The 57380-nt window shown below is 41.3% G+C and carries 58 protein-coding genes, 1 riboswitch and 1 other annotated feature (1 of these 60 running past the window's edge); of the genes, 7 read left to right on the forward strand and 51 right to left on the reverse strand.

The genetic code is table 11. The annotated features are described in order from the left end of the window. Positions 1 to 177: 177 nt before the first annotated feature. A complete protein-coding gene (locus ABT997_RS00005) occupies positions 178 to 822 on the forward strand; it encodes a hypothetical protein (protein WP_350018442.1) in 645 nt (214 codons plus the stop codon). A gap of 66 nt (positions 823 to 888) precedes the next feature. Here the strand turns inward: ABT997_RS00005 and xerS are convergent, their stop codons facing one another. The 11 genes from xerS to ABT997_RS00060 all read right to left on the reverse strand — a co-directional run bounded on the left by xerS (position 889) and on the right by ABT997_RS00060 (position 12051). Then, positions 889 to 1959: a tyrosine recombinase XerS gene (gene xerS, locus ABT997_RS00010; RefSeq protein WP_350018443.1), complete on the reverse strand. Its 1071-nt coding sequence runs from the start codon at positions 1957 to 1959 to the stop codon at positions 889 to 891. A 174-nt stretch (positions 1960 to 2133) separates the two neighbouring features. Beyond that, the gene (locus ABT997_RS00015) at positions 2134 to 3117 is read right to left on the reverse strand and encodes an acetylxylan esterase (protein ID WP_350018444.1); all 984 of its coding nucleotides are present in this window, start codon (positions 3115 to 3117) and stop codon (positions 2134 to 2136) included. Positions 3118 to 3222: 105 nt separating this feature from the next. Next, the gene (locus ABT997_RS00020; RefSeq protein WP_298619332.1) at positions 3223 to 3990 is read right to left on the reverse strand and encodes an alpha/beta hydrolase; all 768 of its coding nucleotides are present in this window, start codon (positions 3988 to 3990) and stop codon (positions 3223 to 3225) included. Positions 3991 to 4056: 66 nt separating this feature from the next. After that, on the reverse strand, positions 4057 to 5628 hold the full coding sequence (gene ffh, locus ABT997_RS00025) for a signal recognition particle protein (RefSeq protein WP_350018445.1): 1572 nt from the start codon (positions 5626 to 5628) through the stop codon (positions 4057 to 4059). 34 nt (positions 5629 to 5662) lie between these two features. Next, positions 5663 to 5995 carry a putative DNA-binding protein gene (locus ABT997_RS00030; RefSeq protein ID WP_037613861.1) on the reverse strand — a complete coding sequence of 111 codons (333 nt, stop codon included), beginning with the start codon at positions 5993 to 5995 and terminating at the stop codon, positions 5663 to 5665. 79 nt (positions 5996 to 6074) lie between these two features. Beyond that, positions 6075 to 7019, reverse strand: coding sequence for a 3-oxoacyl-[acyl-carrier-protein] synthase III C-terminal domain-containing protein (locus tag ABT997_RS00035; RefSeq protein ID WP_314369781.1), 945 nt, complete (start codon positions 7017 to 7019; stop codon positions 6075 to 6077). A gap of 11 nt (positions 7020 to 7030) precedes the next feature. Further along, positions 7031 to 8299 (reverse strand): F390 synthetase-related protein, encoded by a 1269-nt coding sequence (locus tag ABT997_RS00040; RefSeq protein ID WP_350018446.1) that lies wholly within the window; start codon positions 8297 to 8299, stop codon positions 7031 to 7033. After that, complete coding sequence (locus tag ABT997_RS00045) at positions 8277 to 9092, reverse strand: MBL fold metallo-hydrolase (protein ID WP_350018447.1); 816 nt, start codon at positions 9090 to 9092, stop codon at positions 8277 to 8279. The genes ABT997_RS00040 and ABT997_RS00045 overlap by 23 nt, the downstream gene beginning before the upstream one ends. Then, positions 9067 to 10044 (reverse strand): NAD-dependent epimerase/dehydratase family protein, encoded by a 978-nt coding sequence (locus ABT997_RS00050; protein WP_350018448.1) that lies wholly within the window; start codon positions 10042 to 10044, stop codon positions 9067 to 9069. Before ABT997_RS00050 ends, ABT997_RS00045 begins: the two co-directional genes overlap by 26 nt. Continuing rightward, positions 10041 to 11309 carry a glycosyltransferase gene (locus tag ABT997_RS00055; protein ID WP_350018449.1) on the reverse strand — a complete coding sequence of 423 codons (1269 nt, stop codon included), beginning with the start codon at positions 11307 to 11309 and terminating at the stop codon, positions 10041 to 10043. The genes ABT997_RS00050 and ABT997_RS00055 overlap by 4 nt, the downstream gene beginning before the upstream one ends. Before the next feature lie 43 nt (positions 11310 to 11352). After that, the gene (locus tag ABT997_RS00060; protein ID WP_350018450.1) at positions 11353 to 12051 is read right to left on the reverse strand and encodes a GntR family transcriptional regulator; all 699 of its coding nucleotides are present in this window, start codon (positions 12049 to 12051) and stop codon (positions 11353 to 11355) included. A 138-nt stretch (positions 12052 to 12189) separates the two neighbouring features. Between ABT997_RS00060 and guaA the strand changes: the two genes are divergently transcribed. After that, positions 12190 to 13755: a glutamine-hydrolyzing GMP synthase gene (gene guaA, locus ABT997_RS00065; protein ID WP_350018451.1), complete on the forward strand. Its 1566-nt coding sequence runs from the start codon at positions 12190 to 12192 to the stop codon at positions 13753 to 13755. Positions 13756 to 13950: 195 nt separating this feature from the next. Here the strand turns inward: guaA and ABT997_RS00070 are convergent, their stop codons facing one another. Continuing rightward, on the reverse strand, positions 13951 to 14376 hold the full coding sequence (locus ABT997_RS00070) for a hypothetical protein (protein WP_350018452.1): 426 nt from the start codon (positions 14374 to 14376) through the stop codon (positions 13951 to 13953). Positions 14377 to 14682: 306 nt separating this feature from the next. Here ABT997_RS00070 and ABT997_RS00075 point away from each other — a divergent pair, with 306 nt between their 5' ends. Continuing rightward, complete coding sequence (locus ABT997_RS00075) at positions 14683 to 14988, forward strand: hypothetical protein (RefSeq protein WP_350018453.1); 306 nt, start codon at positions 14683 to 14685, stop codon at positions 14986 to 14988. Between the two features lie 177 nt (positions 14989 to 15165). Here ABT997_RS00075 and ABT997_RS00080 read toward each other — a convergent pair whose 3' ends face one another. From ABT997_RS00080 to ABT997_RS00125, 10 genes are all read right to left on the reverse strand, one after another. Then, positions 15166 to 16173 carry a DUF1002 domain-containing protein gene (locus ABT997_RS00080; RefSeq protein WP_350018454.1) on the reverse strand — a complete coding sequence of 336 codons (1008 nt, stop codon included), beginning with the start codon at positions 16171 to 16173 and terminating at the stop codon, positions 15166 to 15168. A gap of 206 nt (positions 16174 to 16379) precedes the next feature. Then, on the reverse strand, positions 16380 to 16982 hold the full coding sequence (locus tag ABT997_RS00085; RefSeq protein WP_350018455.1) for a lysozyme family protein: 603 nt from the start codon (positions 16980 to 16982) through the stop codon (positions 16380 to 16382). Then, entirely contained in the window at positions 16982 to 17956 is a 975-nt protein-coding gene (locus ABT997_RS00090) for a nucleoid-associated protein (RefSeq protein WP_350018456.1), read from the reverse strand. Before ABT997_RS00090 ends, ABT997_RS00085 begins: the two co-directional genes overlap by 1 nt. Before the next feature lie 8 nt (positions 17957 to 17964). After that, positions 17965 to 19221: a serine hydroxymethyltransferase gene (glyA, locus tag ABT997_RS00095; protein WP_350018457.1), complete on the reverse strand. Its 1257-nt coding sequence runs from the start codon at positions 19219 to 19221 to the stop codon at positions 17965 to 17967. An 11-nt stretch (positions 19222 to 19232) separates the two neighbouring features. Then, complete coding sequence (locus ABT997_RS00100; protein WP_350018458.1) at positions 19233 to 19664, reverse strand: GNAT family N-acetyltransferase; 432 nt, start codon at positions 19662 to 19664, stop codon at positions 19233 to 19235. Continuing rightward, the gene (locus ABT997_RS00105) at positions 19654 to 20265 is read right to left on the reverse strand and encodes an L-threonylcarbamoyladenylate synthase (RefSeq protein ID WP_350018459.1); all 612 of its coding nucleotides are present in this window, start codon (positions 20263 to 20265) and stop codon (positions 19654 to 19656) included. The genes ABT997_RS00100 and ABT997_RS00105 overlap by 11 nt, the downstream gene beginning before the upstream one ends. Continuing rightward, a complete protein-coding gene (gene prmC, locus ABT997_RS00110; RefSeq protein ID WP_350018460.1) occupies positions 20252 to 21088 on the reverse strand; it encodes a peptide chain release factor N(5)-glutamine methyltransferase in 837 nt (278 codons plus the stop codon). Before prmC ends, ABT997_RS00105 begins: the two co-directional genes overlap by 14 nt. After that, positions 21088 to 22167 carry a peptide chain release factor 1 gene (prfA, locus tag ABT997_RS00115; protein ID WP_350018461.1) on the reverse strand — a complete coding sequence of 360 codons (1080 nt, stop codon included), beginning with the start codon at positions 22165 to 22167 and terminating at the stop codon, positions 21088 to 21090. The genes prmC and prfA overlap by 1 nt, the downstream gene beginning before the upstream one ends. A 9-nt stretch (positions 22168 to 22176) precedes the next feature. Continuing rightward, positions 22177 to 22656, reverse strand: a complete 480-nt coding sequence (locus ABT997_RS00120) for a GNAT family N-acetyltransferase (protein ID WP_350018462.1) — start codon at positions 22654 to 22656, stop codon at positions 22177 to 22179. A 21-nt stretch (positions 22657 to 22677) separates the two neighbouring features. Continuing rightward, on the reverse strand, positions 22678 to 23262 hold the full coding sequence (locus ABT997_RS00125; protein WP_125329409.1) for a thymidine kinase: 585 nt from the start codon (positions 23260 to 23262) through the stop codon (positions 22678 to 22680). A gap of 419 nt (positions 23263 to 23681) precedes the next feature. Between ABT997_RS00125 and ABT997_RS00130 the strand changes: the two genes are divergently transcribed. Then, complete coding sequence (locus tag ABT997_RS00130) at positions 23682 to 23864, forward strand: 4-oxalocrotonate tautomerase (RefSeq protein WP_001117401.1); 183 nt, start codon at positions 23682 to 23684, stop codon at positions 23862 to 23864. Between the two features lie 177 nt (positions 23865 to 24041). Here ABT997_RS00130 and ABT997_RS00135 read toward each other — a convergent pair whose 3' ends face one another. From ABT997_RS00135 to nox, 14 genes are all read right to left on the reverse strand, one after another. After that, positions 24042 to 25388, reverse strand: a complete 1347-nt coding sequence (locus ABT997_RS00135; RefSeq protein WP_350018463.1) for an MATE family efflux transporter — start codon at positions 25386 to 25388, stop codon at positions 24042 to 24044. Between the two features lie 115 nt (positions 25389 to 25503). Further along, positions 25504 to 26766, reverse strand: coding sequence for a nucleobase:cation symporter-2 family protein (locus ABT997_RS00140; protein ID WP_350018464.1), 1263 nt, complete (start codon positions 26764 to 26766; stop codon positions 25504 to 25506). Beyond that, positions 26766 to 27347 carry a xanthine phosphoribosyltransferase gene (locus tag ABT997_RS00145; protein WP_350018465.1) on the reverse strand — a complete coding sequence of 194 codons (582 nt, stop codon included), beginning with the start codon at positions 27345 to 27347 and terminating at the stop codon, positions 26766 to 26768. Before ABT997_RS00145 ends, ABT997_RS00140 begins: the two co-directional genes overlap by 1 nt. 75 nt (positions 27348 to 27422) lie before the next feature. Then, positions 27423 to 27518: riboswitch (purine riboswitch) on the reverse strand. Then, a complete protein-coding gene (guaC, locus tag ABT997_RS00150; RefSeq protein WP_061563986.1) occupies positions 27511 to 28494 on the reverse strand; it encodes a GMP reductase in 984 nt (327 codons plus the stop codon). Its footprint overlaps the riboswitch before it by 8 nt. Before the next feature lie 191 nt (positions 28495 to 28685). Further along, on the reverse strand, positions 28686 to 29396 hold the full coding sequence (locus ABT997_RS00155; RefSeq protein WP_195549863.1) for an alpha/beta hydrolase: 711 nt from the start codon (positions 29394 to 29396) through the stop codon (positions 28686 to 28688). Then, the gene (locus ABT997_RS00160) at positions 29393 to 29953 is read right to left on the reverse strand and encodes a sugar O-acetyltransferase (RefSeq protein WP_350018466.1); all 561 of its coding nucleotides are present in this window, start codon (positions 29951 to 29953) and stop codon (positions 29393 to 29395) included. Before ABT997_RS00160 ends, ABT997_RS00155 begins: the two co-directional genes overlap by 4 nt. A 56-nt stretch (positions 29954 to 30009) precedes the next feature. Then, the gene (locus ABT997_RS00165; RefSeq protein ID WP_023023285.1) at positions 30010 to 30135 is read right to left on the reverse strand and encodes a hypothetical protein; all 126 of its coding nucleotides are present in this window, start codon (positions 30133 to 30135) and stop codon (positions 30010 to 30012) included. Between the two features lie 254 nt (positions 30136 to 30389). Continuing rightward, complete coding sequence (locus ABT997_RS00170) at positions 30390 to 30587, reverse strand: twin-arginine translocase TatA/TatE family subunit (RefSeq protein WP_236128165.1); 198 nt, start codon at positions 30585 to 30587, stop codon at positions 30390 to 30392. Between the two features lie 3 nt (positions 30588 to 30590). Beyond that, entirely contained in the window at positions 30591 to 31310 is a 720-nt protein-coding gene (gene tatC / locus ABT997_RS00175; RefSeq protein ID WP_306474873.1) for a twin-arginine translocase subunit TatC, read from the reverse strand. Next, positions 31300 to 32982: an FTR1 family iron permease gene (locus tag ABT997_RS00180; protein WP_350018467.1), complete on the reverse strand. Its 1683-nt coding sequence runs from the start codon at positions 32980 to 32982 to the stop codon at positions 31300 to 31302. The genes tatC and ABT997_RS00180 overlap by 11 nt, the downstream gene beginning before the upstream one ends. Then, a complete protein-coding gene (efeB, locus tag ABT997_RS00185; protein ID WP_350018468.1) occupies positions 32960 to 34168 on the reverse strand; it encodes an iron uptake transporter deferrochelatase/peroxidase subunit in 1209 nt (402 codons plus the stop codon). The genes ABT997_RS00180 and efeB overlap by 23 nt, the downstream gene beginning before the upstream one ends. A 2-nt stretch (positions 34169 to 34170) precedes the next feature. Continuing rightward, a complete protein-coding gene (gene efeO, locus ABT997_RS00190) occupies positions 34171 to 35040 on the reverse strand; it encodes an iron uptake system protein EfeO (protein ID WP_023026835.1) in 870 nt (289 codons plus the stop codon). Positions 35041 to 35133: 93 nt separating this feature from the next. Continuing rightward, the gene (locus ABT997_RS00195) at positions 35134 to 36675 is read right to left on the reverse strand and encodes a ClC family H(+)/Cl(-) exchange transporter (protein WP_350018469.1); all 1542 of its coding nucleotides are present in this window, start codon (positions 36673 to 36675) and stop codon (positions 35134 to 35136) included. A gap of 107 nt (positions 36676 to 36782) precedes the next feature. Beyond that, a complete protein-coding gene (gene nox, locus ABT997_RS00200) occupies positions 36783 to 38159 on the reverse strand; it encodes a H2O-forming NADH oxidase (RefSeq protein ID WP_350018470.1) in 1377 nt (458 codons plus the stop codon). Between the two features lie 245 nt (positions 38160 to 38404). On the opposite strand from nox, the gene ABT997_RS00205 reads away from it, so the two are divergent. The 3 genes from ABT997_RS00205 to ABT997_RS00215 are packed head-to-tail and all read left to right on the forward strand — an operon-like array spanning position 38405 to position 41182. After that, complete coding sequence (locus tag ABT997_RS00205; protein WP_433916223.1) at positions 38405 to 39298, forward strand: FAD:protein FMN transferase; 894 nt, start codon at positions 38405 to 38407, stop codon at positions 39296 to 39298. A gap of 24 nt (positions 39299 to 39322) precedes the next feature. Further along, entirely contained in the window at positions 39323 to 39928 is a 606-nt protein-coding gene (locus tag ABT997_RS00210; protein WP_006596326.1) for an NADPH-dependent FMN reductase, read from the forward strand. An 18-nt stretch (positions 39929 to 39946) separates the two neighbouring features. After that, on the forward strand, positions 39947 to 41182 hold the full coding sequence (locus ABT997_RS00215) for an NAD(P)H-dependent oxidoreductase (protein WP_006596325.1): 1236 nt from the start codon (positions 39947 to 39949) through the stop codon (positions 41180 to 41182). A 30-nt stretch (positions 41183 to 41212) separates the two neighbouring features. Here the strand turns inward: ABT997_RS00215 and ABT997_RS00220 are convergent, their stop codons facing one another. From ABT997_RS00220 to ABT997_RS00290, 15 genes are all read right to left on the reverse strand, one after another. After that, entirely contained in the window at positions 41213 to 41785 is a 573-nt protein-coding gene (locus ABT997_RS00220) for a TlpA family protein disulfide reductase (protein WP_350018472.1), read from the reverse strand. A 22-nt stretch (positions 41786 to 41807) separates the two neighbouring features. After that, the gene (ccdA2, locus tag ABT997_RS00225) at positions 41808 to 42515 is read right to left on the reverse strand and encodes a thiol-disulfide oxidoreductase-associated membrane protein CcdA2 (RefSeq protein WP_350018473.1); all 708 of its coding nucleotides are present in this window, start codon (positions 42513 to 42515) and stop codon (positions 41808 to 41810) included. A gap of 159 nt (positions 42516 to 42674) precedes the next feature. Next, the gene (gene brnQ / locus ABT997_RS00230) at positions 42675 to 43994 is read right to left on the reverse strand and encodes a branched-chain amino acid transport system II carrier protein (protein WP_350018474.1); all 1320 of its coding nucleotides are present in this window, start codon (positions 43992 to 43994) and stop codon (positions 42675 to 42677) included. A gap of 191 nt (positions 43995 to 44185) precedes the next feature. Beyond that, entirely contained in the window at positions 44186 to 44740 is a 555-nt protein-coding gene (locus ABT997_RS00235; RefSeq protein WP_350018475.1) for a GNAT family N-acetyltransferase, read from the reverse strand. Positions 44741 to 45120: 380 nt separating this feature from the next. After that, positions 45121 to 46905: an ABC transporter ATP-binding protein gene (locus ABT997_RS00240; protein WP_350018476.1), complete on the reverse strand. Its 1785-nt coding sequence runs from the start codon at positions 46903 to 46905 to the stop codon at positions 45121 to 45123. Positions 46906 to 46918: 13 nt separating this feature from the next. Beyond that, positions 46919 to 48655, reverse strand: coding sequence for an ABC transporter ATP-binding protein (locus ABT997_RS00245; protein ID WP_350018477.1), 1737 nt, complete (start codon positions 48653 to 48655; stop codon positions 46919 to 46921). A 184-nt stretch (positions 48656 to 48839) separates the two neighbouring features. After that, positions 48840 to 49298: a hypothetical protein gene (locus ABT997_RS00250; protein WP_314369964.1), complete on the reverse strand. Its 459-nt coding sequence runs from the start codon at positions 49296 to 49298 to the stop codon at positions 48840 to 48842. Between the two features lie 518 nt (positions 49299 to 49816). Continuing rightward, the gene (rplL, locus tag ABT997_RS00255) at positions 49817 to 50185 is read right to left on the reverse strand and encodes a 50S ribosomal protein L7/L12 (RefSeq protein WP_061564003.1); all 369 of its coding nucleotides are present in this window, start codon (positions 50183 to 50185) and stop codon (positions 49817 to 49819) included. Between the two features lie 76 nt (positions 50186 to 50261). Continuing rightward, a complete protein-coding gene (rplJ, locus tag ABT997_RS00260; protein WP_233331472.1) occupies positions 50262 to 50762 on the reverse strand; it encodes a 50S ribosomal protein L10 in 501 nt (166 codons plus the stop codon). A 38-nt stretch (positions 50763 to 50800) separates the two neighbouring features. Next, positions 50801 to 50936 (reverse strand) — a sequence feature (ribosomal protein L10 leader region). Positions 50937 to 50997: 61 nt separating this feature from the next. After that, positions 50998 to 51795, reverse strand: coding sequence for a formate/nitrite transporter family protein (locus ABT997_RS00265; RefSeq protein ID WP_350018478.1), 798 nt, complete (start codon positions 51793 to 51795; stop codon positions 50998 to 51000). A gap of 191 nt (positions 51796 to 51986) precedes the next feature. Further along, complete coding sequence (locus ABT997_RS00270; protein ID WP_414297266.1) at positions 51987 to 52685, reverse strand: glucosaminidase domain-containing protein; 699 nt, start codon at positions 52683 to 52685, stop codon at positions 51987 to 51989. 146 nt (positions 52686 to 52831) lie between these two features. Beyond that, positions 52832 to 53428, reverse strand: a complete 597-nt coding sequence (yihA, locus tag ABT997_RS00275) for a ribosome biogenesis GTP-binding protein YihA/YsxC (RefSeq protein ID WP_350018479.1) — start codon at positions 53426 to 53428, stop codon at positions 52832 to 52834. 11 nt (positions 53429 to 53439) lie between these two features. Next, on the reverse strand, positions 53440 to 54672 hold the full coding sequence (gene clpX, locus ABT997_RS00280) for an ATP-dependent Clp protease ATP-binding subunit ClpX (RefSeq protein ID WP_125336251.1): 1233 nt from the start codon (positions 54670 to 54672) through the stop codon (positions 53440 to 53442). A 210-nt stretch (positions 54673 to 54882) separates the two neighbouring features. Beyond that, entirely contained in the window at positions 54883 to 55395 is a 513-nt protein-coding gene (locus ABT997_RS00285; RefSeq protein ID WP_350018480.1) for a dihydrofolate reductase, read from the reverse strand. Between the two features lie 149 nt (positions 55396 to 55544). After that, on the reverse strand, positions 55545 to 57380 hold part of the coding region annotated (locus tag ABT997_RS00290; RefSeq protein WP_350018481.1) for an LPXTG cell wall anchor domain-containing protein (this coding region is incomplete at its 5' end). The annotated region continues 1396 nt past the right edge of the window; 1836 of 3232 annotated nt are visible.

A 57380-nucleotide genomic window follows, 5' to 3' on the forward strand; every position in this document is an offset into this window, starting at 1 on the left:
TACCTCTATTATACGACTTTACACAAATAAAAGCCCTTAGAAACTTATGGTCTAAGGACTTTGTCTTCAATCTGAGATATCCATTTAACATGGATATCTTTTATCTTAAACTTGATATTCAAAAATAATGAGAGTAGAATATAGAGGAAATCTGAACAAAAAAGGGGATCATATTCGATGATGAAAATTCCAGTTGAAAATCTTGGTCTATTTGAACAGCTAGATCGTATAGTAGTGGCTTTTTTTAGCAAACAACAACCTTCAAGTCCATATGATTTGAATATCAGTATTACACAAGAACACCTTGACCAGAAAAAGCAAGAGCTAGAACCATTAGGCTATCAAGCTGTCCAATTACCATTAGGAATGGCTTTAGATAATATCATTCAGCAACCTCATTATCAAAATTTAATCATTGGCGGACTTGCTCCAGACGAAATTATAGTCAGCAAAGAAGAATTAATGCCTTTGAAAGATATTGTGGACAGTTTTTGTATTATGTACGCTGCAGCGAATAACAGACTGGAAAATAGTAAGGCTTATGAATTAATGAAAGATAAGACGGTTTATTTTATTGGTAAACTATTTACAGATTTTCCAAAAGCCGGTGATGAAATTGCGTATTTAGGAATTGATCGAATAGCGAGCGATGGTACACCATATGAAGCTGTTAAATGCTTTCTAACGAAAGAGAGTGCAGAGAAGTTCAATGGTGAAAAAAGACCGGTCACCCCTGCAAACTTGGCCTATCTAAAATCATTCTGGGGAAAACCAGTCATTATTGAGCCACACCGTAATTATTGGATCGAATTTTTAGCGTAAGATTCTATAAAAATCCTACGCTCTTTTTCTAACACTAAATACATTACATAATTTATATTATGTAACTCACAAACTATCCAAGGCATTTTTCTGTTCGTCATTAACGATATGCGTATACAAGTCCGTTACCTGTGTGCTAGCATGTCCCAGCTGGTGGCTGACCAAAACTTGGGATTTGGTAGCATCATAGAGACGGGTTGCAAGCGTATGGCGCAGTTTGTGGGGGGTTACGCGGACTTTAAAGTCTTCTGAATACTTGGCCACCATCTTTTCAACACTAGAAGCATCAATCCGGTTTGGAACACCTCGATACAAGGTCAGAAAGAGGGCTGTATCAGTCTTTTCTGTCTTATAACGTTTGTCTCGAATAGCAAGATATTGCTCTAAATAAGGCTTAGCAAAGGCAGCGACATTAACCGAGTCTCGTTTTCCACCTTTTCGAGTGACGTCAATCACCATCATCTTAAGATTGAGATCTCGAAGATCCAGGTTAACTGCCTCAGAGAGACGGACACCAGAGGCAAGAAGGAGTGCGATAATCGCTAAATCTCGCTCTTTATTCTTATTGAATGAAGATAAGGCGCGATTTGAGAGTGTTTGAGGGTATTCCTGATCGATATAGTTCAGAAAACCTTCTGTTTCATCCCCTAAAAAGAGCTTTTGCTTGATATTTTCAGCTCGGGCCGCCAAGGTTTCTTTCTTTTTCTTGGTCGCAACCTTCTTCATGACATTGCGGTAGAAATAAGGTTCCCCTTGCTCGTTTTCAACTTCCTCAGTCAAATACTTATACAGACTAGAAAGTGCAGAAAGGGTACGGTTAATGGTTGTTTGAGAAACCCCATTTTTCGTCGTATTGGCATTAAGCAGAGGACGTTCACGCAAGTAAAGAATGAAGGATTCCATGTCTTTCTTGGTCATGTGCTCCAGAACCTCTAAAGGGATATTAGCCATGGTGTCAGCATCTGATATACCAGATTCCAAGACCCAGGTGAAAAATCGATCGTATTCCTTTAAGTATTCGTATAAGGTCGTAAAACTATATGGAACAGCCAATTTCGATTGGTAGTATTCTAAGACGTACCAAGGCATGACTTGTTTGAGTTTATCAATCCGTTCTAATAAGATCACGCGTTTCATGTTTTTCTCCAAATCTTTCTATACTAGTAGTATAGCACAGCTAGATATATTTTTCAAGAAAATTATAGTTTTTCGGAAAGATGTTATAGGGGATATATAGGACTGTTTTAGTTTTTTTTTTAACAAAACAATCAGCAAATCTCACGGATCTACTGATTGTTTTTCTTCTGTATCTTATTTTTCTACATATCGAAAGGAAATCTTGCTACCACAGAGCCAATTGTACACACGATCATTGACTTGAACATTCATAGCTTCATGGGCATATTCTGGCATGATTAAATGCTCTTTTGGACCTTCTAATCGATTATAAATGGCAAACTGCGTCTCAGGATAACAAACATCATCATCTAGCCCTGTAATCATGTGAACCTGTCCTTTAATGCGATGGGCAAAATTTTTCACATCAATATAGGCTAATGTCTCCATGATTTGGTTTTCCGTTTCATGGAATGGATCATGGAATTTGAAATAACGGAAAAGCTCGTCATAGGCTTCACTGGTGTTTCCAATCTCTATTACACGTCTGAAATCCGATAAGTATGGATAAATAGCTACCGTTCGCTGAATTCTTTGATTCAATCCGGCAGCTACCAGGGCCAAGGCACCACCTTGAGAGGCTCCATAGCTGGCGAGTTTGCTGTTGTCAACTTGAGGAAAGCTAGCTACAATTTCAATTAACTGGTAAAGATCTAAGTAGACATCCTTATAAAATAGCTCATCTGGACCTTCCACAGCTCCGCGGATAATCTGTCCTTTAACAGTATTTCCAAGTGGTGATCGATCTCCGTCTGTTGAATAGCCTGATTGACCTCTTACGTCCATAGACACAACTCCATAGCCAGCTACTGTATAAGCCAGCATGTCTGTCCAATCCCAACAACGGCCCATATAACCATGAAAATGGAAAATAACTGGAACCTTTTGATCTGTTTTTGGGAAAACAACTCGCGCATAAACAAGACCATCTCGTGTCCCTTTAAAGGTTAATTCATAACAAACTACATTTGGAATGCTGAAATTTTGCTCTTCGAGCTTGTATTTAGGAAGTTCAGAAATGTTTGCTAAGGCTTGATTCCAAAAGGTATCAAAGTCTGCGGGCACTTCATCACGCCCCCTGTAATCCTTCATTAATTCTAGTAATTTAGGATCTTTCATAAAATCCTCCTTAGGTATATGTAATCGCTACCAAAAATGTACCATATTTACATAAGGATTGCAAGAGACAAATAAAAATTACATAACCGAAATTATGTAATTTACTTATAGATTCAAAAATAGACTTAATTGTTTCACTAGATCTGGATTAGTGGGTAAAGCTGAATGATGAGCCTTGCGTCCTTTTAAATTTACTTCTGTATAGGCTTGTTTCTCAAAAATTGATTGTGCTGCTTGTGCACTAGAAAGAGGGACGATGCCGTCTGATTTCCCAGCAAAGCTACCAACAAAGTTAAGGACCTCTACTTCTTTTCCTAGGCGATGCTTCCATGTTTGAAAATCATCATACATCTCTTGGTTGAATTGGTAAGGACTACCAATAATAACCAGCTTGCTTACGGTCAGCTTTTTCTTTTCTAAAAAGCCACTTTCCAATAAACCAGTCAAAACCAGTCCCCCATTGGAGTGCCCGACTGCCTTGAAGTCTGTAAAATAATAGTGATCAAGAAGATAGGTTAAAGCTATCTTAAGGGATTCGATTTGCTGCTTGATATTGCTGTAACCATCTCGATTGTTCTCAAAGCCTATCACAATCATCGGATTCGGCTCTTTCGTATTCAGTCTTCCTTCCATCTCTATAGACTCATCTTTATTGACTTTTATTTTTAATAGACTCTGTTTTTTTCTAGAAAAGCGATGGAGCATACGAATTGTTCCATTGAAACGCTGAATACTAGCTGAACTTCCAGGTACAAAGATGATCGGTCTGATCGGTGGTTTCTTCGACCCTTTAGGAAATTCAAAGGGCTTTCTGTGGGAAGAAAAGAGTCTTACAAAGAAACGAATGAGTTGTTGAAATAGTTTTTTTAACATGTTTCCTCTAGTACTATTTTCTAAAAGAACCCAGAACAGTGTGTTCCAGGCCCTTACTAGAAATGATTATTTCCGTTTTTTCTTATTCTTGCGCATTTGTTTGGCCATCTTGTTCATCGCCCGTTTCATCATGAATTCGCCGGCTTTTCCTTTGAGACCACCACCGAACATTTGGCTCATGTCAGGCATCCCAGAGCCTCCACCAAGAGCTGACAAGTCAGGCATCCCGCCTTGTCCCATCATCCCTTCGAGGGCTGACATATCAGGCATGCCACCAGGCATATTCTTCGGCATATTATTTGGATTAAGCCCCATTTGTTTCATCATCTTGTTCATATCGCCTGATAGGACACCTTGCATCATCTGTTTGGCTTGGTTAAAGTCTTTGATGAATTTGTTGACTTCGACAAAGCTGTTTCCTGAACCAGCAGCTATCCGACGGCGACGACTAGGGTTCAACAAATCTGGATTTTCGCGTTCAGCTGGAGTCATAGAAGATACAATGGCGCGTTTCCGAGCAATTTCTCTTTCGTCGACCTTGAGGTTCTTCATAGCTGGATTGTTGGCCATCCCTGGAAGCATCTTGAGTAGGTCTTCCATTGGTCCCATGTTTTGAACCTGATCTAACTGATCGATAAAGTCGTTGAAATCAAAGGTATTTTCCCGCATCTTCTCAGCGAGTTCAATGGAGCGTTTCTCATCGTATTCTTGAGAAGCCTTCTCGATCAGCGTCAGCATATCCCCCATACCGAGGATCCGGCCAGACATGCGGTCTGGGTGGAAGGTTTCGATATCAGTGATTTTTTCACCAGTACCAGTGAATTTGATTGGCTTCCCAGTAATCTGACGGACAGAAAGGGCTGCACCACCACGGGTATCCCCATCAATCTTGGTCAAGATGACCCCGGTCACTTCGAGTTGTTCGTTAAACTCACGCGCCACATTGGCTGCTTCTTGACCGATCATGGCATCCACAACCAAGAGGATTTCGTTCGGCTCAGCAAGAGCTTTGACATCGCGCAACTCGCCCATGAGTTTTTCATCGATTTGCAGACGACCAGCAGTATCGATCAAGACGTAGTCATTGTGGTTGGCTCTTGCTTGCTCCAAACCTTGACGTACGATCTCGACTGCAGGGACTTCTGTACCGAGTGAGAAGACAGGGACATTGATCTGTTGACCAAGCGTCTTCAACTGGTCGATGGCAGCTGGACGATAGATATCGGCCGCAATCATCAAAGGCCGTGCATTTTCTTCCTTGACTAATTTGTTAGCCAATTTCCCAGCAAAGGTTGTTTTACCAGCCCCTTGAAGACCGACCATCATGATAATGGTTGGGATCTTAGGCGACTTGATAATGTCTGCTGTCTCAGAACCCAAAATGGCTGTCAATTCTTCATCGACAATCTTCACGATTTGTTGGGCGGGGTTCAGGGTTTCAATGACTTCATGCCCCACGGCCCGCTCGCGGACACGTTTGATAAAGTCTTTTACCACAGGAAGGGCAACGTCAGCCTCTAAGAGGGCTAGACGAATTTCTTTGGTTGCCTCTTGGACATCCGCTTCAGAGATTTTCCCTTTCTTACGAAGATTTTTAAAGACGTTCTGTAAACGTTCGGTTAAACTTTCAAATGCCATACTACTTCTCCTATTACAGGTATTTTAATCTTGTTTATTCTCGGTTATCAATGCTAGATAAAACAGCAATTTGCTCTTGTAGATAAGCGTCATCAGGATACTTGTCAGAGATCTGGTCGAAAATCTGGCTACGTACAATGTAATCAGAGTACATGTGCAATTTCATCTCATAATCCTCTAGGATTTTCTCCGTCCGCTTGATATTATCATAAACTGCTTGACGACTCACCCCGAACTCTTCAGCAATCTCAGCCAAGCTGTAATCATCTGCATAATAGAGCTCGATATAGTTCATCTGCTTGTCTGTCAAAAGTGCTGCGTAAAACTCAAAGAGAGCATTCATTCGGTTGGTTTTCTCAATTTCCATACCTTTCATTATATCAAAAAAGCCCACTAAAGACTAGCGGGACTTGATGCTTTTTGAGTTGAAATAAGAGGATTAATCATCAGAGTTTCAGAGCTAACATATTGACCGTCATCCCTGCTGCAGTTCCCATTAAGAAGATGGTATCTCCTTCTTTGACAAGGCCATGATCCAGGGCGTAAGCTAGGCCAAAAGGAACCGCAACAGAAACCATGTTTCCGTAATCGCTAACGATGTTAAGATATTTATGGTCTGGGACGCCTAATTTCTCCATGACCAAAGGAAGAGCACGACTGGCTTGGTGAGGAATGATATAGTCTACATCGGCAAGCGATAGGCCAACCTTTTCTTGGAATTCTTGAAACATTTCTGGAATAACACGCGCAGAAAGTAATAGAATTTTCTTACCCTTCATGTCAAACATGAAGTCGGTTTTGGTAGTTTCACTATAATGTTTTGGATGGTAGGCTGTTAAACCGCCGCGAATCTCTGTATCATGGGCCCCCTTAGACCAGGTCCGTTGAAGGCTTGCAATCACTCCTAAATCTTCCGTCGTGCTTTCAAAGATAAAAGCAGCTGCCCCATCACTAAACAATTCATAGCTTTCTTTCTGCTTTGGATTAAGACCTAGGCTTCCCACCTCACTTGAAACAATGAGGACACGCTTGTACTCGCCACCTTCGATCAGATAAGAAATGGTACTAAGGGCTGAAATAAAGCTGGTACAAGTGGTATTGATATCCATAGCGGGAATGGTCAAGTCTTTGGCCACTCGTTCATGGATTAGAGCTGCCGTACATGGAATCGGCTGAACCCCTACGGCGCTCGCTGAAACTAGGCAGTCAATATCTGCCATGGTCAATTCTGCCTGCTTTAGAGCCTGTTCAATAGCACGAGCGGCTAGGTCGATCTGAGATTCTTCATCTTCTTTTACGCGGTAACGTGTCTGGTCCTTAAAGGTGACTTGATGCTTGGGTAAGGCCGTTCCATAGCCTTTAATACGAACGTGTCTTTGTACACTTGTCATAATGCTTCCTCCTATTTTTGAAGACGTTGTACGCGCTTGAGTTTGCGACTTGTGTCCCATTGGTAGTCAATAAAGGTAAGGGTGGGGATGATAAAGCCCTTTTGATCTGCTAAGACTTGAAATTGGTTGAGGATAGCCTCTTCTATCTCAGGTGAACGTTTGCTGAGAGCAACCTGAACTTGTCCATCTTCTGTTTGAGTCACTTGATAGTCTTGAATCCCTTCGACAAAGAGGATACAACGCCGAATGAAGTCTGGATAAACCATCTGTAGCTCGCCATCTGCTTTTTTGAAATAAAAGATGTCGTCCGAGCGGCCCTCTATTTTAGCAATCCGTGTAAAGACAGAACCACATCTGCAGAGCTCAGGATCCTCTACCAGAATATCATTGAGCCGGTAGCGGAAAATAGGTTGGCTCCTACGTTTAAAATCTGTAATGATAGGATAAAAACGGTGGTCATCCAAATAGTCTTTTTCCACTGATAAAATGTCCTCGTTGAGGTGCAAGTTCCCCTCAGAACAGGTACAGGCTAAGAAACCTTCTGTCGCTTGGTAGACCTGATCAACCTTAGAAAGATGAAATGCCTGACGAATGAGGTCCCGGTCCCGATCCTCTAAGATTTCAGCGACGGAAACGACCTTTTGGGGTTGAATCTGTATGGCCTGACTTTCTAAATATTTGGTTAAATCCAATAAGGTTGAGGCTGGAGCCACAAGGATAGTCGGCTGGTAGTCATTCAAACGCCCGATATGCTCTTGGCTATCTTTGAAAATATCAAAATATTCTAAGCGAATCAAGGGAGAATTGATGGTTTGATAGAGCTCGTTATCAGCTCGGAGGAAAAAGGCGATGCGGTGCCCAAAGAGCATCCCTTTGGGGAGCATTTTAGCAAGAATAGCGGCTGCCCACATACTACGTTCTGTTTCTGTGGTGATAAAAATGCCTCGGTGGCCGGAGGTACCAGAGGAAAGACCCACTGCTACTTCCCCTTGCATCTCTGTAAAATCACGAGACTGCTCTCCGCGAATGGCCATTTCAAGAGCCTTGTCCCGATCGATTCCTTGGGTATTTAACTCATTGAAATGCACCATCATAAAGGTCTTGTCCATATAGCGGAAGTCCTTTGGAACGCCTTGAGCGAAATAGGGCGAATGTTGGAGTAAGAAGTCCTGGTATTTTTGCAGCTCTTTCTCTTGGTAGCGCTCGAGTTCCTCTCGGTTCTTAAAGCGGTGCCCCCAGCGGGTCTGGCAAAAGGTTTTAAGAAAGGTCCATTTTTTCATCTAGTATCCTTTCTACCCGATCCATTGGATCATGGCTGACAAGAACAGCGATCTCTTGATGTAGCAAGGACCGCAAGAAATTGACGTTTTCTAAATAGGCCTCAACATTATCCTGAACTTGACTAGGAATCCAGCGCATCTGCTCTGTCAAGGGGAGAAGGTCAATTCCCCAACAGAGATCAGCTCCGATAAACAATTGGTACTCTGGAAGGAATAGGCAACCCTGTCCCTTAGCGTGCCCATCATGGGAACTAAGGAGAATACTGCCGTCTCCAAAGATATCCTCTGTTGCCGTATAAGGAAAAAGAGGATTGGTTTCTTGAGGTTGCATGATTTGGACGGATTCTTCAAAATGATCCGGCAAAAACTCTTTAAAAATTAAATCCTTAAAGCTGGGCTTCTGGTATACATGATAAGCTTTCTCGGTGACCAAGAAGCGCGCCTGTTTGAAACAACCCGCTCCTCCTAAATGGTCTGGATGAAAATGCGAGAGGATGACATAAGAAATGTCATCTGGTGAAATCCCAGTCGCTTGAAGCAAGCAATCAATCTGGTCTTCCTTTTTCATCTGCATAGGAGTTCCAAGACGGTAATAAAGATAACGGAGTTTACTTTTGATCTCATAATGATAGCCAGTATCGTAGAGAATATAACCATGTTCTCGGTGTTTGAGGAGATAGACGCCGGCTGGAAAAACCATCTTCTTTCTTTTCTGCCCCTTAAAGAGCAAGGCAAGATTGCTGGTACAATAGCCAGCAGGGAAGTACTTAATGCTTTCGATAATCTTGGACATACTGGGCAATTCCCTCCTTGATACTGATGCGTGGCTCATAGCCCAACTCTTGTCTTGCTTTTGAAATATCAAGAGTCTGGCTATAACGCAATAGGTAGTAGGTATAGCGAGTTAATGGTGGCTCTCCCTTTAGAGGTAAGACCCGATAAAGGACCTCTAAGCTAGAAGCTAAGCCACCTAGAAGAAAGGCAGGTAGATTTTTATAGCGAATAGGAAGTCCCAAGGCCAGCAAGGCTTCTTCGATTAGTTCCTTAAAGGGTGTCGGCTCGCCGTTGGTAATGTTATAGACTTGCCCTTCTGCCCGATCAGCTTTCAGAGCCAAAGCGATGGCCAAGGCAACATTCTCGACACAGGTCATGTCCATCAATTGCTTGCCTTCCTTGATTAAAGGGATTCCAATTTTTTGGCTTAGCTTGAGAACTCGCGGAAGGATGCTTGTATCCCCAATACCAAAGAGCCCACGTGGACGAAGGATGATACTTGGAACATCCGGGTAAGAAGGAAAGAGCTTCTCTGATAGCAGCTTACTTTTGATGTAGTTATTTAAATGATTTTCAGCTGGAGCATCATCTTCTTTGATGTCGATTTGGTCTTTTGGTGCAGCGTAAATACTTGGTGAAGAAACATAAACCAAGCGATGTATTTTATTAGTACGACAAGCTTCTAAAACATGCTGGGTACCAAGGACATTGGCTTGGTAAAAACTTTCCCAAGGCCCCCAAACCGTTGATAAAGCTCCAGCATGGACAACCATTTCAACGCCCTTGCATGCCTCTTCTACTGCTTGCTTGGAACTCAGATCTCCTTTGAAGAATTCCACCTTGTCTGAAACCAAACTTTGCCCTACTGCCTCGTTCCGACCAAAGGCGCGAACAAAGTAGCCTTCTGCTACTAACTCTTTTACCACATATTTTCCGAGAAAACCTGTTGCTCCTGTTACGAGTACTTTCATGGCGCCTCCTTTTTAATTAAGCGATGAATTTCTTTCTTTAAAATGCTGGTGGGATCATAGGCTAGAGCTCTCTTTTGGAGCTCTTTGAGTTGGGCCCAGTCTTTTCTTGCAAGTAATTGCTCAAAGGCTTGGGCAATCTTTTGACTCTTGTCCTTGGGAGCTTGCAAGGCTACTCCTGCTTCTACTCCACGAATAGCATAATCATATTGGTCATAGTCATGCGGAAGGATTAAAGCTGGAATCCCATTTTTGATGCATTGAAAGAAAATCCCTGCTCCACCATGGTGGATAACATAATCCATTTGTGGGATATAACTTTCATAAGGGAGATAAGTAAGAATGGATACATTGTCTAAGAGCTTCTCTGTTTGGAAAGATTCAGCCCCTTTGCCTAAGGTAACAAAGAACTGGCATTCTGGATGTTGTTGAGCCAAGATTAGGGTTTGCCGAACGATGTTATCCTGCGCCCAGGCAAGTTGAGTGCCTAAGGAGACTAGAACCTTTTTTTTATTCGAAAAAGGAGTGAGATCAAAGTGATAATCAGAAGATTTCTCAACAGATGAGCCAACTGGTCCTACCCAATGATAGTAGGGAGGAAAGCCTTTTTTTAATTCCACTTCTTCCATTCCGATGCCAAGGATGGAGTAGGGAGAATAGATGGTTTCCCATCCGTCCTTATTGTAGAGACGGAAATGATATTGTTTTAAACGACTTCTCAAAGAGAAAGTCGCTAGACGCTTGATAAGTCTGGTCAATTTTCTAGCTAAGCTATGCTTCAGTTGATCAAACCTATTTTTCTCACTTCCCATCCCTGCAAAAAAGCAAGGTGGGCCAAAAGGTGTTTCCATTGCAAACTGGGTCGCCATGCTAGTCATCCAAGGGATTTCCAATTCCTCTGCAATCAAACCACCTGATACTGTCACATAGTCCGCAATGACTAGATCTGGACCATGAACTGTCCATTCTTCTCGTAACTGGTCAGAAACGATATTCATTAAATCTAATCCATTAGAAAGCTGCTTATAGGCAGTCAGCAAATTTAATTGACGATGGTTAGTAGATATTTTATCGAAAAAATCCACCTGGCCTTTCATAATTGGGACAACAGTAAAGCCCATATCTTCAACTACTTTTTGCTTTTGTGGTCCTGTAAAAATTCGAATCTCATAGTTAGGATCATGCAATAATGGGGCTAAAAGTAAAAGGACAGGATAAAGATGGCCACTGAGAGGCACCACAACAGCATCGATTTTAATCCTAGACATAAAACCTCCGTATGTTGATTTGACATGATAGGGATTGTGTCATCTAATTATTTTCTAAGTAAAATTCAAACCGCTCTCCAACATACTGACTCTTTACATATTCAAAGGCTGTGCCATTATCTAAGTAAGAAACTTGCGTCAGCCCAAGGATAGCATGTCCTTTGGGAATCTCTAAGTAGTGGGCTATCTTTTCTTTGGCCAATCGTGCATAGATGGTTTGTTGGGATTTACCAATGCGATAGCCATGCTTTTCTAAGGTTTGGAAGAAATGGCTAGTCACCTCTTCTTTTTTGAAGTTTATGATAAATTTTTCTGGAATAGAGGCAACTTCATAGACAACAGGGACTCCATCTGCGTAACGAACCCGCTCCATACGTACAATCGTTTCAGTTTTGTCAATCCCTAGTTTATCCACTTCTTGAAGACTTGGAATAGTCCGTTTGTAGGAAATAACCTGTGTCGAAGGGATCTTTCCTTGGGCCTTCATGATTTCAGTAAAACTGGTTGTCCCCCGCATCTTTTCCTGGACGCGCGTGCTAGCGACAAAGGTCCCACTGCCTACACGACGCTCCAGTACTCCTTCTTCTACCAAGAGAGTGATGGCTTGACGGAGGGTCATCCGACTCACCTGGAACTTTTCTGCCAGGTCTCGTTCGCTTGGTAAGCGTTGTCCGATTTTCCAGATTTTCTGGTCAATCTCTGCCTTGATTTGGTCGTGAATTTGAATGTATGCTGGGATCATATTGCTACTCTTTCTATCTGTTACAACCTATTGTAGCGCAAATTTATCAAATCTTCAATCGTAGTCAGTCTTGATTGGTAATGAAGGGCCTTTTGTGTTAGAATAGAGGAAAAGAATTTTCTAGAAGAAGGGGAAAAGATGACAAACCTATCAACTGATTTGCATGATGTTGAAAAAATTATCGTGCTTGACTACGGTAGCCAGTACAATCAGCTTATTTCACGTCGTATTCGTGAGATTGGTGTCTTTTCAGAATTGAAGAGCCACAAAATTACTGCAGATGAAGTTCGTGAAATCAATCCAGTTGGGATCGTTCTTTCAGGCGGACCAAACTCAGTGTATGAAGAAGGGTCTTTCGATATTGATCCTGAAATTTTTGAACTTGGCATTCCAATTCTTGGGATCTGTTATGGAATGCAACTATTAACTCACAAGCTTGGAGGAAAGGTTGTACCCGCAGGGGATGCTGGTAACCGTGAGTATGGTCAATCTGAGCTAAACTTAGCTGAATCTTCTGCCCTCTTTGAGGGAACACCTGATAAACAGTTGGTCTTGATGAGCCACGGTGATGCTGTAACAGAAATCCCTGCTGACTTTGTCCGTACAGGTACTTCTGCTGACTGTCCGTATGCTTCGATTGAGAATCCTGACAAGAAAATCTATGGTATCCAATTCCACCCTGAGGTTCGTCACTCTGTTCACGGCTATGATATCCTTCGTAACTTTGCCTTGAATATCTGTGGTGCCAAAGGTGACTGGACTATGGATAACTTCATCGAGATGCAAATCAAACAAATCCGTGAAAAAGTTGGAGACAAACGTGTTCTCCTCGGACTTTCTGGTGGTGTTGACTCTTCTGTTGTTGGGGTTCTTCTCCAAAAAGCAATCGGTGATCAATTAATCTGTATCTTTGTAGACCACGGTCTTCTCCGTAAAGGGGAAGCTGATCAAGTTATGGATATGCTTGGTGGTAAGTTTGGTCTCAATATCGTTAAAGCAGACGCTGCCAAACGTTTCCTTGATAAATTGGCTGGTGTATCTGATCCTGAACAAAAACGGAAGATTATCGGTAACGAGTTTGTTTATGTCTTTGATGACGAAGCAAGCAAACTAACAGACGTGAAATTCCTTGCTCAAGGGACACTCTATACAGACGTGATTGAGTCAGGTACGGATACTGCTCAAACTATCAAGTCTCACCACAACGTGGGTGGTCTTCCAGAAGATATGCAGTTTGAACTGATCGAGCCGCTCAACACTCTTTACAAGGATGAAGTTCGTGCTCTTGGAACTGAACTTGGTATGCCAGATCACATTGTATGGCGCCAACCATTCCCAGGACCAGGACTTGCTATCCGTGTCATGGGTGAAATCACTGAAGAAAAACTTGAAACTGTTCGTGAATCAGACGCTATCCTTCGTGAAGAAATTGCTAAAGCTGGTCTTGACCGTGACATCTGGCAATACTTCACTGTTAATACTGGCGTTCGTTCCGTAGGGGTTATGGGAGATGGTCGTACTTATGACTATACGATTGCTATCCGTGCCATCACTTCTATCGATGGAATGACAGCTGACTTCGCTAAGATTCCTTGGGAGGTTCTCCAAAAAATCTCAGTCCGTATCGTAAACGAAGTTGACCATGTTAACCGTATCGTCTACGATATCACAAGTAAACCACCTGCAACCGTTGAGTGGGAATAATATATAGAACTAATTTTAGCTGATTTAATTAATGAAACAGCATTATAATTACTAATTAAATTAAAAAAATCACTTGATTTTTCAAGTGATTTTTTGAGTTACTACTATAGTCAAAAATGATCAAAAATATGTAGATATTTCATTTGAATAGTATTTATAAAATATGTATCTTATAGGAAATAATTGATCTATTCATTACAAACGTTTGCTATAAATCCGTGCAAATGTTAAAAATAATCCACATAGTAAACTTAAGATGATTATAATCATTTTTCCAGAACTTACTTCTGCTTCGATAATAAATATATGAAAGAGAGGAGCGAGGCTCATGCACATGTAAATAAGATAAGTAAGGAAATTAACTTCACCAATTCCAATAATAAAATTTTTCATGAAGAATTGCATAGTTTCTTTACCTTTTAGCTTCTTAAAAATGGTATATAAGATGTTTGCTCCAGTAAGTCCGATTAATAATTCTATTGGTAAGAAGTAATAAGAAAAAATCAAATGAGAAGTTATTACAAATGAAAATATAAGAATATCTAAAATAATACTCTTAAATTGAGCTTTAATCAGATAATATAAAAACGCAACCAATATAGAAAGTATAAACATCTTCATAATACATTTCCTGACTTATTATTTACTTTAAAATATAATTATTTGTGTATATACAACTGTTTCTTTCATAATTTATAACAGAATGAGATAATTATTTTCAACATGATAATAGCATAAAATTGTAAGTTCTTCAAGCGTAATTATCTATGATTTAAACTTACTTTGAAGAATCTATTCTAATAGATTCATACACTATCTTTCGTATAAGATTTAACTTGATTCTTAAAGAAAACAATGCTATGATAAAGTTATTGTTATATTTTTAAATTTTTAAGTAAAATACTTTTGAAGTTTAGGAGAAACAAAATGTCGGAAATTACAGTATCGCGTCAAACTGGCCTCGTAGGTGTATTATTGAAGGTAAACGTTTATATCAATGGAAAATGTGTCGCCAACTTAAGTAAAGATGAAACCGTGGCACTTCCACTTCCTGAAGGGCTTGATATGGTCAAGGTCTACGTAGATCAAAGAGGAGCCTTCACTCGTTCTAAGGAAGTAATCGTAAAAGCTGGTCAAACTGCTATTATTAAAGGATCTGCTTGGAAGACGTTTCTAGGATTCTTCGGAAGAATCTTGGGTATTCCTTATCTCTCAATCGAAGTAACAGATTAAGAGAGTGGGACAGAAATCGGTAATTCGTTAGAATTCGATTTTGTCGTCCCACCTACGCACAGTTGAGTAGGGCTGTAAAAGCTGATGAAATCAGTGTAGTAGAGCCCACTCAACCACTGCGTCTTGCTCGACAATCCAAAGATAATTTGAGAGGCTGGGACTTTTGTCCCAGCCTCTTTATTGTGTATTCCTCTTGGTTCGATGACGATGAACATGATACGCCATTAATCCGACTCCAAGGAGGATCAGGAGTCCTAGTCCAATCATGGGATATAAAGGAAGATTGTTGCTTTCTTTCAATAGTGTCTCCGTATTGAGCTTAGTATCAATCGAATTAAAGCTATCTCCTGCCTTCTCAATGATATCCTGTTTTAGAGCTTTGAGGGACTTGACAAGGTTTTTATCGGAGCTTAGCTGACTATTAGAGAGCTTGCTAGCAAAATCAACTAATTGTTTGGTTTGTTTATCCGTTATAGCGCCTTCTAATTGATAAGTTTTCAGAATCTTTGTTACTAGCTTTTGAAAATCTTTTTTCTCGTGCTTTTTGTCTTGATTGCTTTCTGTTAGCGCTGCGATTTTAAGATCAATGACAGCTACATTGAGTTTATCTTCATGAAAGTTTTTTTTACGGGCACTCTCTTTATAGATCGATGCAAGCAGGGATAATTCTTCTTGAGCGAGTGTTTTATTTTCATCAGAAATCGTGCTACCATTTTGCTCAAGGGAGTATGCGACCGCTGCAAGTGCGCTTAAACCTGATGCTTCTGTTGGGGAGGCAATCGTGACATCTGCACGTTCTATACCAAGAGTGGTTAGAGCATTTCGGTTCATATCTGCGGTTACTTCTGTTATATTTTGAGGAGTGACAATGTGCACACTAACGGGCGCTTTCTTGGCTTGTTTCTGTAGTTTAACAGAGGAATAATGATCTCCATTCTCATCAATCGTAAAGCTTGTATAAGCAGAAGGATTCATTGTTTTCCATTCCTTATCTATTTCCTCGTTATACATCAAGAGACTAAGGGTTTGCTCGACTTGAAATTCATCCAATGATGAGCCAATGACATAGTCAGGTTGGCTATATTTTTGATTAATAACTTTTTGAATGGTTGAATTGGCAAAAACTGTTGAAGAGCTTGCAAGGAGTGCAAACCAGCTAGCGATAATGATTCCAATAAATTTCATGACTGGTTTCATACTTTCTCAATAACCCCTTCTAGAATACTAATACGTTTTCGGACAATAAAAAGGAAGCAGGTTTTATCCCTTTGCCTCCTTTTTAGTTTATCCTTTTTATCTTAAGACTGGCTTACAGCTTCTTTAAAAACAGATGACAGTTTTCTCCATAAAAAAACAAGGGTTTCTTCCCTTGTTTAGAGTGATTGTTTGTATTAGAACCAGGAAAAGAGTTTCATAATGAACTGATTCATTTCAACGAGACGTGAATAATAATAATTTCCCCCATTAACGTACAGCTCTGAGCCATGTAAAAATGAAATAGGATGGAGATAAAGATAGGTCTTACCAGTAACATTTCCAAGACTCGGTGCAACCACTTCTTTTGAGTATTTACGGGCTAATCCAAGACTATTTTTCCCGCCATTTTTAGCTACATATTCAATGTAATCTTGTCCGAAATTATAAGCCTGGACAGCTGTCCAAGGATCAACACCCTTCTCCTTTGCTTTTCGCAGATTCTCAGAGAGGGTTTGAATCCCTTGGCGGATACTTTCTTTGTTATTGGTGATAGAATTTGTCTGACCTGTTGCACTTTCACTGGCCTGCATGACATCATCTTCCTTACCCTTGGTCTCTGTATAAATCATAGCAAGGATCAGGTCTTCATTGGTACCAGTGTCTTCCTCGGCCAATACTTCACGCACTAAGGTACGATAAGTCATGACCTGCTTGACATCCCGGTGTATCTGATAGCCCTTGTATATGAAAAAGACGAGCAAGAGGCAAAAGAAAATTTTTATTATTCGTTTCATCATTATTTATTCTGAATGTCCTCTATATTCTTGATGAGGATCGAGTAGGTCCCATTCTCATTCTGGATGAACTCTACCGATTCAGCATCTTCGTAAACATGATTGGGAACCAAAAGCTCAATTCCGTTTGAAAGGGAGAGCTTTTGGTTTTCAAATTTTTTCAATTGGCGACTGGCATCAATCTCATCGAAGCGAACAGGTTCTGGAATAGACTCTTTCACCTGATCGACAAAACTGAGTCGAGCCGTAAGGTTGTTATCAAACAAATCATTGGCTAACTTTTCAGGTGACAGTTCATTCTCTTCTTCCAGTTGGTTGAAAATAGCTGATTTGACTTTGGATTGGAACTGAAAATCGTCTTGTTGGAAATTCTCCGCAATCCGCTGGGCCGCTTTTTCGATTTCTTTGATCGATTTTTTAGGTGAAATTTTGGGTTGCTCCTGAAGAAGATTCTCAGAGAAATAGTTCAAAAACGCTCCATTGTACTTGATTCGTTTTTCAATCAAATGGTACTTGCGGCTTTGAAGATTAATGACCAAAGCTTCATCTGCACCAGTCCCAAAGCCAGGTAGATTGTTTTGTGTTAATTTGATTGGGTTGTCTACTTCTCCCCCAAGATGGGTCAAGGTTTCCCGCAAGGCAATCCGAAGAAAGGCAAAGTGGTCTACTCCCTCTTTTGAGAATTGGATGAACACCAAATCGTTAGTCTTTTGATTCTCAGAGACGACAAATTCTTCTTTCCAGCGGTTAGCTACGGCTACTGATGTTTCTAGCAGGTCATCCGAAATCATCTCAAGAAAAGGGTTGTCCTCTTCAAAGATACCGGTCTTGGCCTCATCAGAATAGACCCGTTCTATCTTTTTGCGCAAGTATTCCTCAATTTTTGGTGTAATATTGAGGAACTTATCTGCTAAATAGAGTTCTGTATCATCTGGGCTGAATTGATGAATGATGGCTTTCTTTACGTAAATATCCATAAGATGGTTTAGTCCTCATAAAGTGGAAAGGCATCCGTCAAGGATTTGACTTGGTCCCGTACTTCTTCTAATACAGTTGGGTTATCTGCGTTTTTCAAGGTTTTGATCATCAGTTCAGCCACAGTACGGCTTTCATCTACACCAAAACCACGAGCGGTGATGGCTGCTGCCCCAATTCGAATCCCACTAGTCTTAAATGGTGATAAGGTTTCGTAAGGGATGGAGTTCTTGTTGAGGGTAATGTTGACTTCATCTAACAAGTTTTGCGCCACTTTTCCATTTTCAACGACTTTAGTGACATCGACAAGGAAAAGGTGGTTCTCAGTTCCGCCTGAAATGACACGGAAATCAGGATCTTGTAAAAAGACATCAGCCATGGCCTGACTGTTTTTAATGACGTTCGCGGCATATTCTTTAAAGGCTGGATCGAGGGCTTCTTTGAAAGCAACGGCTTTGGCTGCAACGACATGCTCTAGTGGTCCTCCTTGGATACCAGGGAAGATGGCAGAATTGATCTTCTTAGCCAAATCTTCATCATTTGTCAAAATCAAGCCGCCACGTGGGCCACGAAGAGTTTTGTGAGTCGTCGTAGTCGTGATATGAGCATAAGGAACTGGGCTTGGATGAAGACCTGCAGCGACCAACCCAGCTATATGGGCCATATCGACCATGAGTTTAGCCCCTACTGCATCTGCAATCTCACGGAATTTTGAGAAATCAATGATGTGAGAGTAGGCTGAAGCACCAGCTACAATCAACTTTGGCTTGACTTCTTGGGCTTGTTTTAAGATAGCGTCAAAATCTAAGAGTTCTGTTTCCGGATCTACGCTATAAGATACAAAGTTATAAGTTTGCCCTGAGAAGCTTACAGAAGCTCCGTGAGTCAAATGCCCACCTGCAGCCAGATCCATTCCCATAACAGTGTCTCCAGGCTCAATCAAAGCCATATAGGCAGCACAGTTGGCCTGACTGCCTGAGTGGGGTTGAACATTGGCAAACTTAGCACCAAAGATTTCCTTAGCGCGTTCAATCGCCAGGCTTTCAACAACGTCTACAACATCAGTCCCACCGTAGTAACGACGACCCGGATAGCCTTCTGCGTATTTATTGGTCAGGATAGACCCTTGTGCAGCCATAACTGCCTTGGAGACCACGTTTTCAGAAGCGATCAACTCGATATTATTTTGCTGGCGCTCTTCCTCTTTTGCAATCGCATCCCATAAAGCCGCATCATAGGCTTTGTAATCTTCTTTGTCAAAAATCATAGGTCTTCTCCTTAAATAAATTTTATAAAACGTTTTTGTAGCTTATCACAGCTATAACCGACATGTTCGTAGAAGGCGTGAGCTTCGGTGCGGTAATCTGCAGAATTCAAGCGAATAAAAGCGTACCCACGTTGATTGGCTTCTACTTCTAAACCTTGAAGCAAGGTTTTACCAATCCCTTTGCCTTGTTGACAGGGCAAAACGGCTAAGGCCAAAATATTAAAACCTGGATCCGAGTAAAGTGACTGGTAAACTTCTGCATGAACATAACCAAGCAGTTGTTGGGTCACGCTATCTTCAAACCCGATGAAAAAATGGTGAGCATCTTTAGTTAGTTTAGCTAGTTGCTGGGCTGTTTTCTCAGTAGAAAAAGAGTAGCCTAATGCTTGCTCGTTAATCTGACACAAAGCTTCCACATCCGATAATAACAGGTTACGTAACATCTTCTTCCTCCTCGAAAGTAATCTCTGGTACACGCTCAAGTATCTCCAAACGTGTAATGGCACCCTGACGCAAGATGCGAGCTTTAGGACCCGTGAGGTCTAGAATAGTTGAATCCTGCCCAGTTAGAAAGCTATCGTCTTCAAGTCCTAAAACTCCATGGCCAAGTTCCTTAAGAATTTGCTGGCACTGGGTTCCACTAGCTTCCCCTGAGAGATTGGCAGAAGGTCCAATCAAGGGACCTGTTTTACGAATTAATTCCAACGTCTTTGGATGGGCTGGCATGCGAAAGCCAACCGTAGCCATTCCAGAATTGATCCAACTTGGGACTCCTTCATTAGCCTCAAGGATGATGGTTAAAGGGCCTGGTAAAAAACTCGCGATTAGTTTTGATAGATAGGGTGGTTGATTCTTCGAATAAAATCGAATTTCCTCTTCGCTGGAAATGTTGAGGTTCATTGCCTTCTCGCGAGGGCGCTGCTTTAGAGCATAGACCTGATCAACCGCTGCTTCATCCAAGGCCTTGGCAAATAGCCCATAGACAGTTTCTGTCGGTAAGACAACTGCACGACCAGCTTCTAATTCTTTCTCAAATAGATCCATTGTCCACCACCACCATTCTATCCTGTCCAAATTGGTCTTTCTGAACTCGAACTTGTTTGTTTGGAAAAGCCTCTTGAAAGAGCTCTTTTACTTTGTTACCTTGCTTATAGCCGATTTCTAGATAGATCTTTCCATCTGGTGTTAATACACTCGGTGCTTGCTGAGCAATCTTTTCATAGATGGCATAGCCGTCTCTATCCGCAAAGAGAGCTAAGTGAGGTTCAGAGGCTAATACATTGACTCCGACTTCTTCTACATCATCATGAGAGATATAGGGAGGGTTGGACACAATCAGGTCATAGGGACCTGCTAGCTGATCTAGAACATCTGAAGACTTGAAGTCAACGACTGCTTCTAGTTGTTGGGCATTTTCTTGAGCAAGCTCCAAAGCTTCTTCTGATACATCACTAGCTTGAACCTGCCAGGAAGGTCTAGCGAGCGCTAAGCTAATAGCAATGGCACCACTTCCTGTTCCAATATCCAGAACTTGTAAGGTTTCCCCGTCGTTTTCTTCAAGAATGAGTGCAACCAATTCTTCCGTTTCAGGTCTAGGAATTAGCACGCGCTCATCAACTGTAAAAACATTGCCACAAAAGTCGGCGCTCCCAATAATATACTGGGCAGGGACGTGATGTTTCAACTGCGCAAAGATGGAATCAAGCAAGGCCTGATCCTCTGCTTCCACCTCTTTTTGCAAGGCAAGGACAAAGTCTGTAAAGGTCCAGTTTTTTAAAGCACGATATGCGAAGGAGAGGCTTTCTGCTTCCTCTCCAACGGCTATTAATGCTTCTTCATACTGGGCTAATAATGGTCCCAACAACATTATTTGTTCAACTCTTCTAGTTTTTGTGTTTGATCATACAAGACCAAAGCATCGACCACTTCATCTAATTTACCAGATAAGATGGTATCCAATTTTTGAAGGGTCAAGCCAATCCGGTGATCGGTCACACGGTTTTGAGGGAAGTTGTAAGTCCGGATCCGCTCTGAACGGTCACCAGTACCGATAGTAGACTTCCGCTCAGCGTCTTGCTCGTCTTGGGCAATCTGAGCAAAGTGGTCAGCCACACGCGCACGAATGATCTTCATGGCTTTTTCACGGTTCTTCTGTTGCGTCCGTTCTTCCTGCATCTCAACCTTGATGTTAGTAGGTAAGTGGACGATACGAACGGCTGTTGCGACCTTGTTGACATTCTGTCCACCTGCACCAGATGCATGGTAGATGTCAATCCGAAGGTCTTTTGGATCAATGTCGTATTCAACTTCTTCGATTTCTGGCATGACCAGAACGGTTGCTGTAGAGGTATGGACACGACCTTGGCTTTCCGTCACAGGAACGCGTTGTACCCGGTGGGCACCTGATTCGTACTTGAGTTTGGAATAGACAGATTGACCAGATACCATGGCCACTACTTCTTTGATCCCACCAACGCCGTTGTAGGAAGCTTCCATGACTTCAAAGCGCCAACCTTGGCTTTCCGCATATTTTTGGTACATCTGCAAAAGGTCGCCAGCAAACAACTGTGCTTCGTCTCCTCCTGCTGCTCCACGGATTTCCAAGATAATGTTCTTGTCATCGTTTGGATCTTTTGGAAGAAGTAAGATCTTCAGTTTTTCTTCATACTCTTCTTTTTCAGCCTTGGCATCTTTGAGCTCTTGCTTGGCCATTTCTTCCAAATCTGCATCGCCGCCTGATTCCTTGATCATTTCTTCAGCATCGACGATATTTTGAAGGACTTGTTTGTATCCTCGGTATGCTGTCACCGTATCACGAGTGGAAGCCTCTTCTTTTGAAAGCTCCATAAAGCGTTTGGTATCAGAGACTACATCTGGGTCACTCAATAATTCCCCTAACTCTTCATAACGGTCTTCCACAGCTTGTAGTTGATCATAGATATTCATGTTTGCTCCTTAATTCTTGGTTGTTAGATCATAGATTGCTACAATTTCGTCTTCTATGACTTGGCCAGTTTCTTTAAATCCATAATGGAGATAACAAGATCTCGCATGTTTATTTTCTGGTTCATATGATAACCAAAGACTTGTTGCTTTTCCAGCTGGCTCTGTTCGAACAAAGTCAATGACTGCATCCATAGTCAGTTTAAAATAGCCTAAACCTTGAAATCGTTTATCTATCATAAAACGAAATAACAAGTAGTTCCCCTTACTGATCCCAATTTTCCGGTCATAGGCAATCATAACAAAACCAACTAATACTTCCTTATCATAAACTGCTAAGGGAGCTATAAAATCACCATTTTTATCATATACATAGGCTTCAGCTAAACTAATGGAATTGGATGCAATAAAATTCCTTTGGTTTGGATGAACTTCTAGATTTAAAACGTCAAAATAATTCTCTATTGTAATATATTTTAAACAAATAGACATTTTTATCCTCTCTAAAACGTTCTAGACGCTTTCAGTTGGTATGTCTGGATTAAAATAATGTTTGCGGCAAACCGAGATATAGGTCTCGTGACCACCGATTTGGATCTGCTCTCCATCGTAGACGGGTTTTCCCGCTTGGGTACGCAAGACCATAGTCGCCTTGCGGGAACAGTATTGGCAGATAGTTTTGATCTCCTCAATCTTGTCCGCTAACAAGAGGAGGTGTTTGGAACCTTCAAAGAGTTCATTTCGGAAATCATTTTTGAGGCCAAAAGCCATCACCGGCACATCCAGTTCATCAACAACCCTAGCCAAGTCATAGACATGGTGGCGTTTCAAAAACTGAGCTTCATCGATCAAGACACAATAGGGTTTCTCTTCCAAACTTTGGATATAACCGAAGATATCTGTCTCATCTTCAATGGCCATAGCTTCTCGTTTCATACCGATCCGGCTAGAAACTACTCCAACTCCATCTCGTGTATCGATTGCCGAGGTCATGATGACGACGCTCTTGCCTTGCTCTTCATAATTATGGGCCACCTTCAAGATTTCAATGGTTTTCCCTGAGTTCATGGTCCCATATTTATAATATAATTGTGCCATTTTCCTTCTGTTCTCTCTAAAATGTGTTTCATTATATTATAACACGGGCAGTAAATTAGGGCAACTTATAGAGAGGTTCACCATTGGATGATGGACTATGGACGTAGAGTTCTACGAAGCCTTGTTTTTCCTGTTTGCACTAGCAAAAATTTCACTCTGTTGCCACTTCATTTTTGTTATTTGAGAATAAAAAAAGCGTCTATCATTTCCCTGACAAAATGACAAACGCATAGTGAGAGACCACTTCTCACAAATTAATTATACCATAATAAGTGAAGTTATGTAAGTAGGTAGTACTAAATATTGGTAAAAAATTTTTATATGGTTATTAAACTTATACTCGCAACATCTACATAGACTCCTCCTTTTCATATAAAATGTGATAAAATAAGGTTAAGATTTATAAAGGAGGTGGCGCAATGCCATTTGTACGTATTGATTTATTCGAAGGGCGCACCTTGGAGCAAAAGAAAGCTTTGGCCAAGGAAGTAACCGAGGCTGTCGTTCGGAATACAGGTGCTCCGCAATCTGCTGTTCATGTCATTATCAATGATATGCCTGAAGGAACCTACTTCCCTCAAGGTGAAATGCGCACTAAATAAGAGAGTGGGACAGAAATCGGTAATTCGTTAGAATTCGATTTCGTTGTCCCACCTCCGCACAGTTGAGTAGGGCTGTAAAAGCTGATGAAATCAGCGTAGGAGAGCCCACTCAACCACTGCGTTTTGCTCGATAATCCAAAGATAATTGAGAGGCTAGGACTTTTGTCCCAGCCTCTTTTAGGAATTTTGGTATTTCTTTTGTATCTGCCATAGTCGAAGTTGGTAGCAGATTCCACTCACGACAAGGCTAGAAATGAGGCCAATCCAATAAGCATAGGGACCGAGGTCAGTCACATGATCAAGGAAAATCCCTAGAGGAATAGAGATACTCCAATAACTAAAGACTCCTAATAAGAAAGGAACGGTTGTATCCTTATAGCCTCGCAAAATTCCTTGTAGGGGGGCTGCAAAGGTATCGGCTACTTGGAAAAAGAGACTAAAGGTCATGAATATAGCTGTTTGCTGAACAAAGATTGGATCCTTGCCATACAATCCAGCCAGTTGGTAGCGGAATGTATATAGAAAGACAAGGGTAATAATCGCAAAGCCAAAGGCTGTCAATCGTCCCAAACGGCAATATTGTTTCACTACCTCCGGTCTTCCGGCTCCTAGTTCGTAAGATACAATAATGGCCATGGTGCTTGAGATACTAACTGGGAAAGCATACATCATGTTTGAAAAGTTCATAGCAGATTGGTGACTAGCAATGGTGAGTGATGGGAATTTTGCCATGAGCAGTCCAACAAGTGAGAAGATGATGACTTCAGCAAAAACAATTCCCCCGATTGGAAGGCCAAGGTGCAATACTTCTTTGACTCCTTTAAAATCATAAGGTTGTGGCTTCCACAATTGATAAGGAGCTACCTTGGGATGCTTGCATAAGATCAAAACTGCAATAGCCAGCAAGACCCAGTAGGCCAGAGAGGTTCCAAGACCTGCTCCTGCGCCTCCCATCTCAGGAAAACCAAAGGCTCCATAGATCAGGATATAGTTAAAACATGCATTCAAAGGTAAGAGCAAGAGCATCAAGTACATGGATAGACGCGTCATTCCTAACGTATCCAGGAAGGTCCGTACAATACTAAAGAGCAACAAGGGTAAGATTCCTAGAGAAAGGAAATATAAGTAACGAATCGCTATTTGAGCAACAGTATTTTCTAAGCCGATTTGCTTGAGTATGATTGGCGCAATCCCCCAGACAAAGCCTATTAAGAGAACAGCCATACCAAATGACATATAAAGAAATTGGTAAAAATCGCTAGCAATCCGCTCTTTGTTTCCCTTGCCTAGGTGATGCCCGACAATCGGCGTTAGGGCAGAGACAATTCCTGTCAGGAAAGTAAAAAAGGGATTCCAAAGACTAGTGGCAGTCGAAACACCAGCTAAGTCCAAGGTATTGTATTGTCCTGTCATGGCTGTATCAACAAAACTAGCAGAGTAGTTAGCAAGTTGATAGACCAGGAGAGGGATAAATAGACTGACAAACAAGCGCAAGCGCTCTTTAAAATGATGGGTTAAATACATGGTAGGACTCTCTTCTTATCAAGTTATATTTTTCTCTTCCACTCTACTATATGTCTCCTTAAATGTCAAAAGAATTAAAAAACTGAAGATCTAACAGATCCTCAGTTTATTTAGATTATTTTTTGTTGCGGTTCAAGATGGCGTTGAGAATAATTGCCAAGACGCTGGCAACAACAATTCCGTTTGCGAAGAACATTTTAAAGGCGCTTGGTAGACCATTAAAGAGGGTGCTGTTATTTAACCCTACCCCTGCTGCAATTGATACAGCCGCGATGAGGAAATTGTGCTCATTGTGTTCAAAATCAACACGCGCAAGGATTTGCATCCCTTGAATAGACACAAAACCAAACATGACCAACATAGCTCCACCAAGTACTGGACTTGGGATGATTTGCGCCAAAGCTCCAAACTTAGGCAGGAGACCGAGAAGAACGAGGAAACCAGCCGCGTAGTAGATTGGAAGACGGGTCTTGATACCAGATAATTTCACCAAGCCGACGTTTTGTGAGAACCCTGTGTAGGGGAAGGTATTGAAGATACCGCCGAGAAGGACGGCCAACCCTTCAGCACGGTAGCCATTGCGGAGGCGCGTGCTATCAATTGGATCTTTTGTAATATCTGAAAGGGCAAGATAGACACCAGTCGATTCGACCATGGAAACAGTTGCGATGATACACATCATGACGATTGAAGTGATTTCAAACTTAGGAGCTCCAAAGAAGAATGGTGTTGGGACATGAAGGACTGGAGCTTGTTCTACAGGAGTGAAGTCTACCAAGCCCATAGAAGCTGCGATAGCTGTTCCTACAATCAACCCAATCAAAATAGAAATAGATTTGATAAAGCCTGTTGTATAGATGTTGACCACAAGAATGATGAGAATGGTAATCACGGCCAAGATCAGACTTTGCACCGTAGGTTCTTCAGCATTGTTCCCCATATTCCCAATCGCAACTGGAATCAAGGTCAAACCAATGGTCGTAATGACAGATCCCGTCACAATGGATGGGAAGAGGTTGGCGATTTTCGAGAAGAATCCTGAGACCAGAACCACGTAAATCCCTGAAACAATCAAGGCACCAAACATGGCCCCACTACCATGGCTAGCCCCAATCATGCTAAGAGGTGCTACAGACTGGAAGGCCACCCCAAGGACGACCGGAAGACCAATCCCGAAATGTTTGTTTAACTGCAATTGCAGGAAGGTGGCTACCCCACACATAAAGATATCTGTAGAGATGAGATAGGTTAGTTGCTGGGCATTATATCCCAAAGCGCCTGCAATCATAATCGGTACTAGAATAGAGCCCGAATACATGGCTAATAGGTGTTGCAAGCCTAGAATGGCTGCCTGTGAATGGTTTTCTTGTTTTTGCATTAGATGTCTGCCTCCTTAAATACAACCTGACCATTTTCAAAACGGTCCAAACGAGCAAGTGAAACAACTGGGTAGCCGAGTTCTTCTAACAGTCCACGGCCATCTTGGAAGGATTTCTCAATGACGATACCGACAGCTTCTACACTCGCACCAGCTTGTTCGATGATCTGGATTAAGCCCTTAGCTGCTTGGCCATTTGCCAGAAAGTCATCAACGATTAAGACGCGATCATCTGGTGTTAAAAACTTGCTAGCAATGGAAACCGTACTGGTCACTTGCTTGGTAAAGGAATAGACTTCTGATGTCAAAATCCCTTCATTCATGGTAATATTCTTGGCTTTTTTAGCAAAGATCATGGGAAGTTCCAAAGCTTCTGCCACATAGAGGGCAGGAGCAATCCCTGAAGCTTCAATGGTCACAATCTTGGTCAGACCAGCATCTTTAAAGCGTTCCGCAAAAGCCTTCCCAACTTCTTTCATCAACTGGTAATCCACTTGGTGGGTCAAGAAGGAATCGACCTTGAGGATATTCTCTCCCAGGACATTTCCGTCTTTCAAAATGCGTTCTTCTAGTAATTTCATGTTTTCTCCTAAACAGTTTGGAACAAAAAATAGAGACTTACCAAGTAAGCCTCTACAGAATCCAAGTATCCCTGGATCAATCTAAGACTTACTTATTGTTAGGTGTTCCGGCACCTTGTAGAGACCTTGCGCCAATCCGCAAGATAAATAAGTAATTGTAGTTTTAATGAGAGTCACCATTCCAGATAGAATTCTTTACGATGACATAATCGACATGCTTGAGATCAGCAACCTTGCGACCTCCAGCATAGGAAATAGAACTTTGCAAGTCTTGCTCCATCTCTGTCAAGGTATCTTGCAGATGACCTTTGGCTGGTAGAAGGATTTTCTTACCTTCAACATTTTTATAGGCCCCTTTTTGGTACTCTGAAGCAGATCCATAATACTCTTTAAAGGCTTCCCCGTCGACTTCAACAGTCTTCCCTGGGCTTTCAATGTGACCTGCAAAGAGAGAACCGATCATGACCATGCTAGCACCAAAACGAATGGATTTCGCAATATCTCCATGGGTCCGAATTCCACCATCTGCAATAATCGGCTTGCGAGCTGCTTTTGAACACCAACGAAGGGCAGCTAACTGCCAACCGCCAGTACCAAAGCCAGTCTTCACTTTTGTAATGCAGACCTTACCAGGTCCGATCCCGACCTTGGTAGCATCTGCTCCAGCGTTTTCCAACTCACGAACAGCTTCTGGAGTTCCGACATTTCCTGCTATGACAAAGGTATCTGGTAATTCCTTCTTGATATGCTGGATCATTTGGATGACACTATCTGAGTGTCCGTGAGCGATATCGATGGTGATGTATTCTGGTGCGTCGTCCTTGAGTTGAGTCACAAAGTCGTACTCATAGTCTTTTACTCCAACTGAAATGGAAGCAATTAAGCCCTGATCGTGCATACGTTTGATAAAGGGAATGCGACCAGCTTCGTCAAAGCGGTGCATAATGTAAAAATATCCCCCTTTAGCCAGTTGCTCGGCCACATCCTCATCCAGGATAGTCTGCATGTTGGCAGGTACCACTGGTAGCTTGAAGGTGTGCTTACCAAACTGAACGGTCGTGTCAGCTTCTGCACGACTTTTGATAATACACTTGTTAGGGATTAATTGAATATCTTCGTAATCGAAGATTGGAAATTCGTTTAACATACGGATTGGAATCTCGTTTCTAAATTTTAAATCGTGATGCGTCATCACTACGCCTTCCGACGTTTCCATTCAAGATTATAGCAAAGATACGGAGTCGATTCAATTAGAATGCTGATTATTGAATTAATGTTCGGAAATTACTAGACGAATGGATAGAACAACTTCTATATATGAGTTATTTATGAACAAATTTAAATCCAATTGATGATTTCTTTACTGACAAGCTCGGGAACTGCTGTATAAAAATCATGGCCTAGATCCTTTAAGAGCACCTTCTTAATAGAAGGATCTAAATTTTCAAGTGCACTAGCTCTCCATTCAGGCTCATCCTGGTATTTAGGACCGATAAACAAGACCTTGGTATCCGTTAGTGGAGCTTGAAAAGATCGTAGCTCTCGTCTGAGTCTCAGCAGGGAAAGAACCGCTTGTGGATCCAAATCCAGTTCATAATGATGGAGATCAGGATTCCAACGATAACTGGATTGGATGGCCTTTATAGTCGTCGGCGAAGGATTGTCAGTATCTCCAAGTTCACTTGCAACAGCTTCCTCTAGAGATGGAAATACCTGTTGCTTCAGATAGGCGAGTGTCTCTTCGATTTCCTGCTCTAGTGGTAAGATCTGGTCCATGTCAAGATAGCCACCATCTAGCAGAACCAGATTGGTAATTTGAGGCATATTGGATGCTAGGTATCGCGCCAAATCTCCACCCAGTGAATGGGCAATGATACAAGTATTTTCGATAGAATCCGCATGGGCTTCAAACCAATCTACTAAATCTTGGGAAGATTCCAGCTTTACCTTATAGGGATCTAGATAGGTAATGGGGTATGGAAAGCAGTGAGCAAATTCGCTCATATGATTTTCGTTACTTCCGAGTCCTCCCATAAAGTAAAACTTCACTCTTTCACCTCTATTTCCTTAATGATTCTGGCAGGATTACCAGCTAGGACTACGTTATCCCCGAAGGATTTGGTCACCACTGCTCCTGCTCCAACGACGACATTATCGCCTAAGGTCACGCCTGGAAGGATGATAGCTCCACCACCCGCCCAGAAGTTATCTCCAATCGTTATTGGAGTTCCATATTCCTTTCCTGCATTCCGTTCATGCGGATCTAGCGGATGGAGAGGGGTAAGAAATTGGCAATTGGGACCGATCATGGCGTTATTACCAATCCTGATCGGGCAGACATCCAGCATAGTTAGGTTCCAGTTGGCATAAAAGTTCTCACCCAAGTGGATATTGACCCCATAGTCACAAGCCAAGAAGGGGTGCAAGGATAGATTTTCTCCAGTAGATCCGAACCAACTTTTTATGAGTTGACTCCGCTTCTCACCGTCTGCTTCTTGGTTAAAGGCAAATTGCTTGGTCCGAGCTTCTTGTGCTAACTTCCTCAATTCTGGATCAATGGGACTGTAAAACTCGCCAGCAATCATCTTTTCATATTCCGTTTTCATAATTATCTCCGTCCAATAGTAAAAAACCACTCATAGTGAGTGGGCTTGTTTATTTCTTAATGGTACATCAGGTAGCCATCAAAGAGCTCAAATATTTTTCCTATCGCTCGGAAAACAAGAGCCGCAACAAGGGCAACCAGCAAAAAGTAAGCTACAGCAAAAATCACACTAATGATCATCATGACACACTCCTTTTTAATGTACTTTTTCCACCCTCTATTATACTCCTGGTCAATTTTAGATTCAAGGAAAACGCTATCAAGAATTGATTTGTTTTCAATTTGTAATTTACAAAAATTTTCAGACGGATCAAAAATAACAAAAAGCAGGATTTATACTTAGATATCATTTTAACGATTTACTCCTGCTTTTACTATTATTGAAAATGAAAGAACAAAAGATAGTTCTGTCAGAAAATATCATGAAAGGTAAGCTATTATTCTTCAGTCTTACCAGTCTTTTCTTTGTCCTCTTCTTTTTCAGCGACACCATTGTTGACGGCTGACTTGAATTCAGAAAACATTTTTCCAAGTGAGTGTCCTAACTCAGGCAAACGCTTTGGTCCAAAGATTAAGAGGGCTCCCAGGATGATAATAATCAATCCCGGTGCACCGATATCACGTAAAATTCCCATAATTTATCTCCTTTTTTGTATACGGTTATAGATGATGCGACTGATGCCCAGACTCACTTCATAGAGCAAGATCAGGGGCACGGTCATTGCTAAATCACTGATGAAATCAGCTGGCGTCAGGACGACTGCCAGTACCAGCAATAGAAAGTAGGCTATCCGACGATAGCGCCTTAACCAGTCTGGCGTTAAGATATGAATCGAGGTCAAAAAGGCTACAAGGACCGGCAATTCAAACAAGACACCCAAAGGTACTGTTGTATGAAAGATGAAGGCCAAGTAGTTCTGTGCCGTTAACTGGATGGTAAACTGGCCTTGTCCCAACTTCAAGAGCACCTCGAGAATAGCTGGACTAACCAGATAATAGCCGAAGAGTAAGCCTAGCAAGAAACAAAGCAAACTGGCCGGCACATAGAGCAGAATGGCTCCAGCTTCTCCTTTTCTCAAAGCTGGTTTTACAAATTGCCAGACTTGAAAGAGGGTGAAGGGCAGGGTGATGGTAAAGGCTATTAAGCTCGCCAACTGAAGGTAGATGCTTAAAATGTCATTAGGGCCAAGGACCAAGAGTTTCTCTCGAAATCCAGCCGTCAAAAAGGCATAAAGCTGGTCAGAAAACAAGAGGGCTCCACAAAAGACAACGAAAAAACAAAGGATACAAGCGATGAAGCGTCGTCTAAACTCGCTTAAATGCTCTACAATAGTGAGCCTTCTATCTTCATTTTTCATGCTGCTTCACCGTCACAATCCCGACAATAAGAACGAATAGAACTTGGCAAGCAAGAACTTCCCAGCTCGGATAGATCCCCGCCCAATCAATGGTTGGGAAATTACTCAAGATATGATTGGGAAGCATATTGGTTAATTGAAGCGCGTGCAGGCTCACCCCCAGCATCTTAAAGGCCAGGGCATAGATCATCCAAGTCAGGATGAAGAAAATCTTATGTGGCTTGACCAGATGGCTCGCCTTGGTCATGAGAATAGCAAGAATGGCTAAAACTGCAAGAGCTAAGCCAATCCCTAGGAAGAAATCAAAGGAGCGAATACGAGGGAGGATCCCCACATAGAAAAGGATGGTCTCAGCCCCCTCACGGAAAACAGCTAAGAAACTGAGGGCAAACATGGAAATGAAGCTTCCAGTTGCTGTCACAGCCTTCATCTGACTTTCCATGAATTGGTTCCATTTTTTAACGGAGGACTTACGATGTAGCCAAATCCCAATGACGATCATCATGCCTACTGCGATAATTCCTACTGCTCCTTCAATGACCTCACGGTTGGAAGCTGAAGTAACAGCTGGGAATAAGAATTGAAGAGCTACTGCAATGGCTGCACTCGCTAGAATACCTAGAAGAGCCCCTGCATAAACCCATTTCAAGCCTTTGAATAGTTTTGCTGACTTGAGAACGGTCACTAAAGCCATGACAATCAAAAGCGCTTCAACTCCCTCACGTAAGAGGATCAACATAGCGTCAACCGCCGAATAGGAAGCGGTGGTATCAATAGCAGATAGATCACTAATCAGAGCTTCCAGTTGTTTTTGATACTTGCTTTCGTTCCCCTTGACCATGATGACAGGACTCTGACTTTCCACCCGAGTATAGAGACCAGGATTGGTCGTGCTGACATCGCCCTCGATTGTTGGCCAAATGGTAATGAATTCCTTCATGGCTTGACTAGCTTGGCTAGTGTCATTGGCTTGGAAGAGGCTCAGAGCTTTCTTAAGGAGCTTGATCCCGTCTGAAAGGGTCAGATTGGAGCTTGTTTCCTCAATCTTTTCCCCACTAATAAATTGATCCAACACATTTTTTAGGTCATTGTAAGAAGATTGGATGGAGTCAAAGTTTGTAGGCTCTGTTTCGATCGCACTTCTCAAGAAGGAAATGGCTGTTTCTACCTTTCCGTAATAAGCGGTACTGTGATCTCTGACAACCGCTTCATTCCGGGTCCAGGTGTTGTTTAAATCAGCGTAAGCCTTTCGTGTCGCTTGGAGATCCTTTGCCGTGATCGCCTCTTGTAGCTTCTCAAAGTAAGGCTGCAAGCGAGTTTCTAGCTTCTCCTTTTCAGCATCCAGATCGACTGGATTTTGCTCTTTTTCAAAGGCTAGCAAGGAAGTGGAGACAGTCACCAATTGCTTTTCTGTGATCTCGCCTTCCAAGTCCAGACTTTTCTGGACTTCTTTTCCTGCCTTGGAATCATGATTGGCTTTCTTCAGAAATTCTTCTTTTATCTCTGCAACAAGAGTGTGAGCCTTTTCTTGATCCTTATCCCGAACTGCTGTCGTTGCATCTGTGATTTTGATAAAGAGATCACTATAAGACTCAGCTTGGACAGGGGTGACGATGAAAAAGAGACAGGCTACTAGGACGACTATCAATTTATTCAAATAAGTCTTGACCAATGTATCCTCCTTCCTTCACACCTCCGAAGCAGGCAAAGAGGCCACTGCCAATATGGGTCACATATTCATTCATCTTATCGTCTGCCCCAAGATTGGTTTGGATTTTCACAAAGCTGTCTGGATCCTTTTGAAAGGCAATAAAAAGCAATCCTGCATCAAACTGCCCCGTTTTCGGATCAATCCCATCAGAGTAAGAATAAGAGCGTCGCAAAATTGGCAGATCCACTTCTTTGGCCAAACGGACATGTGAGTCAACTGGTAAGAGGGAGAGGTCCACTTCGTCAAACTCGTTTTGCTTTCCAAATGGTGCGCCACTTTCTTTATAGCGTCCAAAGGTATTTTCTTGCTCCTGCAGGTTGGTCCGGTCCCAGGTCTCTAGGTGCATGATAATCCTGCGGACAGCCATGTAAGAGCCGTTTTTCATCCAGTCTTGACTATCAGCCCAGACGACCTTATCAAAATCTTTCTCCGTTGTAACGTTGGCAGTCCCATCCTTAAAGCCAAAAAGGTTCCGGGGCGTTTCCATGCGATCCCCAATAGCAGCAAATCCTGATTGGCTCCACTTCATGGTCACCTTATTGCGTCCTTTACGAATCAGATTGCGGACAGCATGAAAGGCCACCTGCTCATCATCTGCACATGCTTGGATAACGACATCACCACCCGTATACTGCTCTCTCAACTGTTCCTTAGGAAAAGCTGGCAGATCCCGGAAGAGTTTGGGACGTTTCTTTTCAAGGCCTAGTTTGGTCAAAAAGCTAGCCGAAACACCAAAGGTTAGGGTGAGGCGGTAAGGATTTAGTCCGACTGTTTCCCCAGTATCACTTGGAGGCAAGAGAGCGTTGGATCCATCTTTTTTGACCAGTTCTCCATTGACTAATTTCTGGCTATAATCTGTCCAGTCTTTAAACAACTGAATCAATTCGTTTTTATCTGTCGTCCGGAGATCGAGCACCACAAAATAGATATTCTTCTGCATGGGGGTGGTAATTCCAGCCTGATGCTTGCCGTAAAAGCTAATTTCTTCTTGACCGTCTGCGATATTTTTGGAGCCTTGCTCCTTATTAGCGAAAAAAGCAGAAGCACCGGATAGACCAAGTGCTAAGCCTGCTCCCCCAATACCTGCTTTTTTCAGAAATTCGCGACGATCCATCTTCTTTTCAAAAAATTTTTCGTCTTTTGTCATTGTTATTTACCGTTTAAAATGATTCCCATTTGAGAGAGTGGTTCTCCCAATTTTGTAACTGCTTCTGCTAGTTCTTTGGTATCTTCTTCTGTTAGGTCTGTATATGATTTATAGTTGGAATCATCAGTCATATGTTTGTCTAACAAGTCATTCACCGCCTTGAATTCTGTTTCAAGGGTTTTCACTAGTTTGGCATCCTTCTTCTCAATGAGAGGTTTGAAGAGAGCAAAGATCTTCTCAGCCCCTTCGATATTGGCACGGAAGTCATAGAGATCTGTATGAGAGAAAATTTCTTCTTCCCCAGTGATCTTTTGTGTCGCCACTTCATTCAAGAGGTCAACCGCACCTGTCAACATCAAATCTGGCGTTACTTCTACTGTCGCAATCTTAGCTTTCAACTCTTTGATATCATTTACCAATTGCTCTGCATATTTTTCAGTGCCTTCGGTTGTATTTTGTTCCCAGAGGATGCGTTCGATACGGTGGAAGCCTGACCATCCTTCTTCTGATTTATTTTCATCGACATAGTCAACCAAACGGAAGTCAATCTTGACATCAGACTCCCCAAAGCTTTCAGCAATTGGTTCAGAGCGTTCATAAGACATCCGAATCAAAGGATAGACCTTCTTAGCTTCTTCTAAATCACCACTTTTGAGGACTCTTTGAAATTCCTCTGTATCTTTTAACAACTGATCGATTTGTCCTTGCACAAACTCCTTGTATTCACTTGTCGCCTGGTCCAAGGCTTTTTGGTCCTCTTTAGACAATTTCACTGTCGAAGAGGAACTATTTGTTGTTGTGTTTTTTGAAGATGTATTGGCACAGCCCGCTAATAAAGCGACTGATAAGAGTGTTACTGCAAGTTTTTTCATGAGAATTTCTCCTGGATTCGTTCTTTACGTGGTCTATTATAGCAAAGATTTTCTCATTTTTCAACAATTGTCAGAAAACTTTAATAAAATGAATTAAAGAAGTAATTCTTTCACTCGACCGATATCTGTCTCTTTTACCACGAGGTAGATGCTATCTCCTAGATAGAGTCGGGTACTACCATGCACCGTACTATTTTTTCCATTATGCTGATGAGTTGTGATCAGGAGGTCTCTCGGTAGATCCAAATCTCGAACCTGACGGCCTGCTATTTTCTCCGATACAGGAATTTCGATCAGGGTTAAGACATCTGAACCGCTGGTCACCTCAGGCATCAATTGCTCCAGCATAGCCTCGTAGACAGGGGCCCCTTTTAGCAGATCCATAGTAATGTAAGCTGTCAAAGTCACCAAGCCGATCGGCATCAAGGTTCGTATATCTCCTACCATTTCAGTCACTAGAATCATGGCTGTCAAGGGCGCTTTTGAAATGGCACTGAAATAACCACTCATTCCTAAAATGACAAACAAGGGAAGTTGATTAGAATGTATGAGACCAAACTTTAATAAAACAGCCGCAACCAAGGCTCCTAAAACAGATCCAAGAGCTAGAATCGGAAGAAAGATGCCACCAGGAAGACCACTACCGTAACTAATCATGCTCCAAATAAATCGTATCGCAAAATAGAAGATCAGCATCTGGATACTAAGAGGGACATGCGCTAAGTTCAAAACCAACTGATTTCCACCACCTAATAAGTGAGGGAAATAATAACCGATCGGTAGGATCAAAAGAAAGGCAAAGAGTGGATAGTAAGGAGCAGTCACCTTGAAACAGCTACCAAGCTTTTGGTATAGCCGACCAATATTTAAAACAGCAACTTCATAGAAATAACCAGTTAGGCCCAGAAAAATTCCCATCACTAAGAAAATCCAATAACTGGATAAATCGATATGTGGGATGTGGTCTGGCATGTTTAAAACAGGTGTTTGACCGAAAATATTGAGGGAGACAAAGTTTGCGACCAAACTCGCAGCCAAGGTCGATACCCAGAAGACACGAGAAAAATGATGGTAGACTTCTTCTACTACAAAGAGTAGACCCGCAATCGGTGCATTAAAGGCTGCTGCCAAACCTGCCGCAGCACCGCTGGCAATCAAGGCTCTTTCTTCTACCGGACTAAGCGCAAGTTTCTTAGCCAGCCCCTTTCCTCCCATGGCGCCAAGTTGGATACTGGGGCCTTCACGACCCAACATCAAACCACTTGCAATTGCTAAAATCCCTAAAATATACTTCTGCCAAAGCGTAGCCCACCAGTCTATCTGAAGCAGTCCTTTTAATTCTGCTTCTACTTGAGGAATACCAGATCCTTTAACGTTTTTGTTCTTTTTGATGAGCTGGCTAGCTAGCAAAATAATAAAAAGATACATAGAGAGGATAATGATCCAATTGAAAGGACCTCTTCCTAGATCCTTATACAATCCCAGGACAACATGAAAGAGATGCTCAATAAAAAATCGAAAACTCGAGACAATCGCGCCGACTACAAGCCCTACTAAAACACCTCTACTAACCTGAGATAAAATAGATCTTGAGGTCGATTGAAATTCTCTTTGGATTTGCTGACTTTGTTTCATAAATTCTCTTCACTCCCAGATTGATTGCTTTTATTATACTATTTTTCACAGCTCTTGACTAAGACAACAGCAAAAAAACGCCCAAATGAGCGTTTCTATAGAATACATTATTTAGCAGTAAGTGCTGCCATAGTAATGTAGTTGTATGGTTTATTGAAGTGTGGCAAGAAGAATAGGTCTGTCAATGCCAATTTTTCAATCGTTACGTGCTCTTGGATTGCCAATGAGAACATGTGGATACCCATTGAGATTGCAGCATCACGTGATACCATTTGAGCACCAAGAATTTCACGGCTATCTTGATCGTAAACGATCTTGATGGCAACTTCATGGTTGTCATGTTTGATAAATTCTGGTTTTTGAAGATCGTTAAAGCCAGTTTCAACAGCGTTGTAGCCTGCTGCTTTTGCTTTTTCAAGAGTCAAACCAGTTGAAACCATGTGAAGACCATAGATAGAGATACCGTTTGATCCTTGCACACCGATTCCTTCAAGCTCATGTCCACAAGCGTTGTAAGCACCTACGATACCAGTACGTACAGCATTTGATGCAAGAGCAATGTAGCTAGTGTCTTTACGAGCGTTGTCATATACAGTCGCACAGTCACCAACAGCGTATACACCTGGGATTGATGTTTCTTGTTTCTTGTCTACAAGGAAGGCACCGTTGCGGAAGAGTTCTATCTTACCATCAGCAAGCGCTGTGTTTGGACGGAAACCAACAGCAAGAATAACCATATCAACGTCGAATGTTTCTTTGTCAGTGATCAAGCGTTCTACTTTACCGTCACCTTGGATAGCTTTAACAGTTTGACCAAGTGCCAAACGGATGTTGTGGTCTTCCAAGTTTTGCGCCATCATTTGAGTGAAGTCTTTGTCATAGTATCCGTTCAATACTGTGTCAACGATATCAACAAGGACTACTTCTTTTCCAAGACGTTCGAATGCTTCAGCGAGCTCAACACCAATGTATCCACCACCAACAACAGCGATGCGCTCAAGGTGTTTGCTCTTGTCTTCAAGTTTCTTAATAACTTCTTCAGCATTTTGGTACAATTTAACGAATTGTACATTTTCAAGAGTCGCTTTGAATTCGCGGTTCCCTTTGACAATTTCAACACCTTCGATTGGTGGCAAGATTGGAGTTGAACCAGTTGCGAAGATCAATTTTTCATATGATTCTTTGTGTTCTTTACCATCTACTTCTGCAGTTACAACTTTGTTGTCGTAGTCGATTGAAAGAACTGGTGAGTTCATGTAAACTTTAGCGCCTTTAGCTTCTAATTTTTCTTTATCTGAATAGAACAAGCCTTCAGGTCCGTCAATTTGTTCACCAATCCAAAGAGCCATTCCGCATCCAAGGAATGAAATATTTGAGTTTTGGTCAAACACAACGATTTCATTTTCGTTTCCAAAATTATCCAACATTGTGTTGATACATGCAGTTCCAGCGTGGTTAGCACCCACAACTACGATTTTACTCATAGAAAAAATCCTACCTTTAATTTTATTTACCATACAATTATAACATGAAAATGATATCGTTTCCAATTTTTTTGCTTACAATTTGTGATTTTATTTTCAAATCAATTTGCATAAGTCCTGAAAAATGTCAATAAATTTGCTTGGGGGGATTGTGAAATGGCTTTCTTTTTGATAAACTTGAAGTAGGTGAATATTGGAAAGGTGGTTTACTATTTGTGGAACTAACTAGTCGATCCGAACGCCTAATGGGCTCCACCATAACCGTTTCGATTTCTCATCAACAAGCTGACCAAATACTGGTCGATTGTTTTAGTCTCCTGCGATCCTATGAGCATCGCTTTAGTGCTAATGACCCTTCTTCTGAATTGATGGAGGTCAATCAAAAGGCTGGCATTGAACCCGTAAAGGTTCATCCAGATCTTTTTTCACTGATTGCTCTAGGAACTAGCCATAGTCAGGCGCAAGGAAGTCATTTAAACATTGCGATTGGTCCACTTGTCCAAACTTGGAGAATTGGTTTTTCAGATGCTAGGAAGCCTGATCAAGTAGAAATTGAACAAGCCCTAACAGTCATTGACCCTCATCAGATTTGCTTAGATCCGAATCAACAAACTGTTTTTCTCAAAAGAAAAGGGATGAAAATTGATCTAGGTGCTTTAGCTAAGGGATTTAGTGCGGATTTACTAGCTAATTATTTCAGGAGTCAGGGGATTGAGCAGGCTTTAATTGATTTAGGGGGCAATATCCTTACCCTTGGTCATAATCCTGTCAGTCATCGCCCTTGGCGAATCGGGATTCAAAATCCTCAGCTTCCAAGAGGGGAACATTTACTCGTTCTATCTGTAACTGATAAGTCCGTCGTTACATCAGGGACCTATGTTCGTCACCTCGAGGTTGACGGCCAGACCTTCCATCATATTTTTGATCCTCAAACTGGCTATCCTGTCGAAACGGAACTGGCAAGTCTCACGATTATTTCTGATCGATCAGTCGATGGGGAGATTTGGACCACGCGCTTGTTCGGTGAAGAACCGACCAACATTTTAAATATTGTTGAAACCTTACCTGCCATAGATGCTATTCTCGTCTATCAGTCAGGTCGCCTCGCCTATACCAGTGGGCTACATGATTATTTGTAATTTTAATTTCAGAAAGGAATTTCCATGACAAAACTTATTGCGATCGTTGGAACAAACTCCAAACGTTCAACAAACCGCCAACTACTTCAATACATGCAAAAGCATTTTGCTGACAAGGCAGAGATTGAGTTAGTTGAGATCAAAGATATCCCTGTCTTCAACAAGCCAGCCAACAAACAAGTTCCTGAAGCTATCTTAGAGATTGCTGCGAAAATTGAGGAAGCTGATGGCGTAATCATTGGTACACCAGAATATGATCACTCCATCCCTGCTGTATTGATGAGTGCACTTGCTTGGCTATCTTATGGGATCTACCCATTATTAAGCAAACCAGTGATGATTACTGGTGCTTCTTATGGTACACTTGGTTCATCTCGTGCCCAATTGCAACTGCGTCAAATCTTGAACTCACCAGAAATTAAAGCCACTGTCCTTCCAGACGAATTCTTGCTTTCTCACTCTCTTCAAGCATTTGATCAAAATGGTGACTTAGTAGATCTTGACGTCATCAAGAAATTGGATGCTATCTTTGATGACTTCCGCATCTTTGTTAAAGTTACTGAAAAATTGCGCAACGCTCAAGAATTACTTCGTAAAGATGCCGAAGACTTCGACTGGGAAAACTTGTAAGATAGGAGACATACTAGCATGAAATTTGTAGGACTTGTAGGATCTAACTACGACCAATCATATAACCGCAAACTTTTGGAATTCATCCGTCGTCATTTTAAGATCAAATTTGAATTAGAAGTTCTTGAAATCGATGAAGTTCCAATGTTCAACCAAGATGAAAAATGGGACGAAAGCTTCCAATTGCGTCTCCTCAACAATAAAATTACCCGTGCCGATGGTGTGATTATCGCAACTCCTGAACACAACCACACCATTTCAGCAGGACTAAAATCTGTTTTAGAATGGCTTTCCTATGAAGTGCATCCTTTTGAAAGCAAACCTGTCATGATCGTGGGTGCTTCTTACTACGACCAAGGGACTTCTCGTGCTCAAGTTCATCTTCGTAAAATACTTGATGCTCCAGGTGTCAATGCCTATACCCTTCCAGGGAACGAATTTCTTCTTGGAAAAGCGAAAGAAGCTTTTGATGCAGATGGCAACATCACGAACGAAGGAACAGTTAAATTCCTTGAAACTTGTTTAGATAACTTTGTGAAATACGTAGGAGTCGTTTCTAAATTGAAAAAACCAAAACCAATTGAACCAGAAGATTTGGATTGCGGAAAACCAATCGCTACTACCATCACTGAGGTTGACCCAGATGATCCAGATTGGGTAGAAAAAGTTGCAGAAATTACAGGTGCTGTATCAGGCGATACATATGTCAAATTGGACCACGGTATCCTGACTGTTAATCAAATCGATATGTTCTTAAAAGCTATGCCTTTTGAGTTAACTTATGCGGATGATAACAACCAGTTCCTCTACTACAACAATGCTCACCAAGATCCAGATACGATGTTTGCTAAACGCGTGCCACCTCAATCTGGTAGCCGGATGTCAACTGTTCATGGTTCACTTCCACCAGCACGTATGAAAAACGTTGAATGGGTAATCGGCACTCTTCGCAACGGAAACCAGGAATATGTTCGTACCATTGTTCCAGGATCCCCTGAAGGCGTGATCAATACTCATAACTACCAAGCAATGTACTATCCAGATGGCTCATATGCTGGTATCAATGAGATCGTCTTCAACTTCCAACCATGGTTGGACTGGTATCTTCAAACAACAGGTCAACGCCTTGTAGGCGGTAGCGGACCATTTGCTCCTGCTGGTGGTCATGGTGATGCAGATGCAACTTCAGGTGCTTCAGATGCTGGAGGACACGGTGACGGAGCTGCTGATGCTACATCTGGTGCAAGCAACTAATAAAAAAATGAAGCTTTACGCTTCATTTTTTTATTTCAACTCTTTGATAATCTTCTTGGCATCTTCGTTTGAAATAGCCCCTAATTGAACATGTCCAATCTTTCCTTGGCTATCGATAAAGACTTCAGTAGGGATCGAACGAACCTGGTAATCCATAAATGCAGATCCGTCTGGATTGTACAAAACAGGCACTGATTGATAATCTTGTTGGGCAAACCATTCAACAAACTCATCTTCTGTTTTTTCCCCTTGCATTCCAGGCGCCATAACTGTGAGAATCTCAAAGTCCCGGTCCTTTTCTTCAACTAATTTATTGAGTTCAGGCATGCTTTGGCGACAAGGACCACACCAAGTCGCCCAGAATTTCAAGTAAACCTTTTTACCTCTGTAGTCTGAAAGTTTAACCGTGTTCCCCTTCATATCCTTTAGCTCGAAGTCGCTAGCTTCTTTTCCTACTAAAGGATGTTTGCTAGCGGTTGTGTTGGTCATTGATTGATTATTCATTGATTGATTATTCATGCCACTTTCGGACTGATTCATAGAGCAAGCAGCCAGGATAGACAGAGAAAGAAGCGAAAAACAGGCGTATTTAATAACTTTCATAATGAGTAAACCTCCATTTGATTTATGAAAAGATAGCAGACAAGCTATTCAATTGTCCCAAAAGTAACAAAATCCCCATAATGATGATGATCAAGCCACCAATCTTCTTTAGTAACAAGAGATGGGGTTTTAGACGATTAAAGTATGGGAGAACGATTCCAGATGCTAGAGCCAGGAGTAAGAATGGGATAGCCATCCCTAATGTATAAATGAAAAGGTAAACGGCACCCATAAGGGCATCTTGACCATTGGATGCTGCTAAGGCAAGTACAGAGCCAAGAACAGGACCGATACATGGCGTCCATCCAAAGCTAAAACCAAGCCCAAGGAGAAAAGCTGAAAATAATTCATTCTTGTGCTTGTTTGCCCCAAAATCCATTGTCTTCTGTTTCTCTAGGAAATTAAAATGAAAGACTTCCATCTGATGAAGACCAAGGATAATGATCAACACTCCCATCAGGTAACGGAACCAGTTGGTGTACATGATCTGACCAAGCAAACCTGCCCCAAAACCAATGAGGAGGAAAATAACAGAAATCCCTGCGATAAAACACAAGGTCTTTACAATCCCATGCCAGCGAATCTTTTTCCCAAAAATCTGAACGGATTTTTCCTGATCGCTTCCTAGCAAGACGCCGATATATACCGGAAGCAATGGAAAGACACAGGGAGAGAAAAAGGAGAGAATGCCTGCCAGAAAGACAGTAAAGGAGAAAACAATTTGATTCATAAAACACTCCGTATATTGATATGCTACACCTAGTATAACACTCCAACAGCTAAATTAAAAATTTCTGCTACGCTTTGATTATTAAATAATCATTTAGAAACTAGTTTCAAAACCAAACAAAAACTCCAAAGAACATAACTTTGGAGTTCAATTGACTACCTATTCCTCTTCTGCACTTTGTTTATTTGGCAAGAAAAGCGAAAGGACAATACCAACTACTGCTGGTAGTAACCATGGGAGGGATTGGGCAGCAAACGGCAAGTACTTAATGATGTTTGCTAGTCCTGCAAGTTTAAAGGTACTTGCCAGAACATCTGCAATCGCAACCAAGCTAACTAGGAACATAGTCAGCTGCATTCCTGGTTTTGATAGTTGAGTAAATTTATTTACAATCACAATCAACACAATAGTAATGGTGATTGGATAGAGGATCATCAAAACAGGCAATGAATAAGCAATAATGGCACTCAAACCAAGATTGGCAATGGAAAATCCAATCAAGGTAAAGAGAGTCGCATAGACCTTGTAAGAAATTTTAGGGAAGGTTTTATGGAAGAATTCCCCAGTCGACACGATCAAACCGGCTGTTGTTGTGAAACAAGTCACCGTCACCATACCTGCAAGGAAGATTTGAGCAACTGGGCCAAAGATAGCCTTGGTAGCTTCTGAGAGGACATAAACACCCTTATTGGCATCGGAAGCCATCACTTCTGCTGGAATTGGGAAGTGATTCCCAAGATAACCCAATCCAATATACAAAATACTAAAGCCGATGGCTACAACGATGCCGACAATCCAGATCGTTTTAATGTATTCTTTCTTGCTGGTGAAACCAAGTTGATTAAGAGTAGTCACTGCGATGACGCTAAAGGCTACTGAAGCAAGAGCATCCAAGGTGTTATACCCTTCAAGGAAACCTTGACCAAAGGCAGATGCTTGGTAGGCTTCTGTTGCTACTTGAGGCGCGTGTCCGCTGTACTTGAGAGCACCAAGAACAACGAGGACAACGATCAAGATAGCAAAGACAGGTGTTAAAATCCGACCAATACTATCTAGGATTTTAGAAGGATACAAGGCAATCAAATAGGCCAAACAGAAATAAATCAAGGTAAAGATAAAGAGACTCAGTCTACCACTTGATTGTCCTAACAATGGAGCTATCCCAACCTCGTAGGAAACAGTAGCCGTTCTTGGAATCGCAAAGAATGGACCAATAGACAGATACAAGGCTACCAGATAAACGATGGCAAACCAAGGAGCAATTTTTCGTGAAATCTCATGAATATACCCTTTAGGATTGAGTGTCCCAATAATCAAGGTGATAATCGCAATCCCGACTCCTGATAAGACAAATCCAGCAATAGCTGGCCAAAAATGGCTACCCGACTGGGCACCTAGCGCAGGTGGAAAGATCAAATTCCCTGCACCGAAGAAAATACCAAATAACAGCAAACCTGTTAAGGAACCTTTTCGTAACATATGTTCTCCTTTACATTTTTCAATCTTATCTAGTATAACAGCTTTCTTCCACCACGGCAATTCTTTTTACTGGAATTATTGCATTTAAAAATAACTTAAGACAAAGAAGACTCTACTGTAGATTCTTATATACTTCTTCATCCATTAATCAAAAAAAGTGCTTCTCTGCTATGCAACAGAGAAGCACTTTTTTAATCTTCACTAAAGCGACGATAATCAATACGGAAATCAAAGTAATTCTCTGCTTGCAGTTTATGGAAGATGTCCCGATAAGCCTCTTCATCAAATTGATCGCCTCGATAAAGAATCTCAAAACTCAGATCATCGTATTCTAAAAAGGCATTGGCTGTTTTGAAGCCGTTCCGCAAATAGAAGTCCATCCGAGCCCGTCGTTGTTCTAGATTATCACATTCTTCATCCAATCGCTCAACTTCTAAGAGCATAGTCCGTTGATAAAACTCGACTAATTTTTCAATGATTTCTTGACCATAGCCGTGGCTTCGCAAGTGTGGCATAATGGCAAAGAAGCTGACGTAAAAGGCCTTGGCATTTGAAATAGCAAAGGCAAATCCGACAAATTCTTCCTCATTGTAAAAAGCAAAAAAATGAGCATCATCATTGTCCGTATAGCGTAAAAACTCCGATAAAGGAATCCGTTCCTCTTCAGGGAAAGCCTCGATATTCAACCGCTCGACTTTATCCAAATCTGGGAACGTTTCAGTGATTAATTGACTGGTTAAGCGCATAAAGCCTCCATTTCTGCTACGATTATAGCAAATAAAATAACCCCTTTCAAGAAATCCGACTTTTAACAAAAGCAATTGATTTGCCAAACAAAAAAAGAGCTATGACTCTTTTTTGTTTGAATGTAGACATACTATTGTTTAACATAAAACAGCAAGATACTTTTCAAAAATTACTTTTATTTTAAGTCATTTAAGATAATTAAAAACTTTCCGCTGTGAGAAAAATGCCTGAAACTCAATTGTTTCAGGCACTCGGAATTATTGAGACCTTAGGCTCAATAATTAGTCATGGAACTTCATAGAAGTTCGCTGACGTCCGTACTCACCTAAGGAAAGTTTTAGAAGACTTTAAAAAAGAGCTAATGCTCTTTTTGTTTGTCTTATTTTGCCACTTCTTCTTTTTTGGAGAATTGGCTCATGTACAAGTCGTAATAGAATCCTTTTGCAGCCAAGAGGGACTCATGATTTCCTTGCTCTATGATTTGCCCCTCTTTAAGGACTAAAATCTTATCTGCTTCTTGGATAGTAGACAAGCGATGGGCAATGACAAAGCTAGTTCGCCCCTTCATCAAGTTCTTCATAGCCTTTTGAATCAAGAGTTCTAGACGGGTATCCACTGAAGAAGTCGCTTCATCTAAAATCAATATTTTTGGATCGGCAAGAAGAGCACGCGCAATGGTCAACAATTGTTTTTGCCCCAAAGAGATATTGCTGGACTCTTGGTTCATCTCCATGTTGTAGCCCCCCGGAAGTGTCCGGATAAAGTGGTCGACATTGGCAGCCTTGGCAGCAGCAACAATCTCTTCGTCTGTTGCTTCCAAGTTCCCAAAGCGCAGATTTTCTTTAATGGTCCCTTCATAGAGCCAAGCATCCTGAAGAACCATCCCAAACTGTTTGCGATAGTCTTGGCGAGATAAGTCGCGGATATCATGACCATCCACTGTAATAGCACCCTTGGTCACGTCGTAGAAACGCATAAGAAGATTGATCAGGGTCGTTTTCCCTGCTCCTGTCGGTCCGACAATAGCCACCATCTCCCCAGGATTGACCTCTAGGTTAAAATCACGGATCAGCGGTTTATCTTCCACATATTGGAAGTCTACATGGTTAAAGCTAACCTGCCCTGTCAATTCCGTGTCCAAAGATTCATTTTTACCGAGCATTTCATCTGGTTCATCAAGGACTTGGAAGACCCGGTCTAGTGAAGATTTGGCACTTTGTAAGGTGCCAGCTAACTGACTCAAGTTTTGAACAGGCTGATTGATTTGCCAGACATACTGGACAAAAGCCTGCATGTTCCCAACTGTAAGACGACCGGCAAGAACTTGAATAGCTCCAATAACTGCGACCAAAAGGTAGGTCAAATCAGAGATCGCATTAAGAACTGGCATCATCAGTCCAGAAATAAAATTCGCTTTAAATCCAACTTGCTGGAGACGACGGGTAATGTCGCGGAATTCTTCTTGCGATGATTCTTCACGTACATAGAGTTTTAAGACGTTGAAGCCGCTCAAATTTTCTTGAACAAAACCATTTAAAGCACCAAGGACATCAGCTTGCTCCTTAAAGTAAGGCTGGGATTTCTTCATAATCAACTGGGCACCGAAGAAAGTGATTGGGATAGAGGCAATCACGATCAGCCCCAAAGTAAGGTTGAGATAAAGCACCATAGCGATGACCAAGCTTAAGGTGAAAATGGCATTCACAATTTGAAGGAAGGACTGCTGCAAGGCATTAGAAACCGTTTCAACATCACTGGTAAAGCGACCGAGAAGATCTCCAAATTGGTGCTGATCAAAGTAAGAAACAGGGATGCGATTGATTTTTTTAGATAGGTCATTACGCATATCCTCAATCATGCTTTGAACAGCATTGGCCATGAAGTAATTCGAATAATAAGATCCGAGTTCATACAAGACTCCACGGAAGAGATAGACAACCATGACCCAGCCAACATAGCCAACATTAATCTGAGCTCCCGCTACTCCTCTAGCCATATCTGTCAGGTTAGCAGTCAATTCAGTAATAGCAAGCCCTAGGATATAGGGTTCAATGACACTCATAACCACACTCAGAATTTTTAGAAGAGTAGCGAAAATAACGGCATAGCGATAAGCTTTTAAGTAGCCCCAAAGGCGTACAAAACTAGAACGTTTTTCTTTCATTTTCTCCTCCCTCCTATTCTTCTGTCAATGATTGGTTTTTCAACTGGGAACGAGCAATCTCGCTGTAGATTTCATTGGTTGCTAATAGTTCCTCGTGTGTGCCACGACCAACGATTTCTCCATGATCTAAGACAATGATTTGATCTGCATCCATAATGGTCCCAACCCGCTGGGCTACGATTAAGACAGTTGCATCTCCAGTTACTTCTTTTAGACGTTTTCGAAGTGTTGCATCTGTCTTGTAGTCAAGAGCCGAGAAGGAATCATCAAAGATATAGATGTCCGGTTCCTTAACTACCGCACGTGCAATGGATAGACGTTGCTTTTGACCTCCAGAAAGGTTGCTTCCCCCTTCAGCTAAATGAGTGTCAAACTGCTCTTCTTTGCTTTCGATAAACTCCTTGGCTTGGGCTACATCTGCTGCCTTATCTAGTTCTTCAATACTGGCATCTTCCTTGCCATAACGGATGTTTTCAGCGATGGTCCCTGTGAAGAGCAAGGCCTTCTGTGGAATGAAGCCAATCTTATGGCGCAAGGCTTTAACATTAAAATCACGCACATCCACGCCATCGACCAAGATTTTCCCCAAGGTGACATCATAGAATCGAGGAATGAGCTGGACGAGTGAGGATTTCCCAGAACCGGTCGATCCGATAAAGGCGATGGTTTCACCCGGTTTAGCCTTAAAGGAAATATTATGAAGGACTGGACTCTCCGTTTCACCAGGATAGGCAAAGGTAACATTGTCAAATTCCAGATATCCCTTGGTTTCTGTCTCAGTAACTCCATTTTCATTAGGATCAATGGAAATGGGCATGTCCATGATTTCTTTCAAACGATGACTAGAGACAGCCGTTCGTGGATACATTGTAAAGAGATTGGCTAGGAAAAGGAAAGAAAGCAAGGCATGGAAACTGTATTCGATAAAGGCGACAAGATTCCCAATTTCTAAGCTCCCATCCCCTAGAGGATCCAAGGCAAACCACACAATAGCTACAATCATGGCAATGATGATTTGAACAAAGAGTGGCTCCGTCAAACCGGTCAATTTAAAGAGTTTATTAGAGTTGTCCGCATAAACTGCATTGGCTTTGCCAAACTTTTCTTCTTGGAATTCCTCACGCGCAAAGGCACGAATAACCCGAAGGCCTGTGAGATTTTCTCGCGCATATTGATTGAGCTTATCCAGGGTTTCCTGCTGTTTCTCTGACAAAGGTCTGGTCTTGATAGCTACATACCAGACGACCACGGCCAAAAATGGCATCGAAATCGCCACAATCCAAGCAAGAGATGGACTGGTCTGTAAAATCAACAGAATACTTGACAGCATCATGATAGGGGTAATGACCCCAAGTTTTAACATCTGGTCAGAAAACTGCATCAGGACAAAAGCATCAGACGTCATCCGCGTCACTAAGGAAGAAACACCAATTTTTTCATACTCATGGTGAGAATATTCCTGAAGCTTCTCATAAAGGTCATTGCGCATATCCATGACCATGGTTGTAGTAATCTTCCCAACCGCATAGGCTAGAACGATTCGCCCGAGAATCCCTACGATGATCACACCAAACATAACCCAGGCCCAGAAATAAACTCGCTCTATATCTCTCGGATTAATCCCCTCATCAATCATACGAGCCAGAACAGTTGGCAGACCGAGGTTAACAATCACAAAAAAGATGGCAGCTGTAAAATTCAAGCACAACCATTTTGGATATTTTCTCAAATAAGACCAAATATATCCCATACCTTTCTCCTCCCTATACAATAAAAAAGCACCCTTAAGTACTTTTTAAGCTATTTTAGAAAGCACGTTGCCTCCTTCAATTCACCCCTATTATATCAGATCCCGCATAGGCTAGCAAAGAAAAGAGCAGTGAAAAGCAAGGAATAAAAAAGAGGATAGTCTCAGCTATCCCTTCTAGATACGATTATTTTTGACGTTTGAATTTTGCATCTTTGAAGAAAGCAAAAACTTCATAATCACTAGATTCTGCTTTTGATACATCCAAAGTCAAAACATCACCATCAATCTTATACTTAACTTTATCTTTACCACCTTCCGCTGATTCAAGAGTTTTACCATTCTGATCAGCTTTCAGGTCAATTGTTTTCTCTTTGCTTTCACCAAGAGCATCCATTTTGATAATCATCTTAGCTTTTGTATCTTTAATTTCAATTGTCATTGTCAATGATAATTGATCAATGACCTGCTCAAGTTGCTCATCAGTAGCCCCTTGCTTTTTAAGGATACTTTTAATTTGATCCTTCTCAGCTTTATAGACATATTTCCCATTATCGCTAGTTGTAGTTGTAGAGCCACAAGCTACAAGAAAAAACGCACCAACTGCCAACAAAGCAGCAAAGACAAGACGTTTAAAGTATTTCATCAGAAATCTCCTTTTTTGTTTATAGGAACTATTTTAGCAAAAAAATAGAAGACTAACAACATAATGAATTAGTAATAACTTGATAAGATATGGAAGTGGCTTGTGATTATAGAATCACTAAACGAGATTCAAAGGTGAAAGTTTATTGTATGAGTTAAAAACTGTATTTTAACAGTACAATACTTTTTCTTGTAAATATTAAATATTTCCAATATATTGAATAATAGAATTTAAATTTAAGGCAGTTTATTTATGAAAGTAAACGATCATTCTAAAGACAAAGATTAATACTCTCCTTTTACTTATTAATAATTTCAAATTGTTAAAATGCTATATATACTCCAATAAGACTTAGATACTATCTAGAAATATAGCTTTTCATTAAAGAAAATTATAACAAGGGTCATACACTCGACATAGGACAAAAGTAAATCTGTACAAATATAGATCTAATTTCAAAATTGTACACAAAAAAACCGAGGTCTAAACCTCGGTTTTCATTTTGATTGGAAACTCGATTATTTAAGAGTAACTGAAGCTCCAGCTTCTTCCAATTTAGCTTTGATTTCTTCAGCTTCAGCTGTAGCAACACCTTCTTTAACAACTGCTGGTGCTCCATCAACAAGTTCTTTAGCTTCTTTAAGACCAAGACCTGTGATTTCACGTACAACTTTGATAACGCCGACTTTCTTGTCGCCTGCAGATGTCAATTCAACGTCGAATGAATCTTTAGCAGCACCAGCGTCAGCAGCACCAGCTGCAGCAACAGCTACAGGAGCAGCTGCAGTTACACCAAATTCTTCTTCGATAGCTTTTACAAGGTCGTTCAATTCAAGGATTGAAGCTTCTTTAATTTCAGCAATAATGTTTTCAATGTTCAATGCCATTGTTATTTCCTCCAAATAAGTTTTAAATTTTTTATTTATATTCTTTTGTAGCTAGGCTACGCTGCGTAGCTTAGGATTAAGCTGCGTCTTCTTTGTTGTCTGCAACCGCTTTGACTGCAAGAGCAACGTTGCGCACTGGCGCTTGAAGTACAGAAAGGAGCATAGAAAGAAGTCCTTCGCGGTTTGGAAGAGTTGCAAGAGCAAGGATCTCTTCTTTTGATGCGACAGCGCCTTCGATTGCACCACCCTTGATTTCAAGTGCGTCAGCAGTTTTAGCAAAATCGTTCAAGATTTTCGCTGGTGCAATAACATCTTCGTTAGAAAATGCTACAGCAGATGGTCCAACAAACACAGATGCAAGATCTTCAAGTCCAGCTTTTTCAGCTGCACGACGTAAGATTGAGTTTTTAATAACTTTGTACTCAACTTCGCTTCCACGAAGCTCACGACGAAGAACTGTATCTTGGTCAACTGTTAAACCACGAGCGTCAACAACGACGATAGAAGCAGCAGCTTTCATTTTCTCAGCTACTACATCAACTAGTTCCGCTTTTTTAGCAATAATTGCTTCACTCATTAGTGTGTTCACCTCCGTAATTATTTTGCTTGGGGAATTTTTCCAAAAGAAAAACGTGCCCAAACCTAGACACGAAAGTACAATACGCTTCTTTTTACATGATACGTTTTGTCCTCGGTAGGATATTTATGAGTCTAGCTCCCCTACTGTCTTAGGCAGTTTTTTCAAACCGTTATTAAGTGTATCACATAAAAAAAAAGAATGCAAGTATTTTTGCAAACTTTTTTAAAAAATCTTAATCTTTATAAATAGTCTTTGTACGATTGAGCCACGCATAGGCCAAGCCCATGATTACTCCTCCTCCTACCCAGTTCCCTACAAAAGTGACAGTGTAATGACGAAGAACATTGAAGAACTCTAGGTGAGGCAAATCTTTAGAAATAGAATTAAACGTAGCCAGTGAGAAGGAAGCAAAGTTTGCAGCAATGTGTTCATTGGTAAGGAAAACAAACATATAAATTGCTGACAAAGCCATCAGAACTTTCGCTGTTTCATCTTTAAAGAATAAATAGGACAAAATAGCTATATTAACAAAGATGTTGGCAACAACCCCTTCAAAGAAGACCAATTGATTAGAACGTTGCAACTTCATCTCTACAACCGAACCAAGAAAGCCTTTTGGATTCAGATTTGCAAAAGCACTTGTCTGACTAAAAAGGAATGCGAGGAACAAAGCACCAACTAGGTTAAAAAATGTACAATAGAGTAAAATTTCTAAAGCTTTCTTCCAATTAATCTTCTTTAAATAAACACCAGCTGTCAGGTACATCATATTGGAAGTCGTTAACTCACTATTTAAGAATAGTAAATAAACCAATCCCCACGCAAAAATAAATGGGAATAAGAAACGACCAGAACCTGGCAAGAAAGTGTTGAGAAGGTCTGCCCCCACAATCCCTACTGCAGTACTCATTGTCAAAAACGCACCCGCGAACATAGAGCGAACCGCATAACGAGCTTTAGACGCCGTATACAATTCTTCCTTCTTCTGACATGCTGCTTCTACCTTAAGAACAAAATTTGATTCTCCCATCTGAATCTCCTTATATATTGAATTTGTGAACTTCTTCATTATATCATAGAATAGACTTTCTGAAAAGGTTTTCAGAAAAATTTAAAGTAAAAATCCGGAGTCCCACAAGAAAAATAAATAAATCGATTTAAAACGATAAAATAAAAAAACAGACTTTGAGAGTCTGTTTGAAATTCAATTTAAATCATATCTTATAAGAAACGATTCGCCCAAGCGATATCCAAGTTCAAGATTTCTTGAGTTGTATATTGTTGGCGATAAGGATTGTAGACAGTACCTTCATAGCCACCATACACACTAGGTGAATCATACTGAGTAAGGTTGTAAGTTTCAATGATATGGTTCAATTTTGCATAGTAACTAGTGTCAGTAGCATAGACACCAGTTAAAGCAGCTGTTGCATCCTGATAGCTTGTTGTATTGCTCTTCCAAGCTCCTGCAAAATGACCTTGTTTCAAAACCGCAACGTAGTCTTGCAATGATTCATAGTAGCTAGGGTATGAACGGAAAGCATCATTGATGGTATAGGCATTTCCAGCACCGTCATCTTCCCAAGTTTGCATCACTGCAGATTGACCAGCATAGCTCCCTTTAATACCAAAAAGGTTATAGTGTGGATACGATGACAAGCCAGATTGACCTGAACCACTTTCTAAAATGGCTTGAGCAATCATAACAGATGCATACAGATCATTTTCTTGACCAAGTTGGCGAGCAGATTCACCGATTTGTGAGATGAAGGCTTCTGTTGGATCTGCATATTGAGAATATGCTTCATCATTTGCTCCAACGTTTCCTACGTGCTCACTAATGGCTGCTGCTACTGTTCCTGCAGCTACCAGAGCTACTAAGGATCCAATCAATTTCGATTTATTTAGTAATTTTTTCAATGTGATAATCTCCTAATGTTATAATGAAAACTCTTTAAGATGATTATAGCACAGAAAAGCATTAAATTGTTGAGTTCAATATTACATTTCAATTACAATATCGAGATAAATCAAACAAATAAATAACAGGGCAGTAATAATATGATTTATTCCGAAAAACTAAAGTCAAAAATTGCATCCCAAGCTTCTTCTACTCCCGTTTTATTAACGGATGAGAAGATGATAAAGGTATCTGATTTATCAAAATCCAACTTCTTCTTGATCATGGATTCATGCTTGTTCCATTTTCCTCTTGGTATTTTGTCAGCTTTCGTGGCAACTAAGATAACAGGAATCTCGTAGTATTTTAAAAATTGGTACATTTGGACATCATCTGCTGAGGGTTCATGACGAAGATCGACTAGGCTGACAACTGCTCTTAGATTATCTCTGGTTGTCAGATACTCCTCGATCATCTTGCCCCATTTCTCACGCTCTTTTTTAGAGACACGAGCATATCCATAGCCAGGTACATCGACAAAACGAAGTTTGTCATCGATATTAAAGAAGTTTAATAACTGTGTTTTCCCTGGTTTTCCAGATGTGCGGGCCAAATTCTTACGATTTAGCATGGTATTAATAAAAGAAGACTTGCCGACATTTGATCGACCGGCAAGTGCAACTTCTGGGATATCATCTTGAGGATAATGACTTTTATTGGTAGCGCTCAACAAGATATCTGCATTATGAGTATTTACTTTCATAGAATTTCTTTCTAGGCAGTTTCTAAAATTGGTTTTTCAGTTCCGTTAACTGCTTCTTTAGTGATTCGAACCAGTTTGACGTCTTCTTGACTTGGAACTTCAAACATAACATCCAACATAGTTTCTTCGATGATAGAACGTAAGCCACGAGCACCTGTCTTGCGTTCGATAGCTTTGCTTGCAATTTCTTCAAGTGCTTCGTCATCAAATTCTAATTCAACATCATCAAAGGATAGGAGAGCTTGGTATTGTTTCACCAAGGCATTTCTTGGTTCTTTCAAAATACGAACCAGATCTTCAACTGTCAGTTGCTCCAAAGCGGCAAGAACCGGAAGACGACCAATTAACTCAGGAATAATACCGAATTTTTGGATATCTTCTGCAATGATTTCTTGCATGTAAGAGCTAGATTCATCAATGGCTTTGTTGTTTTGGCCAAACCCGATGATCTTTTCACCTAGACGTTGCTTCACAATTTCTTCAATCCCATCAAAGGCTCCACCAACGATGAAGAGGATATTTTTGGTGTCAACTTGAATCATCTCTTGTTGAGGATGCTTGCGTCCGCCTTGAGGTGGCACGCTCGCAACAGTTCCCTCGATGATCTTCAAGAGAGCTTGCTGTACTCCTTCACCAGATACATCACGGGTGATCGAGACGTTCTCGCTCTTTTTAGCAATCTTATCAATTTCATCAACATAGATGATGCCACGCTCTGCACGTTCAATATTGAAGTCAGCTGCTTGTAATAGCTTAAGAAGGATATTCTCAACGTCTTCTCCGACGTAACCTGCTTCAGTCAAGGCTGTCGCATCGGCGATAGCAAAAGGCACATTCAAACTCTTAGCAAGCGTTTGAGCCAAGAAAGTTTTTCCTGAACCTGTAGGACCGACCATCAAAATGTTTGATTTTTGTAGATCCACATCGTTGTCATCTTCACGATTTTCATGGAAGTTAATCCGTTTGTAGTGATTGTAGACAGCTACTGCTAGTGCTCGTTTCGCACGATCTTGACCGATGACATAGTGGTTAAGGATATTGAGAAGTTCGATTGGTTTTGGAACCTCTGAAAGGTCTGCCAAGACTTCCTCAGCTAATTCTTCTCGAATGATTTCTTGAGCTAACTCAACACATTCATTACAGATAAAGGCATTGTTCCCAGCGATAATCTTCTGAACTTCGTCTTGGTTCTTACCACAAAACGAACAATAAACCATCATATCGTTTGATTGATTTGTAGGCATTTTCTTCTCCCGATTCTATAGTCTGTTTGTAATTTATTTAAATAAAGTCATATAAAAGGCGTGAATAGAATTCACAAGATTAGTAAAGGCATTTAATAAGAAGAGGGTGGCTAAGCCATAGCGCTTTTTCCGAAGAGTCTGGGAAGCACATACCAGGCAAATCACGCATAAAACTGCTGTAAAAAAGCCAAAGATACTACGTTCCATCAACTAGTCTTCCTTTCTTTCAAAATGTCTAATAGTAAAGTCGTAAGGGTTTTTTTCATCTTTTTCGATTGTCCGCTCATCAAATAATTGAAACTGGTCCCACCGGAAGTCTTCCGGGAAGTAGGTATCTCCTTCCAATTCGGCATCGATGACAGTCTGATAGAGCTCCTCTAGATAAGGCTCGAAAAGACGGATGACCTTCTCACCACCGATAATAAAGAGTGACAAATCCTGTCCCTTATACCAGTTTAAAACGTCTTCAACTGAGGTTTTTAGCAAAACCTTTTCATTCTCTACATCATACTTGTCATCTCTAGAGAGAATAATATTGGTCCGATTTGGGAGGACACGTTTGTTTAAACCTTCGTAGGTAACTCTTCCCATGAGGATCGCATGGCCTGTAGTCGTTTGTTTAAAGTGCTGCAATTCAGCTGGTAAATGCCAAGGCATGACCTGATCTTTGCCGATCACTCCATTCTTCGTCTGAGCCCAAATGCCAATTACTTTCTTACTCATTTTTACATCCTTTATACTGATACTTCTATTTTATCAAATTTTTCAAGAAAAGACTGTTTCTAACTATTGCTTCCTTGAGCAAAACTTCCCATTTTTTCCGTCAAAAAAACCGCGATTTCTCGCGGTTTTAATGAGACAAATCCTAGATCTTAGTCTTCTTTTTTGCGTTTAGCAAGTCCGAATAATGAGAGACCTGTCAAAGCGCTAAGAATAGCAAGACCAGTTTTAGAAGTTTCCTCAGTACCAGTTTCAGGAAGAACTGCTGTTTCATCAGATGGATTGATGAATTTAGTTTCCTTAGTTTCTGGAACTGGTTTTGGATCTGGAGTTGGAACTGGATCTGGCGTTGGAACTGGATCTGGAGTCGGTGTTGGAGTTGGTGTAGGATCCGGAGTTGGTGTTGGAGTTGGTGTCGGCGTTGGTGTTGGTGTCAACGTCTTCTTGTAGATGTGTTGAGTATTACCGTTCTCATCTACAATTGTCTTAACAAACTCGTAACCTGGAATATCTTTCTTCGGTTGCTCACCATCTTCTGTTGGATAACCAGGAATTGGTTTTCCATTTTCATCTACGTGTGAAGTTGTAACTTTCTCGTAGACGTGCTCTGTATCACCATTTGGTAATTTCTTCGTTTCAACGAAGCGGTAACCTGGAATTTCAGCTTTTGGTTGGTCACCATCAACTGTAGGATATCCTGGGATTTCCTTACCTTCTTTATCAACAAACTTAGTGATTGGAAGAACAGTTGGTGTGTATGTCGCAGAAGCTTTTGTTCCGTTCACATCTTCACGAACTACTGTCACTGCTGGTGCAGTACCAGTAAATTCAGGTTCTGGAGTGAAAGTTACAGTTCCGTCTGCTGCTACTGTGTAAGTACCAACACCTGGAATCGTCTTCGTAGTTGATCCATCTTCAAAGGTTGCTGGAACTTCGTCGTTCATTGGTACACGGCTGTCACCTTCGGTGAAGCTTGGTTTACCTGTTTGAGTAGCACCCTTCTTACCAATTGAAGTTACTGGTTCTCCTGTTGGTGCAACTGGAGTCACAGTTGGTGTGTATTTTGCAGTAACTGGAGTACCGTTCTTATCGACACGTTTCACTGTTACGCCTGTACCTGTTCCTGTGAATGATTTTTCTGGTACGAAGGTTACAGTTCCGTCTGGAGCTACTGTGTAAGTTCCTTCTCCTGGAATTGTTTTCGTAGTTGAGCCATCTTCAAAGGTTGCTGGTGTATCATCATCCATTGGGATTGCAGGGTTACCAGGTGTGAAGCTTGGTGTTCCTGTTTGTTTTTGACCTTGGATGTCTGTAGATGTTGCAGGTTCAGCAGTTGGTACGACTGGAGTAATCTTAGGTGTGTATGATGTTTCAGCTGGAGTGCCGTTTGCATCCTTGGCTTGTACCTTAACTGGAACTACTTCGCCAGAGTAAGATTTATCAGTTGGTGTAAATGTTACAACCCCTGTTTCTTTATCAACTGTGAAAGTACCGATTTCTTTACCTTCTGGTGATTTCGCAACTACAGATTCTGCTGGTTGGCCATTTTCATCAAGAAGAGTAATGGTATCTTTGTCGATTGGTGCAACTGGGTCACCTTCGGTGAAGGTCACAGTTCCAGTTTGAACCACACCTTGAGGTGCTTCTGATTCAGCTGGAGTTGCAGTTGGTGTTACTGGAGTCACAGTTGGTGTGTACTTAGCTGTTACTGGAGTACCGTTCTTATCGACACGTTTAACAGTCACGCCTGTTCCTGTTCCTGTGAATGATTTTTCTGGTACGAAGGTTACACTTCCATCTGGAGCAACTGTGTAGGTTCCTTCTCCTGGAATTGTCTTAGTCGTTGAACCATCTTCAAATGTAGCTGGCGTATCATCATCCATTGGGACGTTTTCGTTACCTGGTGTGAAGGTTGGTTTACCAGATTGTGTTTGACCTTGCTTGTCAGTTGAAGTTGCATCTTCAGCTGTTGGTGTCACAGGTGTCAC

This window comes from Streptococcus australis (assembly GCF_040226615.1).
Classification (GTDB): domain Bacteria; phylum Bacillota; class Bacilli; order Lactobacillales; family Streptococcaceae; genus Streptococcus; species Streptococcus australis_E.

Excerpts from the sequence above, each read along its gene's own strand:
- ABT997_RS00195 (WP_350018469.1), bottom strand. The coding sequence starts at position 36,675 with ATGAAACAAAGTCAGCAAATCCAAAGAGAATTTCAATCGACCTCAAGA.
- ABT997_RS00250 (WP_314369964.1), bottom strand. The coding sequence starts at position 49,298 with ATGAAATACTTTAAACGTCTTGTCTTTGCTGCTTTGTTGGCAGTTGGT.
- ffh (WP_350018445.1), bottom strand. The coding sequence starts at position 5,628 with ATGGCATTTGAAAGTTTAACCGAACGTTTACAGAACGTCTTTAAAAAT.
- tatC (WP_306474873.1), bottom strand. The coding sequence starts at position 31,310 with ATGAAAAATGAAGATAGAAGGCTCACTATTGTAGAGCATTTAAGCGAG.
- yihA (WP_350018479.1), bottom strand. The coding sequence starts at position 53,428 with ATGAAAGTAAATACTCATAATGCAGATATCTTGTTGAGCGCTACCAAT.
- ABT997_RS00005 (WP_350018442.1), top strand. The coding sequence starts at position 178 with ATGATGAAAATTCCAGTTGAAAATCTTGGTCTATTTGAACAGCTAGAT.
- nox (WP_350018470.1), bottom strand. The coding sequence starts at position 38,159 with ATGAGTAAAATCGTAGTTGTGGGTGCTAACCACGCTGGAACTGCATGT.
- ABT997_RS00170 (WP_236128165.1), bottom strand. The coding sequence starts at position 30,587 with ATGGGAATTTTACGTGATATCGGTGCACCGGGATTGATTATTATCATC.
- glyA (WP_350018457.1), bottom strand. The coding sequence starts at position 19,221 with ATGATTTTTGACAAAGAAGATTACAAAGCCTATGATGCGGCTTTATGG.
- prmC (WP_350018460.1), bottom strand. The coding sequence starts at position 21,088 with ATGTTGTTGGGACCATTATTAGCCCAGTATGAAGAAGCATTAATAGCC.
- ABT997_RS00135 (WP_350018463.1), bottom strand. The coding sequence starts at position 25,388 with ATGTATTTAACCCATCATTTTAAAGAGCGCTTGCGCTTGTTTGTCAGT.
- ABT997_RS00130 (WP_001117401.1), top strand. The coding sequence starts at position 23,682 with ATGCCATTTGTACGTATTGATTTATTCGAAGGGCGCACCTTGGAGCAA.
- ABT997_RS00120 (WP_350018462.1), bottom strand. The coding sequence starts at position 22,656 with ATGTCTATTTGTTTAAAATATATTACAATAGAGAATTATTTTGACGTT.
- ABT997_RS00090 (WP_350018456.1), bottom strand. The coding sequence starts at position 17,956 with ATGGATATTTACGTAAAGAAAGCCATCATTCATCAATTCAGCCCAGAT.
- ABT997_RS00070 (WP_350018452.1), bottom strand. The coding sequence starts at position 14,376 with ATGAAGATGTTTATACTTTCTATATTGGTTGCGTTTTTATATTATCTG.
- guaC (WP_061563986.1), bottom strand. The coding sequence starts at position 28,494 with ATGTTAAACGAATTTCCAATCTTCGATTACGAAGATATTCAATTAATC.
- ABT997_RS00085 (WP_350018455.1), bottom strand. The coding sequence starts at position 16,982 with ATGATGAAACGAATAATAAAAATTTTCTTTTGCCTCTTGCTCGTCTTT.
- ABT997_RS00075 (WP_350018453.1), top strand. The coding sequence starts at position 14,683 with ATGTCGGAAATTACAGTATCGCGTCAAACTGGCCTCGTAGGTGTATTA.
- ABT997_RS00220 (WP_350018472.1), bottom strand. The coding sequence starts at position 41,785 with ATGAAAGTTATTAAATACGCCTGTTTTTCGCTTCTTTCTCTGTCTATC.
- ABT997_RS00020 (WP_298619332.1), bottom strand. The coding sequence starts at position 3,990 with ATGTTAAAAAAACTATTTCAACAACTCATTCGTTTCTTTGTAAGACTC.
- ABT997_RS00040 (WP_350018446.1), bottom strand. The coding sequence starts at position 8,299 with ATGAAAAAATGGACCTTTCTTAAAACCTTTTGCCAGACCCGCTGGGGG.
- ABT997_RS00060 (WP_350018450.1), bottom strand. The coding sequence starts at position 12,051 with ATGATCCCAGCATACATTCAAATTCACGACCAAATCAAGGCAGAGATT.
- ABT997_RS00160 (WP_350018466.1), bottom strand. The coding sequence starts at position 29,953 with ATGAAAACGGAATATGAAAAGATGATTGCTGGCGAGTTTTACAGTCCC.
- ABT997_RS00105 (WP_350018459.1), bottom strand. The coding sequence starts at position 20,265 with ATGGATCTATTTGAGAAAGAATTAGAAGCTGGTCGTGCAGTTGTCTTA.
- guaA (WP_350018451.1), top strand. The coding sequence starts at position 12,190 with ATGACAAACCTATCAACTGATTTGCATGATGTTGAAAAAATTATCGTG.
- prfA (WP_350018461.1), bottom strand. The coding sequence starts at position 22,167 with ATGAATATCTATGATCAACTACAAGCTGTGGAAGACCGTTATGAAGAG.
- ABT997_RS00125 (WP_125329409.1), bottom strand. The coding sequence starts at position 23,262 with ATGGCACAATTATATTATAAATATGGGACCATGAACTCAGGGAAAACC.
- ABT997_RS00245 (WP_350018477.1), bottom strand. The coding sequence starts at position 48,655 with ATGGGATATATTTGGTCTTATTTGAGAAAATATCCAAAATGGTTGTGC.
- brnQ (WP_350018474.1), bottom strand. The coding sequence starts at position 43,994 with ATGTTACGAAAAGGTTCCTTAACAGGTTTGCTGTTATTTGGTATTTTC.
- ABT997_RS00050 (WP_350018448.1), bottom strand. The coding sequence starts at position 10,044 with ATGAAAGTACTCGTAACAGGAGCAACAGGTTTTCTCGGAAAATATGTG.
- ABT997_RS00045 (WP_350018447.1), bottom strand. The coding sequence starts at position 9,092 with ATGTCCAAGATTATCGAAAGCATTAAGTACTTCCCTGCTGGCTATTGT.
- ABT997_RS00165 (WP_023023285.1), bottom strand. The coding sequence starts at position 30,135 with ATGATGATCATTAGTGTGATTTTTGCTGTAGCTTACTTTTTGCTGGTT.
- efeB (WP_350018468.1), bottom strand. The coding sequence starts at position 34,168 with ATGACAAAAGACGAAAAATTTTTTGAAAAGAAGATGGATCGTCGCGAA.
- ABT997_RS00240 (WP_350018476.1), bottom strand. The coding sequence starts at position 46,905 with ATGAAAGAAAAACGTTCTAGTTTTGTACGCCTTTGGGGCTACTTAAAA.
- rplJ (WP_233331472.1), bottom strand. The coding sequence starts at position 50,762 with ATGAGTGAAGCAATTATTGCTAAAAAAGCGGAACTAGTTGATGTAGTA.
- ABT997_RS00030 (WP_037613861.1), bottom strand. The coding sequence starts at position 5,995 with ATGGAAATTGAGAAAACCAACCGAATGAATGCTCTCTTTGAGTTTTAC.
- ABT997_RS00235 (WP_350018475.1), bottom strand. The coding sequence starts at position 44,740 with ATGCGCTTAACCAGTCAATTAATCACTGAAACGTTCCCAGATTTGGAT.
- clpX (WP_125336251.1), bottom strand. The coding sequence starts at position 54,672 with ATGCCTACAAATCAATCAAACGATATGATGGTTTATTGTTCGTTTTGT.
- ABT997_RS00215 (WP_006596325.1), top strand. The coding sequence starts at position 39,947 with ATGAAATTTGTAGGACTTGTAGGATCTAACTACGACCAATCATATAAC.
- ABT997_RS00035 (WP_314369781.1), bottom strand. The coding sequence starts at position 7,019 with ATGACAAGTGTACAAAGACACGTTCGTATTAAAGGCTATGGAACGGCC.
- ABT997_RS00285 (WP_350018480.1), bottom strand. The coding sequence starts at position 55,395 with ATGAGTAAGAAAGTAATTGGCATTTGGGCTCAGACGAAGAATGGAGTG.
- ABT997_RS00265 (WP_350018478.1), bottom strand. The coding sequence starts at position 51,795 with ATGGGAGAATCAAATTTTGTTCTTAAGGTAGAAGCAGCATGTCAGAAG.
- ABT997_RS00100 (WP_350018458.1), bottom strand. The coding sequence starts at position 19,664 with ATGTTACGTAACCTGTTATTATCGGATGTGGAAGCTTTGTGTCAGATT.
- ABT997_RS00205 (WP_433916223.1), top strand. The coding sequence starts at position 38,405 with ATGGGCTCCACCATAACCGTTTCGATTTCTCATCAACAAGCTGACCAA.
- rplL (WP_061564003.1), bottom strand. The coding sequence starts at position 50,185 with ATGGCATTGAACATTGAAAACATTATTGCTGAAATTAAAGAAGCTTCA.
- ABT997_RS00080 (WP_350018454.1), bottom strand. The coding sequence starts at position 16,173 with ATGAAATTTATTGGAATCATTATCGCTAGCTGGTTTGCACTCCTTGCA.
- xerS (WP_350018443.1), bottom strand. The coding sequence starts at position 1,959 with ATGAAACGCGTGATCTTATTAGAACGGATTGATAAACTCAAACAAGTC.
- efeO (WP_023026835.1), bottom strand. The coding sequence starts at position 35,040 with ATGAAAAAACTTGCAGTAACACTCTTATCAGTCGCTTTATTAGCGGGC.
- ABT997_RS00055 (WP_350018449.1), bottom strand. The coding sequence starts at position 11,309 with ATGTCTAGGATTAAAATCGATGCTGTTGTGGTGCCTCTCAGTGGCCAT.
- ccdA2 (WP_350018473.1), bottom strand. The coding sequence starts at position 42,515 with ATGAATCAAATTGTTTTCTCCTTTACTGTCTTTCTGGCAGGCATTCTC.
- ABT997_RS00015 (WP_350018444.1), bottom strand. The coding sequence starts at position 3,117 with ATGAAAGATCCTAAATTACTAGAATTAATGAAGGATTACAGGGGGCGT.
- ABT997_RS00210 (WP_006596326.1), top strand. The coding sequence starts at position 39,323 with ATGACAAAACTTATTGCGATCGTTGGAACAAACTCCAAACGTTCAACA.
- ABT997_RS00145 (WP_350018465.1), bottom strand. The coding sequence starts at position 27,347 with ATGAAATTACTAGAAGAACGCATTTTGAAAGACGGAAATGTCCTGGGA.
- ABT997_RS00140 (WP_350018464.1), bottom strand. The coding sequence starts at position 26,766 with ATGCAAAAACAAGAAAACCATTCACAGGCAGCCATTCTAGGCTTGCAA.